This is a genomic window from Sphingobium yanoikuyae (assembly GCF_034424525.1).
Taxonomy (GTDB): Bacteria; Pseudomonadota; Alphaproteobacteria; order Sphingomonadales; family Sphingomonadaceae; genus Sphingobium; species Sphingobium yanoikuyae.
In genome coordinates, this window is record NZ_CP139979.1 from 3588342 (window position 1) to 3644013 (window position 55672).

Here is a 55672-nt window from a genome sequence, read left to right on the forward strand (position 1 = left end):
CGATCGGCATCCCCGACGTCGACACGTTCGACCTGCAGCGCGTCGAAGTGCTGCGCGGCCCGCAGGGCACGCTGTTCGGCTCCTCGACGCTGGGCGGCCTCGTCAACTATGTCGCCAATGTCGCCGATCCGTCCAAGGTCGACGCCGCCGCATCGGGCCTGATCGGTACCACCAAGAATGCCTCGGGCGAACTCAACTATGCCGCCAAGGCGATGATCAACATCCCGCTGGTCGCCGATCAGCTGGCGCTGCGCCTGGTCGCGCTGCAGCGGTCGGACGCGGGCTATCTCGACAATCCTGGCATCGGCGTGAACGGCTCGAACGATTATCGCACCCGCGGCCTGCGCGGATCGATCGTCGCCAATCTGGGCGAGACGACCAAGGTCACCTATCTGTCGAGCTGGCAGGACAGCAAGCTGGACGACCAGACCTATCTCGACCTGGGCAATCCCTATGTCCGCGACCTGCCGCGCGCCGAAACCCAGAAGACGAAATTCTGGATGAACAGCCTGCGGCTGGACCAGGAAGTCAGCGACATCGCCAATCTGACGGTGCTGGGGTCGATCACCAAGAAGACCAACACCACCATCTTCTCCTACCCCTATGCCTATGTGACCGGCGTCACCACCGGCGACGGCGCCGCCTATTCGCTGGGCGAGGCCGACGCGCTCATCAAGACGGTGGAGGCCCGCCTCGCCTCGGCCGGCGACGGTCCGTTCAAATGGCTGGTCGGCGTCAGCTATTTGCAGGCCAAGAAGAACAGCTATGACCAGATCTTCCAGGCAGGGGCAGCCGACTATATCGACGCCAATCCCGACCTGTTCGGCGGCTATTCCGGCGCGCAGCTGACGCCGGGCGACCGCCTCTATGGCTATTTCACCAAGAGCACGAACGAGGATTTCGGCGTGTTCGGCGAACTGTCCTACAAGCCGGTGGAGCAGATCGAGATCACGCTGGGCGGTCGCTATTATGACACCACCGCCAAGGCCGACGTGCTGAACCAGGCCGGCGCGCTGGGCGGCTATGAAGGCGGCTATACACCGACCGACAGCAGCGGCAGCGTCAACCAGAAGGAAGACGGCTTCCTGCCCAAGGCGACGATCGCCTGGCGCCCGTCGAAGGATGTCATGGTCTATGCCACCTATTCGCAGGGCTATCGCGTCGGCGGCATCAACCCCAATGCCGGCCTGCTGCCCAGCATTCCGGAAGCCTATGAGAGCGACAAGGTCAAGAATTACGAAATCGGCGTGAAGGCGCAGACCCCCGACGGCCGCTTCGCCATCGACCTGACCGGCTTCCACCTCGACTGGAACAATATCCAGGCGCGTCTCTTCGGTCCCGGCCCGTCCTATTATTCCTATGTCGTCAATGCCGGCGGCGCGCGCGTCAACGGCGTGGAATTTTCCGGCACGGTGAACGTCAACAAGATCGTCCACTTCACCACCAACGTCACCTGGCAGGATGCGGAGCTGACCGAGTTCCTCCCCTATCCGTTCGACGTCGCCGGGCTGGGCGGCTATGCCAAGGGCACGACGCTGCCGGGTTCGTCCAAATGGTCGATCGCCAATAATCTGACGCTCAGCTTCGCCGATGTGACCGGCGCGCCCAGCTTCGACATCGCCCATCGCTATCTGTCGTCGGCGCCGACCAGCTTCGACGATGTCTCGCGCCGTGGCGACTTCAACGTGTTCGACCTGCGCGCCTCGGTCAGCCTGGGCGAGAAGGTCCGGCTGATGGCCTTCGCCAACAATGTGTTCGACAAATATGGCGTGCTGAACGCGCCGTTCGCGAACGATGCGGCGACGCCGCAGGGCTCGATCATCCGGCCGCGCACCATCGGCCTGCGCGCCGACTGGAGCCTCTAACCGCCTTGAAGAACGGGGCCGCATCCGCAAGGCTGCGGCCCCGTTCCCTATCTGCCTTCCTAGCTTCTGACCGAAAGGCCGCAATGCGTTCTCTTGCCTCCCTGCTGCTGGGTGCGTCCCTGCTTTGTGCCCATCCCGCGCTGGCGCAGGACAAGAGCGGGCTGAGCCTGACGCCCACCCGGACGCTGCGCTATGACGCGCATGAGGCGACCTGGATGCAGCCGGACATGTCGCCGGACGGCAAGACGATCCTGTTCGACCTGCTGGGCGACATCTATGCGCTGGATGCCGGCGGCAGCACGGCGCGGCCGCTGCTGACCGGCATGGCGTTCGAGCGCAACCCGGTCTTCTCGCCCGACGGCAAGCAGTTTGCGTTCCTTTCCGACCGGTCGGGCGTCACCAATCTCTGGATCGCCAATGCCGATGGCACCGGCCTAAAACAGCTGTCGCAGGACCAGTCGCTGGCCATCTATTCTTCGCCCGCCTGGTCGCCCGACGGTCGCTCTGTCTATGTCTCGCGCACGGTCCATTCGATTCTGGCGTTCGAGCTGTTCATGTATGACCGTGACGGTGGCAGCGGCATCCAGATCACCAAGGCGGGATCGCCCGACAATTGGGACGCGAAGATGAACGCCATGGGCGCGGTCGCGACGCCCGATGGCCGCTATCTCTATTATGCGACCAAGCGCGGCCATACCTGGACCGAGAATGACCTGCCCAACTGGTCGATCGCGCGCCGCGACCTCAAGAACGGACAGGACGAGACGATCATCCAGTCGGCCGGCGGCGCGATGCGCCCGGCGCTGTCGCATGACGGCAAGCTGCTCGCCTATGCCAGCCGACAGGGTCAGAAGGACGGCCTGCGCCTGCGCAATCTGGAGACCGGCGAGGACAAATGGATCGCCTTCCCGATCGACCGGGACGGCCAGGATGGCGGCTATTATGCCGACCTGCTGCCGCGCTTCAGCTTCATGCCGGACGACAAGGCGATGCTGATGAGCGTCGGCGGCGGGATCAGGCGGCTCGACATCGCATCGGGCAAGATCAGCGACATCCCCTTCACCGCGCCGGTGCAACTGGGCCTAGGCCCGCTGACCCGCGTGCGGCAGACGGAAGAGACTGGGCCGGTACGCGTCCGCGTGGTGCAGGCGCCGCGCCAGTCGCCCGATGGCGGCAGCGTTGCCTTCACCGCTCTGGGCGGCCTCTATGTCCAGAAGCTGACAGCGAACATGACACCCAGAAGGCTGGTCGCGGCCGATGCCTTCCAGCCGAGCTGGTCGCCCGACGGCAAGAGCATCGCCTATGTCAGCTGGACCGCCAAGGAGGGCGGCCATGTCTGGACGATCCCGGCTACGGGCGGCACGCCGCGGCGGCTGACCCAGGTCGCGGCCTATTACAGCCAACCCATCTTCACCCCCGACGGCAAGGGCGTGGTGGCCTTGCGCGCGAACCAATATGACCGGCTGCGCACCGCGTCGGAGATCGATCCCGCGCGCCCGACCGACATCATCCACATGCCCGCCAGCGGTGGCGCGGCGCGGCTGGTTGCCCATGCCATGGGCGCACGCCAGCCGCAGTTCGGCAGCGAAAGTGACACCCTCTATTTCTATGGCGCCGGCGGCCTGTCCTCGGTGCCGCTGGAGGGGGGCGATCCGCAGCCGGTGCTGCGCGTGCTGGCCCATGGGCTGGGCCAATATTTCCCCGGCCCGGCACCGGTCGAGGACGTGCGGATCAGCCCGGACGGCAGCCGCGCGCTCATCAAGTCGTTCAGCCAGGCCTATCTGGTGGATATCCCGCCGGCCAATGGCGGTGAGCCGGCGACCGTCAATCTCGACACGCCGGCGGTGGCGCGGCGCAAGCTGACACGGGTCGGCGCCGACTTCATCGACTGGGCCGACAAGGGCGCGACCGTCACCTGGTCGGTCGGATCGACCTTCCGCCGCTTGCCGATCGATCAGGCATTGAACGCGGCACCGGGCGCGGCCGAGACGGCGGCGCAGAGCTTCGCCCTGCCGGTCGAGCTGCCGCGCGATGTGCCCCACGGCAGCGTCGTGCTGCGCGGCGCGACCGTCATGCCGATGACCGGCGGACAGGATGTGATCCGCAATGCCGATATCGTCATCACCGACAATCGCATCGTCGCGGTCGGCGCCAGTGGATCGGTCGCCGTGCCGCAGGGCGCGACGATCCGCGATGTCGGCGGCAAATATATCGTCCCCGGCTTCGTCGACACCCATGCCCACTGGTTCGAGATACGACGCGGCATCCAGGAGCGCGGCCATTGGGACTTTGCCGCAAACCTCGCCTTCGGCGTCACGTCGGCGCTCGACCCGCAGCCCTTCACCACCGACATCTTCGCCTATCAGGACATGATCGATGCCGGGATGATGCGGGGGCCGCGCGCCTGGTCGACAGGGCCGGGCGTGTTCGTGAACGCGGAAATCCACAGCAAGCAGGATGCGGTCGACGTCCTCACCCGCTATCGCGACCATTATCGCACGCGGAACATCAAGAGCTACATGATCGGCGACCGGGCCCAGCGCCAGTTTATGGTCGAGGCAGCTGCGGAACTGGGCATGATGCCCACGACCGAGGGCGCGAGCGACATGGTGCTGAACCTGACCCACGCGATCGACGGCTTTTCCGGCAATGAGCACAGCATCCCAGTGTCGCCGCTGCGCGAGGATATCGTCCGCCTGTTCGCGCGGAGCCGCACCAGCTACACGCCGACCATCCTGGTCGCCTATGGCACCACCCCGGCGCTGTTCGACTTCATCATCAACAAGCGGCCGCAGGACGACGCGAAATGGACCCATTTCGTGCCGGCCGGCATCGTCAGCGACAAGCTGCGCAACCGCCACTGGATGCCGCCCGAAGCGCAGAGCTGGCAGCAGATCGCGGCCGACGCGGCGAAGATCCAGCGCGCCGGCGGCCTCGTCGGCCTTGGCAGCCATGGCGAGATTCAGGGGCTGGGCTATCAGTGGGAGTTGCAGGCCTTTGCCGCTGGCGGCGCAACGCCGATGGAGGCGCTGAAGGCCGCGACGATCGGGTCGGCCGAGGTGATCGGCCATAGCGACGATGTCGGCAGCCTGGAGCCGGGCAAGTTTGCCGACCTGCTGATCCTGGACGCCGACCCGCTGGCCGACATCGCCAATGCGCAGAAGATCGGCGCGGTGATGAAGAATGGCCGGATCTATGATCCCGCGACGCTGGACGAAATCTGGCCGACGCCTGCCAAATTGGCCGAACCCTGGTTCGCGCAGGATGGTGCCACCCCGACGCCCTGAGCCATGTCAGCGCGCCGGGCTGTCTTCCAGCACGGTCGCGCGAAACGCCTCGGCCGGGGGCGACAGGGTGCGATGGTGGATCATCCATAGCGAACTGGTGACGGGCGAGGTGAAGCGGCGGTTGACGACATTGTCGACATGCAGCCGCGCCATCGACCGCGCGATCACGGTCGGGCCGAAGCCGCCGGAAACGAGCCCCAGCAAGGTCGCCAGGCTGCGCGCCTCATGCGCGATCCGCGGCACGAAGCCCGCCGCCTCGCACTGGGCGAAGAAATGCTCGGTAAAGCCCGCCCCATTGGGCGCGCCATAAAGGACCAGCGGCTCGCCGGCGAGATCGGTGATGCTGGGATCCTCCTTGCGCAGCGCCAGCGGATGATCGTCGCGCAGTGCCAGCAGCATATCCTCGGTCAACAGGCAGTGCGACACCATGTCCTCGGGCAGGACCGGCGGCAGGAAGTCGCGCACCAGGCCGATGTCGAGCTGATGGTTGCGCACATTCTCGATCTGCTCGTCCCGCCCCTGTTCGCGCAGGATCAATTCGACCTGCGGATAGGTCTGACGAAAGCGATAGAGGGCGCTGGCGATCTGCGGCACGAACGGGCCGGAGGCGGTGAAGCCCAGGCCCAGATGGCCGATCTCGCCACGCTGCGCCCGGCGCGCGGTCTGGCTGGCACGATCCGCCTGCACCAATGTCGCCCGCGCCTCCGGCTCGAACAGCCGTCCCGCTTCGGTCAGGCGGACGCGGCGGCTGGTGCGGTCGAACAGGCGCACGCCCAGTTCCTCCTCCAGCGCCCTGATCTGCTGGCTGAGCGGCGGTTGCGATATGCCCAGGCGCAGCGCGGCCCGGCCGAAATGCATTTCCTCGGCAACAGTCAGGAAATAGCGGAGATGGCGGAGATCCATTGATCCATTCGTTAGAAATATCGATTATGCCATATTATATATTAGACGCAGAATGTCCAAGGGCGCATGGCCCATCGCGGATGTGGCGGTGGTCCTCATCGTCCCATGGCATTGTGCGCGGATTCGCCCCCGATCCCGCTGCGCGTGTCATATTGCGGCCGACCAGCGGATTGCCGTCACATTCATGAATGCCGTTCATAGGCTCATGCCGCCATGCCGCTCTGGCAACCCGGCTGCAGAACCCGTAAAATAAGGGCATTCCTTCTGGAGAGGCGCCAAATTTTCGCACCCCGGCATCGTTCCGCCGGGAGATGCGCCGGGAGTCGTGAATGATCGGTATCGTCAAGGTTGCCCTGCATCGCCCGCTGACCTTCATTGTCATGGCGATCCTGATCGCGATCGTGGGCATCCTGTCCGCCGCGCGCACCCCGGTCGACATGTTCCCCAATATCCGCATCCCGGTGATCGCGGTCGCCTTCCAATATGCCGGCCTGTCGCCCGAGGACATGTCGGGCCGCATCGTCGGCCCCTATGAGCGGGTGCTGACCACCACGGTCAACGACATCGAACATATCGAAAGCCAGTCGCTGCAGGGCATTGGCGTCATCAAGATCTATTTCCAGCCCGGCGCCGACATCCGCACCGCCACCGCGCAGGTGACGTCGATCTCGCAGACCGTGCTGCGCCAGATGCCACCGGGCGTCACCCCGCCGCTGATCCTGAACTATAGCGCATCGACGGTGCCGATCCTGCAGCTCGCTTTGTCGGGCAAGGGCCTGTCGGAACAGCAATTGTTCGACCTTGGCCAGAACCAGATCCGGCCGCAGCTCGTGACCATCCCCGGCCTCGCCATGCCCTTCCCCTCGGGCGGCAAGCAGCGCCAGGTGCAGATTGACCTCAATCCTCTGGCGCTCCAGTCCAAGGGGCTGTCGGCGCAGGATGTCGGCAACGCCATCGCCGCGCAGAACCAGATCAACCCGGCCGGCTTCGTCAAGATCGGCGCGACCCAATATAGCGTCCGCCTGAACAATGCGCCGGAATCGATTGCCGCGCTCAACGACCTGCCGGTCAAGGTGGTGAACGGCGCGACCATCTACATGCGCGACGTCGCCTATGTCCGCGACGGCGCCGGCCCGCAGCAGAATATCGTCCATGTGGAAGGCAGCCGTTCCGCGCTGCTGACCGTGCTGAAAAATGGCAGCACCTCCACCCTCGCCATCGTCGACGGGGTGAAGCAGGCGCTGCCGAAGATTTCGGCTACCCTGCCCGACACGCTCAAGATCCTGCCGATCGGCGATCAATCGCTGTTCGTGAAGGCCGCGGTCGAGGGCGTCATCCATGAAGGCGCGATCGCCGCCGCCCTCACCTCGCTGATGATCCTGCTGTTCCTGGGCAGCTGGCGCTCGACCGTCATCATCGCGCTGTCGATCCCGCTCGCCATTCTGGCGGCGATCGCGGCGCTGGCGATGTTCGGCCAGACCCTCAACGTCATGACGCTGGGCGGCCTCGCGCTGGCGGTCGGCATCCTGGTCGACGACGCGACGGTGACGATCGAGAATATCAACTGGCACCTGGAACAGGGCAAGGGCGTGATCGAGGCGATCCTGGACGGCGCGGCACAGATCGTGACGCCGGCCTTCGTCTCGCTGCTCTGCATCTGCATCGTGTTCGTGCCGATGTTCTTCCTGCCCGGCGTCGCCGGCTTCCTGTTCGTGCCGATGGCGCTGTCGGTGGTGTTCGCGATGATCGCGTCCTTCATCCTGTCGCGCACGCTGGTGCCGACCATGGCGATGTATCTGCTGAAACCGCACCATGTCGGCGACGAGGACGAGCATCTGGCCGGCACCGCGACGTCCAGGAACCCGTTCGTCCGTTTCCAGCGCGGCTTTGAATATCGGTTCGAGAAGGTCCGCACCTCCTATGTCGGGATGCTTCACCGTGCCCTCAACGCCCGCAAGCCCTTCCTGATCGGCTTCATGGCGGTCGTCCTGCTGTCCTTCGGCCTGCTGCCGTTCCTGGGCAGCAACTTCTTCCCCTCGGTCGATTCCGGCCAGATCGCCATGCATATCCGCGTGCCGGTCGGCGCCCGGATCGAGGATACGGCCGCCCGCTTCGACCAGATCGGACGCGAAGTGCGCAAGATCATCCCGGCCGACCAGCTGGGATCGATCACCGACAATATCGGCCTGCCGGTCAGCTCCATCAACACCGTCTACAACAATAGCGGCACCATCGGTCCGCAGGACGGCGACATGCTGATCGCGCTCAACAAGGGCCATCGTCCGACCGACGAGTTCGTCTCGCAGTTGCGCCGCGAATTGCCGCGCCGCTTCCCCGGCACGACCTTCGCCTTCCTGCCCGCCGACATCACCAGCCAGATCCTGAACTTCGGCGCGCCCGCACCGATCGACATCCAGATCGCGGGCAAGGATGCGGAGGCGAACCGCGCCTATGCGCAGAAGCTGCTGGCGAAGATCACGACCATCCCCGGCCTGGCCGACGCCCGCATCCAGCAGCCCGGCCGTGCGCCGCAGCTGGACGTCGATGTCGATCGCTCGCGCGTCGGCCAATATGGCCTGACCGAACGCGACGTGACCACCAGCCTTGCCAGCTCGCTGGCCGGCACCTCGCAGACCGCGCCGGTCTTCTTCGTGAACCCGCAGAATGGCGTGCAATATCCGGTCGTCGCGCAGGCGCCCGAATATCTGGTCGGATCGATGAGCGACCTGTCCAACGTCCCGGTGTCGGGTGCGGGCGCCAGCGCGGTGCAGCCGCTGGGCGGCCTGGCCACCATCGTCCGCTCCAACACCGTGCCGGTCGTGTCGCACTATAATATCGCGCCGGTGCTCGACATCTTCGCCACCACGCAGGGCCGTGACCTGGGCGCGGTGGCGGGCGATATCGATCGGGCGATCAAGTCGCTGAAGGCGGAGGAGCCCAAGGGCGCCACCATCACCATTCGCGGCCAATATGCGACGATGAACACCGCCTTCTCGGGCCTTGGCTTCGGCCTCGCCGGCGCGATCGTGCTCATCTACCTGCTGATCGTCGTCAACTTCCAGAGCTGGGTCGATCCGTTCGTCATCATCACCGCCCTGCCCGCGGCGCTGGCCGGCATCATCTGGATGCTGTTCATGACCGGCACCACTTTGTCGGTGCCGGCGCTGACCGGCGCGATCATGTGCATGGGTGTGGCGACGGCCAACTCGATCCTGGTCGTCAGCTTCGCCCGCGAACGGCTCGCCGAACTGGGCGACGCGACCAAGGCCGCGCTGGAAGCCGGCATGGTCCGCTTCCGCCCGGTGCTGATGACCGCGCTCGCCATGATCATCGGCATGGGTCCGATGGCGCTCGGCCTGGGCGAAGGCGGCGAACAAAATGCCCCGCTGGGCCGCGCCGTCGTCGGCGGCCTGATCTGCGCCACCATCGCCACCCTCTTCTTCGTCCCCACCGTCTTCGCCTTCGTCCATAGCCGCAAGGCTGCGAAGGCCAACAACATGGAAATGCAGCCGAGCCATGTCTGACCATAACAGCATCGAAAATCCCGAGCAGGCCGGCCCCGACAGCGGCACGCTGAAGAAGATCGGCATCGGCGCGGCCGTGGTCGCGCTCGTCGTGGTCGGCGTGGGCGTCGCCTCGCGCATCAGCGCCACCAACGAACTGCGCGAAACTGCCGCCGACGCATCGGTGCCGACCGTCGCGGTGGTGAAGCCGACGGTGAATGGCGAGGGCAACGACCTGGTCCTGCCCGGCAATGTGCAGGCCTATAACAGCGCCGCCATCTATGCCCGCACCAATGGCTATGTCCGCCGCTGGCTGGCCGATATCGGCGACCGGGTGCGCGAGGGCCAACCGCTCGCCGTGCTCGATGCACCCGACCTCGACCAGCAGGTCGCCGCCGCGCAGGCCGATTATCAGACCGCGCTGGCCAACCAGCGCCTCGCCGAAACCACATCGAAGCGCTGGAGCGCGATGCTGGCGCAGGACGCCGTCTCGCGTCAGGAGGCCGACGAGAAGGCCGGCGATCTCGCCGCCCGCACCGCCGTTTCCAACGCGGCGCTCGCCAACGTCAAGCGGCTGAAGGCCCAGCAGGGCTTCACCCGCCTCGCCGCGCCGTTCGATGGCGTCGTCACCAGCCGCTCGGCCCAGATCGGCGCGCTGGTGGTGTCCGGCAATGCCGCCGCCCAGCCGCTCTTCACCGTGTCCGACATCCATCGCATGCGCATCTATGTCCGCGTGCCGCAGGGCTATTCCGCGTCGGTGCGTCCCGGCATGGGCGCGACCCTGACCCTGCCCGAATATCCCGGCCGCAGCTTCAACGCGACCCTGACCAGCAGTTCGGGCGCGGTCGATGCGCAGTCGGGTGCCGTGCTGGTCCAGTTGCAGGCGGAAAATCCCGACGGCGCATTGAAGCCGGGTGCCTTCGCCCAGGTCAGCTTCAAGGTCGGCGCCGGCCAGGGCAATGGCATGACCCTGCCGGGCAGCGCGATCCTCTACAGCAACAACGGCCCCAGCGTCGCCGTGGTGGGTGCGGACAATCGCATCACCATGAAGCCGGTCGCCATTTCGCGCGACGAGGGCGCCACGGTGCAGATCGCCAGCGGCCTCAGCCCCAATGACCGGATCGTCGACACCCCGCCCGATGCGATCCGCACCGGCGACACGGTGAAGGTGCAGGCGTCGGCGCCCGCCGGCGGAAAGGGTGCGACGCATGCGCGCTGACCGCCGGATCGGCGGCGCGGGCGTGACATTGGCGGCGGTCTTGCTGGCCGGCTGCTCGATGGCGCCGGCCTATCAGCCGCCCCAGACCAGCGCCCCCGCCGAATATAAGGAAGTGGCGGGCTGGACCGCCGCCCAGCCGGCCGACGCGACGCCGCGCGGCAATTGGTGGGAGGCGTTCAACGATCCCGTCCTCAATGACCTGGAAACCCGCGCCGAGCAGGCCAGCCCGACTTTGGCGGCTGCGCTGGCCCGCTATGACCAGGCGCGCGCCGCCGCGCGGGTGGAAAATGCCGACCTGTTCCCGCAGATCAGTGCCGGCGCCGATGCCGGCCGCCGCCGCGTGTCGGGCAACCGCTTCCAGGGCAATGGCAACGCCGTCACCTATAATGACTATGTCGTGGGCGGCAGCCTCGACTATGAACTCGATCTGTGGGGCCGCATCCGCAACAGCGTGAAGGCGGCGCGGGCCGATGCCGACGCCAGCAATGCCGACCTCGCCTCCGCCCGGCTCAGCCTGCAAGCCGCCGTCGCCGACGCCTATGCGCGGCTGCGCGGGCTGGATGCGCAGGCGGAGTTGCTGCACCAGACGGTCGAAGCCTTCGGCAAGGCCTATGACCTGACCGACCGGCGCCACAAGGGCGGCGTGTCGTCGGGCATCGACGTCAATCGCGCCAAGACGGTGCTGGACAATGCGAAGGCGGACATCTCCGCCATCGCCAACGAGCGCGCCGCGACCGAGCATGAGATCGCCGCGCTGGTCGGCGCGATCGCGTCGGACTTCAGCATCGCTGCTCGCACCCAGCCGCTCGCCGCGCCGGACGTGCCGACCGGCGCGCCCTCGCAACTGCTGGAGCGTCGCCCTGACATCGCGGCGGCCGAACGGCGCATGTTCGCCGCCAATGCGCGGATCGGCGTCGCCAAGGCGGCCTTCTTCCCGACGCTGACGCTGGGCCTGACCGGCGGGTGGGAAACCACCCATGGCGACCTGTTCTCCACCCCCAACAGCTTCTGGGGCCTGGGCCCGGCATCGGCGCTGCTCAACCTGTTCGACGGCGGCAAGCGCCGCGCACAGGTGAAGATGTCGCGCGCCGAATATGAGGAACTGGCCGCCGGCTATCGCGACACGGTCCTCACCGCCTTCCGCCAGGTCGAGGATGCGGTCGCCGCCAACCATCATCTGTCCGACCAGATCGGCCATCAGCGCAGCGCCGCCGACGCCGCCCAGCGCACCAGCGATCTGGCGCTGACCCGCTATCGCGACGGCGCGTCGGATTATCTGGAGGTGGTAACCGCCCAGACCGATGCGCTCGACGCCCAGCGCGCGGTGCTGATCGCGCAGACCCAGCGGATGCGCGCCAGCGTCGCGCTGGTGAAGGCTCTGGGCGGAGCAGCCTGACCAAGCTATTGGGTTGACGACAAAAGACAGGAGCGCCCCATGACCAAGACCGTCCTCATCACCGGCGCGACCGCCGGCATCGGCGAAGCCGCCGTCCGCGCCTTTGCCGCCGATGGCTGGCAGGTGATCGGCACCGGCCGTCGCGCCGATCGGCTGGAAAAGCTGGCCGCCGAAATCGGTGACGCCTTCTGCCCGCTGGTGTTCGACATGCGCGACGAAGCCGCAATCGATGCGGCGCTGGCCAGCCTGCCCGAAGCTTTCCGCGCGATCGACATGCTGGTCAACAATGCCGGCCTGGCGCTCGGCACTGCGCCGGCCCAGTCGGCCGACCTCGCCCAGTGGCAGCAGATGATCGAGACCAACATCACCGGCCTCGTCACCGTCACCCACAAGCTGTTGCCCGGTCTGGTCGCGCGCAAAGGCGGGATCATCAATCTGAGTTCGGTGGCGGCGACCTATCCCTACACCGGCGGCAATGTCTATGGCGGCACCAAGGCGTTCGTGCGCCAATTCTCGCTCGGCCTGCGGTCGGACCTGCACGGCACCGGCGTGCGCGTCACATCGATCGAGCCGGGCATGGTGGAGACCGAATTCACGCTGGTCCGCACCGGCAGCCAGCAGGCGTCCGACACTCTTTATGGCAATGCCAATCCGATGACCGCGGACGACATCGCCGCCACCCTGCTCTGGGTCGCGAACCAGCCCGCGCATCTCAACATCAACACGCTGGAACTGATGCCGGTGAGCCAGTCCTTCGCCGGCTTCCAGGTCGCGCGCGAGGGGTAAAAACTGCCGTTCGGGCTGGGCGAAACCGAAGCTCAGCCCGAACGGAATAGGCTAAGCCCGCACCTCGCCCGCCGGGGCCAGTTCGATCGCGTCATAGCCCTTCCAGCGATAGAAGAGCGCGCTGGCGATCCAGCAGGCGATGAACAGGCCGATGATCGCAAAGCCCAGATCGTTGAAATGCTCGCCCAGCGTCGCGGCGACATCCCAGATGCCGCCGGAGAGCCCCAGCTTTTCGCCCAGCAGCGCCAGCGTCTCGATCGTGCCGATGCCGATCGCCACCGCCGCCGACAAGGCGGTGATGACGATGTTGTAGTAGAGCTTGCGCAGCGGCTTCACGAACGCCCATTGATAGGCGCCCATCATCAGCATGCCGTCGACCGTATCGACCAGCGCCATGCCCGCCGCGAACAGCAGGGGCAGCACCAGCACCGGCCCCAACGCGAAGCCGTCGCTCGCCTGCGCGGCGGAGAGGCCGAGGATCGCCACTTCGGTCGCGGTGTCGAAGCCGAGGCCAAAAAGGAAACCGAGCGGCGCCATCTGCCAGGGGCGCGAGATCAGGCGGAAGACCGGGCGGAACAGGCGCGACAGCGGCCCGCGCCCGCCGGTCAGCATGTCGAGATCCGCCTCGACATAGGTGCCGCCCGCCTGCACCCGGCGGAAGGTCGCCCAGACCTGGCGCAGGATCACGAGGTTCATGATCGCGATGGCGAACAGGAAGGTGGCGGAGATCAGCGTCGCCACAACGCCCCCGGCAGCGCGGAACCGCTCCAGCCCGGCGAGCGCACTGACCGCATAGGCGAGGCCCAGCGCGGCGATCAGCACGATCGCGCTATGGCCGATCGCGAACCAAAGGCCCACGGTCAGCGGCCGTTGCCCATCCTGCATCAGCTTGCGCGTCACATTGTCGATCGCGGCGATATGATCGGCATCGACCGCATGGCGCAGGCCAAGGCCCCAGGCGAGCAGGGCCGTGCCCATCATCACCGGGCGATCACCGAACAGGGCGAAGGCCCAGCCCCAGACGGTCAGATTGGCAAGGACGAGCGCCGCGATCAGCGGCACGCTGCGTCGCCGAAGCGACGCCTGCAAAGGGGTGGCAGTCATGCGATTTCTCCGATCAGGGGCGGAAGGGCGCGAGCGCGCCGACGGCGATTGCGGACGCGGCGCAGGTCGCGCCGCAGCTTGGAAAGGCCCATCCACGTCCCCGTCCCGCAAACGAGCGTGACCATGGCGAGCAGCGGCAGGACGATCAGATCCCACCAGGGACGGGTGCGCAGCAGCGGGAAGTCGAGCCGGTGCAGCCCATCCTGCAACCAGCGGAAGGCGCGGCCATTGCGGTCGAAGGCGCGGATCAGGCGGCCCGACGCGGGATCGACATAGAGGCGTGTCGCCTGGTCATCGGCCAGGATGACACGCCACACCGGCAGGGCGACGCTGGCCTTGTAGCCATAATAATAGGCATCCTCCTGGCGCAGCAGGTCGAGCGAGGCGATCGCCGGACCATCATGGAGTGCGGCACGCAAAGCCGCTTCGGAGAGGGAAGCAGGCCGGCCAGCAGCGTCGAAGCGTTGCGCCTTGCCCGCGCGATCGATCGCCACCAGATGGACGGCACCGGCAAAGGGCACTGCCTCCAGCCGGACGACACCCGTCGGCAAGGTGGGCAGCGCCGCGATCGCCCGGCGCGCATCGCCCCAGGCGAAGTCACCGTTCAGCCGCTGGCGCTCCGTCATCATCGCCTCGCTGTCCAGCAGCCCCCAGGGGTTCATCGACAGCAGCCCGCTCGCCACCCAGGTCAGCGTCACTATGCCGAAGAACAGCCCGACCATATGATGCCACCACCACAGGCCCCGATAGGGCGATCCGATGCTGCCATCGCGACGGCGGCGCAGCCGGGCAATGCCGACCCACAGGCCAGTGATGGTCAGGAAACAGCCGATCAGCGAGGTCCAGATGACGACCTGGCTCCACAACGCGCCATCCTGTCGCAGGATGGTGGGATAGAGCCAGTGCGGCACCGCGCCGAGCCAGCCCCAGAAGCGCTGGAAGCGGGTGGTCAGCTGCACCACCTCCCCGCTCCTGCCCGAGACATAGGCCTGCGTCCCGGCCGCATCGGCATAATCGGCGCGGTAGAGCGGCGCATTGCGGCGGAAGGTCTGGACCGTCCACTGGTCCATCTCCGTCTGCGCGACCTGCCCGACCGGGCCGGCAATGGCGCTGTTGCGGCCGAATTCGCGCGCGATCCTGTGGATATTTTGCGGATCGACCTGCTCGACCGGTTTCCCCGTCGCCCAGTCATGGGTGCCGGCGGAGACCCGCATCTGCGGAATGGTGCGCGTCGGATCGAGCGCCGGCGTCACCCGCAGCACAGGTCGCCCCGCCATCATCTCGATCCGCGCGGCGGACAGCATCATGGCGTCGGGCAACATCCCTGCCTGCCCTGCCGACAGCTTGAGGGGCGTAAGCCCCCCAAGCTGCGCGGCCGGTGTCAGGCGCGGATAGTCGACATAGAGCATCACGAAGCCGGACAGGCACCACAGCGTCATGACGGCGCCGATGATGATGCCCAGCCAGCGATGCAGCAGCAGGACCGGCCGCAACATGGTCAGAAGCTCAGGCCATAGCTGACCCGCAGCGTGCGCGGCACGCCCCGGTAGAAATAGAGGAAGCGGCTGTTGCTGCCGTCCAATACCCCTGCGTCGCTGACCGCCGAGCGATAGCCGGTGGAGGCATAGTCGCGGTCGAACAGATTCTCGACATTGACGCCGAACCGGTTGCGCCGCGCCTGGTCCAGCCACAGATGCGCGCCCGCATCGACCACGGCATAATTGCCATAGTTCATCCGGCCAAAGCCCGACGCGGTCGACCAGACTTCGCCCACCCAATTGGCCGACAGATTGGCGCCAAAGCGGCCGGTCTGCGGCGCATAGACGATCGCGGCGCGGCCATATTGTTCCGGATTGCGATCCCGCTGCACCGAACTGCCCTGATTGCGAACACGCGAATAGGTGTAGCTGGCCGACAGGCCCCAGCCGCCGGTCAGGTCGGCGTTCAGCTCCAGCTCGGCACCCCTGGCCCGCACCTTGTCGCTGACGTTGATATAGGTGCCTTCCGGAAAGGCGGGATCATCATAGGTCGTGTCGATCAGGTCGGTGATGCGCCGGTTGAAATAGGTCGCCTTCCACCGGATCGCTCCGCCGGCCAGCGCGCCGCCCAGCGCGGCGTTGAGGTTCAGGCTCTCCTCGGGCTTCAAATTCGGGTTGCCGACCTCGCAACAGGGATCATTGCCATAAAGTTGCGAGGCGTCGGGCAGCACGAAGGAGGTGCCGCCATTGGCCTCCACGAACAGCGCGTCGCTGACATCATAACGGCCCGAGACGTTCCAGATCGTCTTTTCCGATCCCTTCGCCTTATTGTAGCGCAGGCCCGCGGCGATCCGTCCCTTGCTCGACAGATCATCATTGGTGCGCAGCTGGAAGATGCCGGCATGGACCTGTTCGTCGGTCGGTGCGATCAGCAGAACGTCGTCGCGGCCGTTGAAGCTCTGGAAATCATAGCCGATCAGCGTGTCGATGCCGCGCAGCATGTTGAGCTGCACCACCGCGCTGCCACCATAATCCTGATAGCCCCAGAAGGTGCCGGCCGGGTAGATGACCTGCGGCGGGCCGGCGGGCACGGGATTGCGGATCTGGACATAGGCGGTCTTCCAGTCGTGGAAATAGCCCTTGAGGAAGAATTGCACGCCATCCTCGCCGGTATAGTCGAGGCGCAGGCTGGCCACTTCCTCATTGCGGTCATTGCGGCTCTCCTTGGTCCGCGTCGCGCTGATATTGTCGAGATCGGCCTTGGTGTGCTGGTAGAGCGCGTTCAGGCGCAGGTCCGGCGCGATATCATATTGATATTTGATGCCCGCCGACCAGAGATCATAGCCGCGCGCGCGATCGGTGGCGCTGGGCTGCATCACGTCATAGGGGCGATAGCCGTCCGACTGGCTGCGATTGGCCCAGACCACGAAGCGGTGCTGGCCGATCGCGCCGCGCACATAGCCGTCGAGGCTGGTGCCGGCAAAGCTGTCGAGGCTGGCATTGACCTGGCCACCCAGATCGTCGCTGAAATCGCGGGTGACGACATTGATGACGCCGGCCGCCGCCTGCGTGCCGTAGAACAGGCTTTCGCCGCCTTTCAGCACCTCGATCCGCTCGATCATGCTGGCGGCCATGGTGTCGTTGGGAGACGTGCCGCCATAGAGGCGGTTGTTGAGGCGAATGCCGTCCATCGTCCACAGCACATCCTTGGTGCGCGATCCCTGCAGCGCGATGTCGACATAGCTGAACGGCCCGGACTGCGACCGGATGAACAGGCCCGGCACCGCTTCGAGCGCACGGGCGGTATCGATCGCGGCGGCATCGCGGATCTGCGTGTCGGTGACGATCTCGATCGCATGGCCATAGCGCGACAGCTGCTGCGGCAGCGTCTCTTCCAGGCTGGTGCCGGTGACGACGATGCTGTCGCCCTCTCCTTCATCGGCCAGAGCCGGCGATGCAAAGGCGAGCGAAAGGGCCAAGGCGGCCCGCGAAACGATAATCGACTTCATTTATTCCCCCATCCGGCGCCGCGTTCGACGGGCGGGGGCAACCTTCACGAGCGGCACGCGCGCGAACGTCCGACACACGCGCCGGCCGGGCGCCCAAGGGCAACCGACGCGCGTCGTCGCAGCGGCCCCAGCCGCTCGTTCGTCGCTCAGACGGAAGTTACCGTGCCGCGGCCATCCCCTGGACCAAGGCAAGAGCGACCAGACGCCGGCAGGTCTCCTGGCTCACGGGTCATCGCTTGATGCACGGCCTTCCCAGGCCTCGCAGGATTTAGCGTCCGGCCCAGTGGCTGGCGGATCGGTCATTCTGCCGTCCGCACATGTACATCGCGCTCACCGCTTACAGTTGCAGGGACAGCTGCGGATTTGGACAGTCACCCGTCCGCACCGCATTCCCTATTAAGCCCCTTTCGGGACACCGGCGCGATCATGATCCCAGGCCCTGCGGCGCGGGATCGGCGGGATCGATAATCGAATATCAGGCGGGCTGCAAGCGCCTCTCAGAACCAGGCGCGCAGGCCGATCACCAGGCTGGTGGCCGACGGCTTGTCGCCTGCGGCACGGGCATAATCAGCGGTATCGCCCAGCTTGCGTTCCCAATTGACGCCGACATAGGGCGCGAATTCGCGGGCAATCTCGTAGCGCAGCCGCAGCCCCAGCTCGATGTCGGACGGGCCGGCGCCGATCCCCAGTTCGGGCACGGCCTGCGCCGCCAGGTTGAACTCGGCGGCGGGCTGCAGGATCAGTCGCTGGGTGATACGCTGGTCATAGCTCGCCTCCAGCCGCAGATGGGCGTCGCCCCTGGTCGACAGGAAGGCTTCGGCCCCGACTTCGAACCAGTAGGGTGCCAGGCCATCGATGCCGATCACCGCATAGCTGCGGTCCGGCCCTTCGCCGAAATCGTGCCGCACGCCCGCCTGCAGGTTGAACCAGGGGTCGATCGCCCGGCTGTAGAGCGCCTGCACCTCGGCCCGTTCGAGCGATCCGCCGAACGCTCCCTCGCCCTCGCTCTTGACGGCGAAACGGTTGATGTCGCCGCCGATCCAGCCCTCGCCCTCCCAGGCATAGCCATCCGCGCCCTTGCCGGCGCGATATTCCAGCCGATCGAGCATCCATTGCGAATAGGTCATGCCGCCGCCTTCCGCGATCATCGCCGCGCGGGCGCGGGCCATGGCGGCGGGATCATAGAGCGCGTCGGCGGCATGATCGGTCGGCGCTGGCGGGGCCGTGCCCTGCGGGATGGCGGCGTCGGCAGCCGGCGCCATTGGATTTTGGGCATGCCCCATCGCCCCATGATCCATCTGGCTGTGATCGACAGTCTGGGCCTGAACCGGCGCAGCGGCGGCGAGCAGCAGGAGCGCGATCATTCTCATGCCGCGCCCTCCCCGTGGCGGACGGTCACCACCCGCATCATCCCGGCATGCATGTGCATCAGCATATGGCAGTGGAATGCCCAGTCGCCCAGCGCATCGGCGGTGAGGTCGAAACTCAGCTTGCCGCCGGGCAGCACATTCACCGTATGCTTGCGCGGATTATGCGTCGCCTCACCGGTCACCAGTTCGAAGAAATGGCCGTGCAGATGGATGGGATGGGGCATCATCGTGTCGTTGATCAGGGTCACGCGCACCCGTTCCATATGGCGGAAGGCGATCGGCTCCGCCCCTTCCGACAGCTTCACCCCGTCGAACGACCACATATATCGTTCCATGTTCGCGGTCAGATGAATGTCGAGCGACCGGGTCGGCGGGCGCAGGTCCGTGTTCGGCGTCAGCGACCGCAGATCGGCATAGGTCAGCACGCGATGGTCGACATGCTCCAGCCCCGTCGGCCTGTCAGCGGTGCGATCGGCCGGCATCGGCGACAGGGTGGCGACGCCCGGCCCCATTTTCACGCCCGGCGCGACCGACTTGTCGCGCATCTTCATGGCGTGGCCGCTCATGGCGTCATTGGCAGGCTGGCTGAGGTCGATCACCCCGCCGTGGCCCATATCCATGCCGCCCATGTCCATGCCCATGTCCTTCATGCCCAGCAGCGGCCGGGCGCGCCGGGCCGGCACGGGCGCGACCATGCCGAGCTGCGGCGCCAAGGTGGCGCGGACCAGGCCCGACCGGTCGATCGCCTCGGCAATCAGGGCATAGGGCTTCGCCTCGCCGGGCTGGACGATCACGTCATAGGTTTCGGCAATGCCGATCTGGAACTCGTCGGTCTCGACCGGCTGGACATCCTGCCCGTCGCACTGGACGACGGTCATCGGCAGGCCGGGCAGGCGAACATTGAAATTGGTCATCGCCGACGCGTTGATGATGCGCAGCCGCACCCTCTCGCCCGGCGCGAACAGGCCGGTCCAGTTTTCGGCCGTGCCCATGCCGTTCACCAGATAGCTGTAGGTGGCGCCGGTAACGTCGGAAATATCGGTCGGGTCCATGCGCATCGCGCCCCAGTCGATCCGGTCCTTGAGGCCCTGATCCTTCCCCGCCAGCAACCCGGCCAGCGTCTGGCGCTGCATGTTATAATAGCCGCCCATCTGCTTGAGCCGCTGCAGCAGCCTGTGCGGATGAACCGGGCTCCAGTCGGCGAGCAGGATCACATGCTCCCGGTCATAGGCCACCGGATCGGGACCGGCGGGATCGATGATGATCGGCCCGTAAAGGCCCATCGCCTCCTGCATGCCCGAATGGCTATGATACCAGTAGGTGCCCGCCTGCCGCACCGGGAAGCGATAAATGAAGGTTTCGCCGGGCATGATACCGGGGAAGCTGATGCCCGGTACGCCGTCCATCTGGAAGGGCAGGATCAGCCCGTGCCAGTGGATCGAGCTATCCTCCTTCAGCCGGTTGGTGACGGCGATGTTGACATACTGCCCCTCGCGCAGGCGGATGAGCGGCGCGGGCGTGCCGCCATTGACGCTGATCGCATGGGCGGATCGGCCGCCGGTCGCAAAATGCCCGTCGCCGATGCTGAGCGCGATCGTCTCGCCCGACAGCGCGCCCTGCGCCGCGTCCTGCGTGCCGGTGGCGGCCCAGCCGGGGAAGGCCTGCGCCAGTGCAAGGGCGGCGCCCCCCCGGATCAGGCTGCGGCGGTCGAGAGGGAGGGACGGCAGATCGGTCATGCTGCTCTATACGCGCGCGCCGTCGCTTTCCCTCAACATCTCCTGCAATTGCCGGCGGGCACGGTAAAGGCGGGTTTCCACCGCCTTTTCGGTGACGCCCAATATCTGCGCGACCTCGGCCTGGCTCATGCCCTCGATCCCGCGCAGCAGCACCACCTCGCGCAGCGCCACCGGCAGCGCCGCCACCGCCGCCTCGATCCGGGCGACGCCGGCGCGGGACTGGGCCGCCTGCTCGGGATCGGACGCGGCGTCCGCGACATGGGCGGCGTCCTCGATCGGCCGGGCGAAGCTGAAGAAGCGGCGGACGGCGCGGCGGCGCGCCCAGTCATGGCATTTGTTGATCGTGATCCGCGCGATCCAGCCGCGAAAGGGCCGGCGTCCGTCATAGCGGGCCAGCGAGGCGAAGGCGGCGACGAAGCTTTCCTGCACGATGTCCATTGCCGCGTCGGCATCGCCGACATGGCCGCGCGCCAGCCGATAGACGGCATCGCGGTGCCGCCGCATCAGCGCGCCATAGGCCGCCTGCCGCCCGGCCAGCGCCTGCGCCGCCAGACTGGCATCATCGGGATCGTCGGCTATCACCCGGCAGGCTGGGTCAGCGCCTTGACGACGGCGGCGTCGAACAGCGCGGCCTGATCGGGGCGTAGCACGCCGCGCATCGCGAAGATGTGCTTCAATGTTTCCTTCTGCAATTCGCCCATCGCCTGGTGCGACCGGTCGACCGCCTGGGCCACGCGCGGGCCATAGCCATGTTCGGCGGCGATCGCGGCGGCCAACCGCTGATTGTCGGCGCGCATTTCCGCGTCGAGCGCCGCCTTGCGCTGCGCGAAGGCGACTTCCAGATCGGCGATGCGCTGCTTCTGGCCGGCGTCCAGCGTCAGCCGATCATGGAGCAGGGCATGAACCTCATTCTCCACCGGCGGCGCGGGTGCGAGCCAGGTGCGCGCGACCAGCACGGCGGCCAGCGCCGCGGCAAAGGCGACCAGCGCCACCAGCCAATAGCGTTTGCCCATGCCTATCGCTCCAGCAGGCGCGAGGGCGCATAGTCGGACATGCCGATCAGCAGCGGGCCGGGAGCGGCCTGCGCCGGCTGCGCGGGCAAGGTGCTGCCGATCCAGCCGATGCCGATCGCCATCACGCCGGCCAGCATCAGGCTGCGCCGCGCGACGCTGCGTTCGCGGCGGCGGTCCAGCCCCTGCATCACCGCCGCCTCCAGCCCGTCGAAGCGCGCCGTCGCCGGCGCGTCGCGCAGTCCGGCCAGCATGTCATCCAGATCGTCCATCGTCCCGTCCTTCATGTCCTGCCTGACGATACGCATCCGGCCGGCCCATCCCTCGCACAAAATAGCGTGAGGGGTGAGGGATGCGACAGGACAATGCGTATTCCCCTGCAAGACGCGCATTTTTCCGGAGACATCCATGCCTCGCCTGCCCCTGATCGCCGCAGCCTTTGCCCTCACCGCCCTGCCCGGCGCCGCCTTCGCCAGGCCGCAGCTCGTTGCCGCCAATCCCGCCGCCAATGCGAGCGTCGCCAAGCCGACCCGGCTGACCCTGGGCTTTTCCGAGGCGCTGCAGGCCGACCATAGCAGCATCACCCTCACCATGACCGGCATGCCGGGCATGGCCGATCATCCGCCAATGCCGATCAAGGGTTTCACCACTGCCGCGGCCGCCGACGGCAAGGGCCTGGTCATCACCCTGCCCCGCGCCCTGCCGACCGGCAGCTATGATCTTCAATGGACGGTGATGGGCAATGATCATCAGCCGGTCAGCGGCACATATAGTTTCAAGGTGCGCTGAAGGGGCGAATGCGCGCCTCCACCAGCAGGTCAGATCTAACGCTGAGAGCGGCCTTGGCATCGATCGAGGGCGGGCATTATGTCCAATGTTCGCCACCGCTCCAGCGACATAAAACAAATCAATAGCTTCAAGAATTACACCGGAATAATTTGGGTGATGGATTCCTTCCCTGTCATATTCATAATATTCAAGGTTGCGGTCCTCGGCACCGGCATGTTCTTTGCCGTCAAATGGCATTATGATCAGGACAGGAAGGCACGGAAAGGTGATGTCCTGACCGCCGTTGGCAAGATAAGCGCGATCCTGGCACTCTTGCTCGTCGGCCTGCTGTTCGCCACTTTCAAGCTTGCCAGCTTGCTTGGCCTGGACATGCAATTGTCCCAATAAATTCGCAGCTTGCCTGCAAGCATGGCCCTCAGCCCGCACCGGCACCGATGTCAGGCGGGACGCTCTCGGCCACCCGCTTTCCTACTCGGCCTTTCTCTGATCTATCCTGTGGGATGGTCCGCCTCCTCCATGCCTCCCCGCGTTCACGTGCATCAGCGGCGCCAATCTGTCGCTTCCCTGTCGCCCAACTGTCGCGTCGGCGACGCGTCGGGACGACCCGCATCATGACCCAACCGACGCGTCGCTGTCGCGTGGCAGGCGCGTCATGGCGGCGTTTGCGGCGCATTTCGCCCGAATCCGCGCACGACACTGTGAACTTCGTAGGAGATTTGCCTGTCGCGTCGCCGCCCGCCCCGCAAGGCCAGCAAAGCCGCTTGGCATCGGCCCGCCACTCCTGTAGCCATATGCCCACATAGGGCGCCATAGCGCCACATAGTGGACATATTCTGGAGAGGGGGCCGATATGGCGACGGAACGGACCGCACGGATGCGCAGGATGATCGGGCGGAGTGCCGCCGGCCTGGCGCTGGCGCTATTGATCGCCCTGCCCGCCCCCACTCTGGCCCAGCCGACCGGCGCGCAGAATTTCGATGCAGGCTGGCGCTTCCATCAGGGCGATGTCGCGACCGCAGAACAGCCCGGCTTTGCCGATGCAGGCTGGCAGCCGGTCGACCTGCCGCATGACTGGGCGATCGCCGGGCCGTTCGACGAACATGCGCCAGCGACCGGATCGGGCGGCTTCCTGCCCACCGGTGTCGCCTGGTATCGCAAGCATTTCACCCTGCCGCCCGCCAGCACGGGACAACGCGTCTTCATCGAGTTCGACGGCGTGATGGAGCGGTCGGGCGTGTGGATCAACGGCCAGCATGTCGGCCATCGGCCGAGCGGCTATGCCAGCTTCCGCTACGAGATCACCCAGCATCTGAAACCCGCCGGACAGGAGAATGTGCTGGCGGTACGCGCCGACACCTCCGCCCAGCCGGCCTCGCGCTGGTATGCGGGCGGCGGCATCTACCGCCATGTCCGCATCCTCACCCTGGGCGATGTCCATGCCGAAACATGGGGCAGCACGGTGCGGGTCGCAAAGCTGGACGCGACGAGCGCGGACCTGACCATCGGCAGCAGCGTGATGAACCAGGGCAGTGCCCCGGTCGAGGCGCGGCTGGAGGCGGTGATCGAGGGGCCGGACGGCCGCAGCATCGCAACCTTCACCGGCCAGACCATCAGCCTGCCCGCCGGCCGCGCGACCCAGATGGATGTCAGCGGTACGATCGTCGATCCGCGCCGCTGGGACATTGGCGACCCGGCGATGCACCAGGCGCTGCTGCGCGTCCGCGCGACCGACGGGCGTCTGCTCTATGAGGAGCGCGTCCCCTTCGGCATTCGCGACGCCCGGTTCGAGGCGGCGAGCGGCTTCTGGCTCAATGGCCGCAACATCAAGCTGAAGGGCGTGGCGATCCATGCCGATGGCGGGCCGTTCGGCATGGCGGTGCCGCTGGCCGTCTATGAGCGGCGGCTCAAGGGGCTGATGGCGCTGGGCGTCAATGCGGTGCGCACCGCCCATCATCCCTTCTCGCCCGAATTTCTCGACCTGTGCGACCGGCTCGGCCTGATCGTCATGAACGAGGGCTTCGACATGTGGACGGTGGCGAAGAACCCGCAGGATTATCATCTCTATTTCACCGACTGGTCGTCGATCGACGCGCGCGATTTCGTGCGGCGCGATCGCAATCATCCCAGCATCGTGATCTGGTCGATCGGCAACGAGATTCACGACACGCCCTATCCGCTGGTGGCGCAGTCGATCATCACCCGCTTGCAGGACATCTTCCATGCCGAGGATCCGACCCGGCCGGTGACGATGGCGCTGTTCCGCCCCAATACCACCCATGATTATGACAATGGCACCGCCGACCTGCTGGACGTGGTGGGCCAGAATTATCGCGAGAATGAACTGGCCAAGGCCCATGCCGACAAGCCCAGCCGCAAGATCATCGGCACCGAAAACAGCAAGAACCGGTCAAGCTGGCTCGTGGTGCGGGACGACCCGGCCTATGCCGGCATGTTCCTGTGGACCGGCGTCGATTATCTGGGCGAGGCGGACCGGGCGGGCTGGCCGGCGATCAGCAACCCGTCGGGGCTGGTCGACCGGGTCGACGGGGTGAAGCCGATCGGCTGGGAACGGGCGAGCTGGTGGTCGGACAAGCCGGTCGTGAAGCTGGCCCGGCGCGTGACCGAAGTGATCGACATCAGCGAAATGCCGACCATGGTCGGCATCGCCCTGCCCCAGCCCAAGGGGCCGGGCGCGCTGGCCGACTGGTCGCCCGACAATCGCGCCGCGCACAAGGAAAAGGTCGAGGTCTACAGCAATAGCGACGCGGTCGAGCTGTTCCTCAACGGCAAGTCACTGGGCCGCAAGCCGCGCAACGCGGACGACAGCGCGATCACATGGGACGTCGACTATGCGCCGGGCGAACTGCGCGCGGTCGGCTATCGCGGCGGCGCGAAGGTGGCAGAAGACATGCTGCGCAGCGCCGGTGCGCCGGCCGCGATCCGGCTGGTGCCGGAGGCCAAGGCGGTCGGCGGCGGCTTCGACGATGTCGTCGCGGTGCGGGCCGAGGTGGTGGATGCCAGAGGCGTGCTGGTGCCCGGCGCCACGCCGCTGCTGAACGCGACGGTATCGGGGCCGGGCCGCGTCGTCGCCTTCGACAATGGCAGCGTCACCGATCACACCGCCTTTGCCGCGCCACAGCGCGCGGCGGTGGGCGGCAAGGCGGTCGCCTTCCTGCGCGGCACCGGCAAGCCGGGCGCAATCACGCTGCAGGTCAGCGCACCGGGGCTGAAACCCGGCCGCATCAGCCTGCAGGGCACAAAGGATTAGGCCGATCGCCGCCCGGTCGCGTCGATGCAGGGGACCGCGCCGCTGGACAGCGACAGGGCGCGAACCTTGTAGCGCAGCGCCAGTTCATTGTGCGCAGCAATCACGCACACCGCATCGCCGCGTTCACGGGCTTCGTCGGCTTTGCGCGTCTCGTCGCGCGACCGGCGAAACAGATAGGCAGCATCCGTGATCACGTCCATCGAACCGACTCCGCTTGATTGCCATGCAACCTATCAGCCGCCGGAAGCGCCGTCCTAGACATGGATCAATTTTCGCAGTCGCCGGTGCCCGTTTATCCGCCGAAGCGGAAGCGCAGGCGCGCGCCATACATTTGCGGCTCGCCCAGCGTCGCCGTCTCGAAATTGACGCTGGGCGAGCCCAGCCCGGCGATGAAGCTGTAATATTTTTCCTTGGTCACATTGGTCATGAACAGGCTGAGGTCGACGGGCGCGCCGGCGATATTGTTCCAGCTGGCGTTGAGGTTCAGCAGATCGAGTGGCGCCAGCGTGCTGAGCGCGGCGATCGACGGATCGGGATTGGTACGGTCGGTATAGTTGACCAGCATCGAGGACCGATGGGTGAAGGTCGCGCCGAAGGAGATGCGGCCGATCTTCTCCTCGTCCAGCGGCAGGGTGTAGGTGCCGCTGACCGTGACCTTGTGACGCGGCGACAGCACTTCGGGATCGCCGGGCTGGAACGGCGCGGCCAGGATATAATTGGGGTCGTTGAAGCTGGAGAAATCGGGCACCGATTTGATCTTGGTGCGCAGATAGCTGTAGCCGCCGGTCAGCACCAGTCCCTGGAACGGGGTCAGCGAGGCATCGGCCTCCAGCCCCCATATCTCCGACTTGCCGGCATTGACCGGCGCGGCGGTGGACGCCTGTCCCGACAGCGGCCGCGCGTTGAAGCCGACCTGCAATTGCTGGTTGGAAAAATCATTATAGAAGCCGGCCAGGTTGAAGGTGCCGCGCAGCGCCCCGCCAAAACTGGTCTTGAGGCCCAGCTCATAGCTGTCCACCTTCTCCGGCTCGACGATGTTGAGCGGCGCGGTGATATTGGGGACGATCGTGCCGGCACGATAGCCGCGCGCATATTTGGCGTAGAGCAATATGTCCTGGGTCGGGTTGTAATCCAGGTCGACCAGCCAGGTCGGCTTTTCCGACGACTGATAATAATGCGACACGCAATTGGTCGCCGCCGCCTGCGGATTGGTGCAGCGATAGGCCGCGGCCGGATTGAAGGCGCCATATTGCGGCGGATAGGCGACGATATAGGTGCGCTGGTCGCTGACATTGCGCGAATGATCCCAGGTGTAGCGGAAGCCGCCGGTCAGTTTCAGCTGATCGATCAGCGCATAGGTTGCCTGCGCATAGAGGCCGACATTGTGGAAATTGGTGCGGCCCGCCGTGTAATTGACGGTGCCGGCATGGATCGGCTTGGCGAACGCCGGGATGGTCGGATCGAGATTGGACAGGAAGCCAAGCGGATCGGTGCATTGCAGGGTGGCGGAATCGGTGCAGGACGCCAGGAAGGGCGACTGGCTGCCGCTCATGCCCAGCGGTTCGCTGACCTCCAGATAGGCCCCTGCCTGCCAGTTGAGCCGGCCATCGCCCGAGCGCCCCTGCAATTGCAGTTCCTCGGTAAAGGTCGACTGGTTGGCGGTATAGCCGCCCGGAATCGACGTCACCGTGGTGAAGGGCAGATGATAGCTGCCCAGCGCGGCGAGGAAGGGATTGATCGCGGCGAAATCGACGACGAAATCGGTGCCGAACAGCGGCGCGTTCATGCGCTGCTTCAACTGGGCGTAGCTGACGATATTCTTGACCGTCAGCGTGTCGCTCGCCTGCCAGCTTGTGGTGTTGATCGCCTGCCACTGCTCGGTCTGGGAATAGGGGTTTTCCAGTGACTGCATGACGTCGTAGAAGCCGCTGCCCTGGCGCAGCAACTGGCCATAAGCGAGCTGGCCCAGCCCCTCCGGCGCGGCCGCAACCAGCTTCTGGATCGGGCCATTGTTGCTGGAATCACTGTAGGACAGGATGGTGTAGTTTTCGAGATCGGGGGTCAGGTCGACGACAAGGCTGGCGCGCAGCGCGATATAGTCGACATCGCCGAACCGGTCGGGGCCGATGCCGCTGCCGTTGCGCATATAGCCGTCGCGCTTCTGCCGATCGACGCCGATGCGCATCCGCGCCCGGTCGCCGAGCGGCGCGTTGACCACCGCCTGGCCGCGCCACATGTCATAATTACCCACCGATCCTTCGACATAGCCGGAAAATTCGTCGGTCGGCTTCTGCGGCACCAGCAGGATCGCGCCGCCGGTGGTGTTGCGGCCAAACAGGGTGCCCTGTGGCCCCTTCAATATCTGGACATTCTGCAGGTCGAAAAAGGCGCCCGGCCCGGCGCCATCGCCCGAGGGCAGGCCGTTGGAGGCGCCGCGCGGCGCGACCACATCAGCGAAATAGACGCCGACCGAGGGCGCAGTGCCGATATCCTGGGCAAAGCCGCGAATGGCGAAACTGCTATTCTCGCTGCCGAAATTGCCATTGGCGGACAGCGAGGGGGTATAGGCGGCCAGATCCTGCGCATTGACGACATTGCGGTTGGCCAGTTCTTCCTGATTGAACACGGTGATCGAGATCGGCACGTCCTGCAGCCGTTCCTCGGTCCGGCGGGCGGTGACGATGATGTCCTGGGTCACGCTGGCCCTGTCCTGAGCCCTATCCTGCGCCTGGGCCTCGATCGGCAGGGTAGGCAGAGTCGCGCAGGCGCAGAAAAGCAACGTCCGGAAACGGCGTGTCATGGCATCCTCCCATCCAGACCGCGCGGCCCTTATATGCTGGATCGACCGTCACGGCGTCGAGCGCCGCACAGACGACGCCCATCCCTTCATCATCGTCGCACCTGTTGCCCCGGACACAATGATTGCAGGCGCACAGCCTCTTGATCGACGAAGATGTGATACAGGTTATTTCATAAATCCGGATGATGGGGCCTGTCAATCGGCACCGATCGCGCCGCGCAACAGTCCGGAAATGCAACGGGACTGGACCCTGACCAGACCGGCAGTTAAGAATGGTCCGCATTATCCTTAAGGAACGGACCGGTCCCTCTTGCTTGGCGGCGTGCATTTCGACCTCAACAGCCTGGTGACACTGGGCCTGTTGCTGCGCACGAAAAGCGTCACGCGCACGGCGCAGCAACTGGGCGTCAGCCAGCCGTCGGTCAGCCGGTCGCTGGCGCAGTTGCGCAGCCTGCTCGGCGACCCGCTGCTGGTGCGGACCGCCGGCGGCATGGAACTGACCCGGCGGGCGGAGGAACTGGCGCCGTCCTTGCAGGACTGGCTGGCGACGACCGCCGGCCTGCTGGAACCGCCGCGTTTCGATCCGGCGACGCTCGATCGCCGGTTCCGCGTCGCATCGACCGATTTCGGCGTCGCCGCCGTGGTGGCGCCGACCCTGCCGCATATCGGCCGCGCGGCGCCGCTGGCGGCGATCGACATCGTGCCTTTGACCGGCGACATGGTGGCGCGGCTGACCGCCGGCGAGATCGACCTCATCATCAGCGGGCTCGATCCCGATCCGGCCCAGACCTATGAGCGTTTCCTGTTCACCGAAACGTTCAGCTGCGTCGTCGATCGCCATCACAAGCTGGCGGCGCATCCGACCGACCGGTCCCTGTCGGTCGAGGATTTCCTGTCCTGCCCGCATATCAGCTTCGTCGTCAGCGACAGCGGCTTCGACCGGATCGAACTGCGCCTGGGCGAACTGGCGCCGCGACGGCGGGTGATCGCCCGCCTGCCCTATTTTCAGGCGGCACCGCACATGATCCGGGGATCGGACGCGCTGATGACGCTGCCGACCCGCGCGGCCGAAGCGATCGCCCGGACCCATGACCTGGCCTGCCTGCCCGCGCCGGACCTGGTCGGCACCTTCGGCTATCGGTTGCTGTGGAACGAGCGGTCGCATCGCGACCCGGCCATCGCCTGGCTGTGCGCCATGTTCGCCGACCATTGCGGCAGCGACGCAGCCCTGCCCCATAGCAAGGCCGCATAAGCCTTATCCGATATCGATATTTGGCGCCGCCCCGCGCTTCTGGCAACGGCCATTTGCAATTGACAATCGATCGCAAAATGAACCCGCCATGATATTCGCTCCACCGATCGGGCCCGGCCCGCACCACTGATTTCCGGCGCCCGTCCGGCCGGGTGGCTGGCGGGTGCCCATCTATCCAGAACAGGGGATTTCCATGCCATCCATCCATATGCTGCGGGCAACCGCGGCCCTTGTCGCGCTGACCAGCGCACAACAGGCACTGGCCGCCGAAGCCGACCAGGATTCCAACCAGATCGTCGTCACCGCCGCCGGCCGTGAACAGGAGGTGCGCGACGCGCCAGCCTCGATCAGCGTCATCACTCGCGAGACGCTGGACGCCATGCCCTATCGCGAAGTGACCGATGCGCTGATGGAAATCCCCGGCGTCACCGTCACGCCGGGCGAAGGCAATAGCCGCGACATCTCGATCCGCGGCATGGCGCCGCAATATACGCTGATCCTGGTCGACGGTAAGCGGCTGTCGTCGCGCGAATCCCGCACCAATGGCGGCAATGTCAGCGAAGGTGGCCTGCTGCCGCCGCTCGAAGCGATCGAGCGGATCGAGGTGGTGCGTGGGCCCATGTCCTCGCTCTACGGATCGGACGCGATGGGCGGCGTCGTCAACATCATCACCCGCCGGATCAGCGACCATTGGCGCGGCAGCGCGCGCGTCAACGGCACGATGCAGCTGGCGGACAATTTCGGCAATTATACCGACGGCAATTTCTATCTGTCCGGCCCGGTGACCAGCGGCATCGGTCTGCAATTGCAGGGATCGATGAACCGGCGCGAGGGCGACACGGAAATCGGTGGCACGCCCGAGCGGCATGATGACAGCCTGGCCGGCAAGCTGGGCTTCAACCTCAGCGCCAACCACCAGATCCTGCTGGAGGGCGGCTATTATCGGCAGAAGGTGATCGAGGTTGCCGGCGAGACGACCGAGACGTCGGCAACCGCGCCGCTCGGCACCGAAACCACCCAGACCCAGAAGCGCAAGGTCGCATCGATCAGCCATAGCGGCCAGTAGGGCTTCGCCAGTTCCGAATCCTATCTGCAATATGAGGATGCCGAACATGTCGAGGCGCAGAAGCGGATCAAGAACACGGTCGGCCAGAGCCTGTGGGTGGTCCCGCTGCCGTCCAACACGCTGACCGTCGGCGGTTTCTATCGCTATGAGGATCTGTCCGACCTGACCGGCAACCTTTTGTCGGGATCGACCACCACCGGCACCACCCGCACCAGCTGGGCGCTGTTCGCCGAAAATGAGCTGAAGCTGCTCGACGGGCTGGCGCTGACCGGCGGCATCCGCATGGACCATGACGAACAATATGGCGTCCACTGGACCCCGCGCGTCTATGCGGTATGGAACATCACCCCGTCCCTGACGCTGAAGGGCGGCTATTCGCAGGGCTTCCGCGCGCCGAGCCTGCGCCAGACGATTCCCGACTGGGGCCAGACCAGCCGTGGCGGCACCATCTATGGCAATCCCGACCTGGAAGCCGAAACCTCCCGCACGATCGAGGCGGCCCTGCTCTTCTCGCGGAATGGCTTCAACGCCAGCGTCACTGCCTATGACACCCGCTTCAACGACAAGATCACCCGTGTGACCTGCGAAGTGGCGGGGGCCTGGTGCGTCGATGAACCGCTCAGTTCGATCGGCCGTCCGCCCACGACCTATGTCAATGTCGACAAGGCACGGGTGCGCGGCGTGGAAGTCTCGGTCGATGTGCCGCTGACCCACACGCTGCGGCTCAACGCCACCGGCACGCTGACGGATTCGGAACAGCTGAGCGGTGCCAATATCGGCGCGGCGCTCAACGACACGCCCAAGCAGCAGGCCAGCGCCTCGCTCAACTGGCGCCCGGACAAGCGCTTCTCCGCCTTCGTGCGCGCCGTCTATCGCGGCGAGGAAGCCGTGACCGAGGCGCAGATCAGCGGCAATAATATCGTGTCGCCCGACTATATGGTGGTGGACATGGGCGCATCCTACAAGATCACGCCCGCCTTCACCTTCCATGCCGGTGTGCAGAACCTGCTCGACAAGCGTCTCAACTATGACACCTCGGGCTATCTGATCGACCCGGCCCGTGTCTGGATGGGCGTGGGCGTGCGCTTCTGATCCGACGTGCGATCGCCGGCCCGGCAGAGACCGGGCCGGCGATCAGACGGCGACGCTGAAGCGCGTTTCGGCCGGGCGCAGATAGGCGTCGAAACAGGCGGCGATGGACCGGGCATAAGGCGCCGCGCCGGGTTGCAGCATCAGTTCGTCCCCCTCCCGCCGGAGCAAGCCGATCCGCTCGAACCGATCGAGCAGCGCCGGTTCAGCAAGGTCGCCACAAGCCGCCCGGCCATCGCACAGCAGCCGTTCGATCAACGCGCCCCGCCGCTGGTCGTCGGCACTGCGCCGCACCCCACGAGCGGCGGGCAGCCGATGGTTCGACACGGCGTCGCGATAGGCACCGGCATTCTTCTCATTCTGGACGATCAGGTCGGGGAACTGGCTGATCGCGCTCGCGCCCATGCCGATCAGCGCATCGCTGTCATCCTCGGTAAAGCCCTGAAAATTGCGGCGCAGCCGTCCGGTTGCAGCGGCCACCGCGAGCGGATCGTCGGGCAGCGCGAAATGATCGAAGCCAATCGCCTGATAGCCGGCCGCCGTCAGCATCGCATGGCCAAGCTTCGCCATCGCAAAGCGCTGTTCGACACCCGGCAATTCGGTCGCGTCGATCCGCCGCTGGCGCGGCAGCAGGCGCGGCATATGGGCATAGCCGAACAGCGCGATGCGCGAGGGGGACAGGCGAATGCTGTCCTCCAAGGTCCGGGCCAGATCCGCCTCGCTCTGCCCCGGCAGGCCATACATCAGGTCGAACCCCACCTGGATGCGCGCACGCGCCAGCGCGCCCACCGCCATCGCCACCGTCTCGGCCGGCTGCACCCGGCCGATCCGCTGCTGCACATGGGTGGCGAAAGTCTGCACCCCCAGGTTGACGCGCGTCACCCCGACCTTGGCCATGGCGTCGATCCAGGCCCGGTCGATCCGGCGCGGGTCCAGTTCCACCGCCATCGCCGCCGCGCTGGCGTCGAAGCAGAGCAGCAACTGATGATTGAGCCGGACCCAATCGATCAGCGGCAGAGAATTGGGACTGCCGCCGCCAAAGGCGACATGGGTGACGCGGCCACGCCCGCCGAGCCGCGCCGAAACCAGCGCCATTTCCCGCTCCAGCGCATCGACATAGGCCGACAGGCGGCGGGGCCGGGTCGCCGCCCCGGTGTTGCACCCGCAATACCAGCAAATGTCATGGCAATAGGGGATATGGACATAGAGCGACAGGCGCGCGTCCGCCGGCATCGCATCCAGCCGCTGCGCCATGTCGGCCGCGCCGACATCCTCGCCGAACTGGGCGGCGGTCGGATAGCTGGTGTAGCGCGGCACCGGCGCGGCGAGCAGGTCGGGATGATAGCGGAACATGGCGTCCCGCCTGCCATGGCGCCCGATGCCGAACATTGCGCAGGATCAAATCGCCGATTGCGCCGCATCAAGGAAGGCCGCCCCGATCAGGAGCAGAGCGCCATCACTGACCCACGATCAGGGATGGAGAAAAGACATGCACTTGAAAAAGATGATGATTGTCGCCGCGATGGGCGCCATGGGCACGGCGCTGGCCGCTGCCCCGGCCCAGGCCAAGCAGGGCGACGTGCTGGTGCGCGTGCGCGGCATCATGGTCGCCCCCACCGAAAAGAGCGGCAGCATCCTGCCCGGCTTCCCCGGCGAGAAGGTGTCGGTGAACAACGGCATCGCGCCCGAAGTCGACGTCACCTACATGGCGACCGACCATATCGGCTTCGAACTGATCGCCGCGACCACCAAGCATAGCGCCAGCGGCCGCAGCGGCACCACCGGCGGGATCGGCAAGCTGGCCTCCACCTGGGTGCTGCCGCCGACGCTGACGATGCAATATCACCCGATCGTCGAGGGACATGTCCGCCCCTATATCGGCGCCGGCGTCAACTATACGCTGTTCTACAACGAGGATGCGTCGAGCGGGCTGGAGGATGCGGTCGGCAAGACCAAGGTCCATATGTCCGACAGCTTCGGCTGGGCCGGCCAGGTCGGCGTCGACATCGACCTCAACGACAAGATCTTCCTCAACCTCGACGTCAAATATATCGACATCGACACCAAGGTGCGGCTGACCACGGCTGCGGCCGGCACCCAGAACGTCAAGGTATCGCTCGATCCCTTCGTGTTCGGCGTGGGCGTCGGCATGCGCTTCTGATCCTCCGGGGGGTGGACCAGAAGGAAGGGGCCGGAGCGGATCGCCGCTCCGGCCCCTTCATCATTTTACCAGCGATGCGATCAGAAACGCTTTTCCAGGATCAGCAGCGACGGCTCGTCATCGACGCTGCGGGCGACAAAGCCCTGTTCGCGCTCCAGCTCGATCGCGGCATGATTGGCGCGGCTCTCGATCGCCTGCAGCAGACCGACGCCCATTTCCTGCGCCCGGTCGGTGGCGTGGCGCAGCATGCTCCAGCCCACGCCCTTGCCGCGATGGTCGGCGCGCACCGATATCGCGACTTCGGCGCGGGTCCGGTCGGGATCGGCGGCCAGGGTCGCCGCAGCCAGTATGGCCCCCTTCTCGTCGGTCGCCAGGAAGGTCTCGCAATTGTCGGGGTCGCCATGGATCAGATCATGAATCTGCCCGGCGCTGACACCCGGCGCACTGCTGAGAAAACGGAAGCGGCGATCATCATCGGACACGGCCGAAAAGAAATGGGCCAGCGCCCTGGCATCGCCATCCTGCGCCGGGCGCACCTGGACGCGAATGCCGGTGCGGGTTTCCAGAATATCCTTGTCGGTCATGAAGAAGGCATCCCTTGCTATGATCGTTGCCCCCCGAATGTGCCATCGGATCGGCGATCGAAATAGGGAAATTTGCGGATAGAGACGAGCCGAACGAGCTTCTAGTCAGGATGACGATCTTGCGGCGCTGCATCGGCGCCCTCTTGTCGGGACATGTTCGATGAAGACCATATTGCTGCATATCCGCGCAGACAACGGCATGGAAAGCCGGCTGCAGGCCGCGTTCGACCTGTCGCGCGCGACCGGCGCCCATATCAGTTGCCTGCAGATCGCGCCGCTGCCCGAACTGGTCGCCGCCGATCTTTATGGCAGCGGCTATCTGGTCCCCGAGGCGATCGATACGGTGCGCCGCCAGGACGAGGAGATGCGGCGCGCGCTGGAGGAAAGGCTGCGGCGCGAGGGCATGGCGTGGGACTGGCATTATCGCAGCGGCGACCTGGTCCAGGGGCTGCTGGAAACCGGTCGCCTGGCCGACGCGATGCTCGTTTCCCTGCCGCCGCCGGGTCGCCGGCAGGCGGATGATCCGGCCCCGATCGTCGCCGACCTGGCGGTCAACAGCCGCGCCCCGGTGCTGGCGATCCCGAGCATGGCCAAGGGCTTTCGCTGCACCGGCCGGGCGATGGTCGCCTGGGACGGATCGCATGAGGCGGCGTCGGCGCTGACCGCGAGCCGCACCCTGTTGCGGGTGGCGAGCGAAGTCCATGTCGTCACCGTCGACGAGCGCACGAAGCGCGATTTCCCGCCGACCGACGCCGCAGAATATCTCTCGCGCCACGGCATTGCGGTCGAGATTCACGAATGGCCGCGCAAGGATCGCAGCGTGGAAGAAGCGCTGTCCCATGCCTGCCAGGAACTGTCGATCGACTGGATGGTGATGGGCGCCTTTGGCCACAGCCGGCTGCGGGAAACCATTTTTGGCGGCGTAACCCGCTATATTCTGGCCGAAACACGGGTTCCGCTCTTGCTGGCGCACTGATTTACGGTCAGTGATCGGACATGGCGTTCAACGATGGCGATCCGCAGGATAATGCGACCAGCCGGGAACAGGCTCTGCTGGGATCGATCCTGGCAACGGTGCCCGATGCGCTGATCGTGATCGACGCGACCGGGCATATCGTCTCGTTCAGCCCGGCCGCCCAGCGCATGTTCCAATATGCAGAAGCCGATGTGCTGGGCCGCAATGTTGCGATGCTGATGCCCTCGCCCGATCGCGAGCGCCACGATTCCTACCTGCAACATTATCATGACACCGGCGAGAAGCGGATCATCGGCATCGGCCGACTGACCACCGCACGCCGGCGCGATGGCTCCACCTTTCCGATCGAGCTGGCGGTCGGCGAAGTGCAGGACCATGGCGAAAAGCTGTTCACCGGCTTCGTGCGCGACCTGACCGATCGGCAGAAGGCCGAACGGCGCCTGCAGGATCTGCAGGCTGAACTCAGCCATGCCGCCCGCGTCACGGCGATGGGCACGCTGGCCGCGGCGCTGGCGCATGAACTGAACCAGCCGCTGACCGCGATCGCCAATTATATGGAGGCAGGCCGCGACCTGCTGCGCACCGATGCGCCGGTCGACCGCGACTTGCTGGGCGAGGCGATGGACGAAGCCGCGCGCCAGGCGATGCGCGCGGGCCAGATCATCCGGTCGCTGCGGGAGTTCATCCGTCGCGGCGAAGCCGATCGCCAGGCCGAACCGGCGGCCACGCTGCTGGCCGAGGGGGTCGCGCTGGCCTTCATCGGCATCGACAGCCGGGGCATCGACATGGACATCGTCGTCGACCCGCGCGTCGGCCGGGTGATCGCCAATCGCGTGCAGGTGCAGCAGGTCATCATCAACCTGGTGCGCAACGCGGTCGAGGCGATGGACGGCCGCAATCGCCGCATCCTGCGCCTGTCGGCGGTGCCGGCCGAGGACGGACAGGTCGAACTCATCATCGCCGACAGTGGCCCCGGCCTCGATCCGGCGGTCGCGCGATCGCTCTTCACCCCGTTCAGCACGACCAAACCCGCCGGCATGGGCGTGGGCCTGTCGATCAGCCGCACCATCGTCGAGGGGCATGGCGGACGGATCTGGGCCGATGCCTCGCACTGGGGCGGCGTCGCCTTCCACTTCACTCTCGATTCTGCGGACCGCCTGCCATGAGCCTGCCCACCGACCAGCCCATCCATGTCGTCGATGATGACGAGGCGATCCGCCGGTCGCTCTCCTTCATGCTCAGGACCAGCGGCTTTGCGGTGCGGCTCTTCTCGGGAGGCATCGAGTTCCTCAAGGAAGTCGGGACGCTGGAGGGCGGCTGCGTGCTGCTGGACGTGCGCATGCCCGACATTGACGGGCTGGAAGTGCAACGCGAACTGCGCGCGCGCGGCATGATGCTGCCGGTCATCATCATGACCGGCCATGGCGATGTCGGCATGGCGGTCGCCGCGATGAAGGCGGGGGCCACCGATTTCATCGAAAAGCCGTTCGAGAAGGCGGCATTGCTCGCCGCGATCGAAGCCGCCTGCGCGCAGGCAAGCGCCGACCAGGGCCGCAACAGCCAGCGCGAGACTGCCCGCGCCCGGCTCAACATCCTGACCGATCGGGAACGCGAAGTGCTCAAGGGCCTGGTCGACGGCCTGCCCAACAAGACGATCGCCTATGACCTGGGCATCAGCCCGCGCACGGTCGAGATTCATCGCGCCAACCTGATGCAGAAGCTGCAGGTCCACAGCCTGTCGGAAACGCTGCGCATCGCCTTCCAGGCGGGGCTTGAATAGGACAGAAAGTCCCATAGGGGATTTACGGATAGTGCCCGCCCCGCCGCCGCGCCAAGCAGCGGTCATGAACATGCATTTTGATCTCGCGCAAACCCTGCCCGGCGGCATGCCCGTTCCTGCCCCCTGCTCCGACGCCAGCTTCTGCCAGCGCTGCGAGGTGCGCGACCGCGCCATCTGCGCCACGCTGGAAGAGGATGAGCGGGGCGCGCTCAATCGCCTGGGCCGGCGCGTCACGATCGCGGCGGGGCAGACGGTGATGTGGGAAGGCGACGACGCCACCATCGTCGCCAATGTGATCGACGGCACGCTCAAATTGTCGGCCTCGACCGGCGATGGGCGCGAACAGATTGTCGGCGTGGTCTATCCGTCCGACTTCATCGGCCGCCCCTTCGGCCGCAGCACGCCGCACAGCGTCACGGCGCTCACCGACGCGCGCCTGTGCCTCTTCACCCGTGGCGCCTTTGACGGCTTTGCCCGCGAGCATCCCGAGCTGGAGCATCGACTGCTGCAACGCACGCTCGACGATCTCGACCGGGCGCGCAGTTGGATGCTGCTGCTTGGCCGCAAGAATGCGCGGGAGAAGATCGCAACCTTCCTGCTCGACATGTCGCGCCGGCTGGCCCGCGAAGGCGAGGCCCCGCTCGACCGGTTCGACCTGCCGCTGTCGCGCCAGCAGATCGCCGACGTGCTGGGCCTGACGATCGAGACAGTGAGCCGGCAGCTGACCGACCTCAAGCGGATCGGCATCATCGCCCTGCCCGGCCGCCGCATGGTGGAAATCCGGGATCGCGCGGCGCTGCTGGACTGTAGCGAAGCGGCCTGAGCCTGCCGCGCCGGGCATGTCCGGCCTATTTGCCCCGATCATCCTGCAATCGGGATCGCCCCTCTTCATCTTGCCGGCCGCTTGTTCTATGGCCGCAGGCCTGATTGCCGAGGGAATGCCATTTTGATCCTGGACCTTGTCGCCGCCGCTTCGAGCGCCATCCGCTTCGACCAGCTGGGGCTCAGCCCCGTCGCCCTGGACCTGGGCTTCTTCACGCTCAAATGGTATAGCCTGGCCTATCTGGCCGGCATCCTGATCGGCTACTGGTATCTCCTGAAGCTCATTGCCCAGCCCGGTTCGCCAATGGCGCGGCGCCATGCCGACGATATGATCTTCTATGCGACGCTGGGCATCATCATCGGCGGTCGGCTCGCCTATGTCTTCTTCTACCAGCCCGAAATCCTCCAGCATCCGCTGGACATCTTCAAGCTGTGGAATGGCGGCATGTCCTTCCATGGCGGCGCGGCGGGCGTGTCGCTCGGCATCCTCTACATGGCGCGCAAGGAGAAGCTGAGCTGGCTGCGCATCCATGACTATGTCGCCTGCGTCGTACCCTTCGGCCTGTTCTTCGGCCGCCTCGCCAATTTCGTGAATGGCGAACTGTGGGGCAAGGAAACCGATGTGCCCTGGGCGATGATCTTCCCGACCGGCGGCCCCTTCGCCCGTCATCCAAGCCAGCTTTACGAAGCCTTTTTCGAAGGCATCATCCTGTTCTGCATTCTCGCCTTCGCCTTCTGGAAGACCAAGGCGCGCTACAAGCCGGGCATGCTGGTCGGCCTGTTCGTCTTCTTCTATGGCGTGTTCCGCTTCGGCGTCGAATATTTCCGCGAGGCCGATGCCCAGCTGATGGAATTTGCCGCCCGCACCGGCCTGCACATGGGCCAGTGGCTGTGCGTGCCGATGATCCTGGGCGGCCTCTACCTGATCGTCACCGCCAAGGGCCGGCGCGTGCGCGTGGAACCGATCGCGGGCAGCGCCAGTGTCAGCTGACGCCTTGCCCGGCGCGATGGGCCTGCCCGAGCGCCTGGCCCGCCAGATCGATGCCGGCGGGCCGATCTCCGTCGCCCATTATATGGGCGAGGCGAACCAGCATTATTATGGCACGCGCGATCCGCTGGGGCTGGAGGGGGACTTCACCACCGCCCCGGAAATCAGCCAGATGTTCGGCGAACTGATCGGCCTGTGCCTGGCCGATGTCTGGCTGCGATCGGGTCGACGCGCCGATCCGCTCTATGTCGAACTGGGGCCGGGTCGCGGCACGCTGGCGGGCGATGCGCTGCGCGCGATGGAGGGCGCCGACGTCACCTCGCGCATCCATTTCGTCGAGACCAGCCCGACCCTGCGCGAGCGGCAGCGCGCCCAGATTCCCCATGTCGTCCATCATGACAGCGTGGAAAGCCTGCCCGACCAGTCGCCGCTGCTGGTGGTCGCCAATGAATTTTTCGATGCCCTGCCCGTGCGGCAGATGATCCGCGTCGGCGACGAATGGCGCGAACGGGTGGTGATCCGGCGCGAGGAAGAAGGCCGCTTCATGGCGGTGCCGGGCTATCGCCGGATCGAATCGGGCCTGCCGCCGATCGCTGCACAGGCGCCCGAGGGCGCGATCATCGAAGTGGCACAGGCCGGCGCCACCGCGGGCTATGCCCTTGCCAGCCGGATCGCGCGCCAGGGCGGCGTCGCGATCATCATCGACTATGGCTATGAAGGCCCGGCCCTGGGCGACACGCTGCAGGCGGTGAAGAACCACCAGTTCACCGATCCCTTCACCGATCCGGGCGAAAGCGACCTCACCACCCATGTCGATTTCACGATGCTGGCCAATGTCGCGCGCCAGGCCGGGCTGCGCGTCCATGGCGCGGTGACGCAGGGCCATTTCCTCCAGCATCTGGGCATCGACGTGCGCGCGTCCGTGCTGGCCAAGGGCAGCCCGCAGCGCGCCGCCGAACTGGAGGCGCAGCGCCATCGCCTCACCGACGAAGCGGAGATGGGGACATTGTTCAAGGTGATGGCCTGGGTCCACCCCGACTGGGCCGACCCGGCAGGATTCGAGAAATAGCGGCCCCGTCAGCCGCTAGACCTCAATCTTCCTGATGATAGCGGCTGAGACGGCGGATGAAGCCAATGAGGCCGGTCTGGCGGCTGCGCTTCATCCGTTCGGCGTGCAGGATGGTGCGCACGCGCTCGAAACATTCCTCGACGTCGACATTGCACAGCACATAGTCATAGCCGTCCCAATGGGCGATCTCGCCGGCGGCGCGCGCCATGCGGCCCTCGATTACTTCATTGCTGTCGGTCGCGCGGCCACGCAGACGCTTTTCCAGCTCCTCCATCGAGGGCGGGAGGATGAAGATGCGGACCACGTCGCCGCCGGCAATCTGGTGCAGCTGCTGCGCGCCCTGCCAGTCGATGTCGAACAGCACATCCTTGCCGCTCTTGAGCATCGCCTCGACCGGCGCGCGCGGCGTGCCATAGCGCTGGCCGAAGACATGCGCCCATTCCAGGAACTCATGGTCGTTCGCCATGCGGCGAAACTCTTCCAGATCGACGAAATGATAATCCTTGCCATCGACTTCGCCCGGCCGGATCGTCCGCGTCGTCGCCGACACCGACATCGACAGGTCCGGTTCGCAGGCCAGCAATTTGCGTGCAATCGTCGACTTGCCGGCGCCCGAGGGCGAGGACAGGACAAAGAGAACGCCGCGGCGCTTGAAATCGGGGGTGTCGGTGGGAATGTTGTCGGCCATGGCCGCTAGTGGCGTCGTGGACGGCATTTTGCAAGAGGTTGGGGGAGAAGAGGCTTGGCGCGATCGCGTAAAGGAATGAAACAGCGGGGCTTTATCCTCGCTCTGCTGATCGCGCTGGGGGCAGCGGCGATCCTCTATCTGATGGGGCGCCCGCCGATCTGCACCTGCGGCACGATCGCGCTATGGCATGGGCCGATCGACAGCGGCAACAGCCAGCATCTGTCCGACTGGTACAGCCTCAGCCACATCATCCACGGCTTCCTCTTCTATGGCGCGACCCATTTGCTGATGCGGCGCAGGCCGCTCGGCATCCGCCTGTCGGTGGCGGTGACGATCGAGGCAGCGTGGGAAATCCTTGAAAATTCACCGATCATCATCGACCGTTACCGCACGGCGACGATCGCGCTCGGCTATTCGGGCGATTCCATCCTCAATTCGATGAGCGACATCGGCATGATGGCCCTGGGCTTCCTGTTCGCGTCGCGCGCGCCCGTCTGGCTGACGATTATCGTCGCGATCGGTTTCGAACTGCTCGCACTGGCGGTGACCCGCGACAATCTGACACTCAATGTCCTGATGCTCGCCTGGCCGGTCGACGCGATCAAGGAATGGCAGGGCGCGCTTTAGCCCGCCTTCTTGCGGGCGGCGCGCGCCTCGTCGATCAGGATCGGCTTGGCGCTGGCGTCGGTCAGCAGCTTGGTCGCCATCTTGCGGTCCGCCTCGCGCTTGGCCTCATAGAGCTTGCCCGCCAGATAGGCGCCGGTGAGGACCATGGCGCCGACCGGATAGCGCATGATGAGGCGCTTGGCGCCGGCCCCGGCGATCAGGCCGATCACGCCCTTCTTGCCCGTGTCGGCGGCGACCCGTGCGGCCACCACCGTCGCGCCGAGCCGCGCCGCCTTGCGAAACAGGCTCGACTTGCGAACGCGCGTCGCGGTGGACGGAAGCTTTGCGGCGGTCGGGGCGGGCGTTTTCTTCATAGGGGATTAATGTATCGCACCCGCCCCGGTTCCGCCAGTTGATCTGGATCAGACCATATTTTCCGGCCGCACCAGCCGGTCGAAGGTCGGCTCATCGACCAGCCCCAGTTCGAGGCCGGCCTGCTTGAGCGTCAGCCCCTTCTTGTGCGCATGCTTGGCGATGGTCGCGGCATTGTCATAGCCGATCTCCGGTGCCAGCGCGGTCACCAGCATCAGCGAGCGCTCGACCAGTTCGGCGATCCGGCCCTCATTGGCCTGCATCCCTCCGACGCAGCGTTCGGCAAAGCTTTCCATGCCGACGCTGAGCAGATGAATCGAGCGCAGCACATTGGCGCCGATCAGCGGCATGAAGACATTGAGTTCGAAATGGCCCTGCATGCCGCCGACGGTCACCGCCTGATGATTGCCGATCACCTGCGCCGCCACCATGGTCAGCGATTCGCACTGGGTCGGGTTGACCTTGCCCGGCATGATCGAGCTGCCCGGCTCATTGGCGGGCAGGTCCAGCTCGCCCAGGCCCGAGCGCGGGCCGGAGCCCAGGAAGCGGATGTCATTGGCGATCTTGGTCAGCGCCACCGCCAGCGTGTTGAGCGCGCCGGAGAAGAAGACCAGGCCATCCTTGGCGGCCAGCTGCTCGAACTTGTTGGGCGCGCTTTCGAACGGCGTGCCGGCAATGTCGCTGATCGCGGCCGTCATGTCGTCCGCCCAGCCATCGGGCGCGTTGAGACCGGTGCCGACCGCCGTGCCGCCGATGGCCAGCTTGCGGATATTGCCGTTCAGCGCGCCCTCAATGCGCGCCTTGCTGCTGACCAGTTGCGCAGCATAGCCGGAAAATTCCTGGCCCAGCGTCAGCGGCGTCGCATCCTGCGTATGGGTGCGGCCAATCTTGACGATATGCCCCCAGCCTTCCGCCTTGGCGGTCAGCGCGCCGGTCAGCTTCTCCAGCGCCGGAATCAGCTTGTCGCGGGTCGCCAGCACGGTCGCGACATGCAGCGCGGTCGGGAAGCTGTCGTTCGACGACTGGCTCATGTTCACATGGTCGTTGGGATGGACCGGGCTCTTGCCGCCGCGCGTGCCGGCCAGCTGCTCATTGGCATAGCCGGCAATCACCTCATTGACGTTCATGTTGGTCTGGGTGCCGCTGCCGGTCTGCCAGATGACGAGCGGAAACTGGTCATCGAGCGCGCCGGAGACGATCTGCTGCGCGGCATTCTCGATGCCCGCGACGATCGTCGCGTCGAGCCCATGTTTCGCATTCACCCGCGCCGCCGCCTGCTTCACGATCGCCTGCGCATGGACGATGCCGATCGGCATCCGCTCGGTCGCGCCGAAGGGGAAATTCTCGATGCTGCGCTGGGTCTGGGCGCCCCAATAGGCGTCGGCGGGCACCTCGATGGCGCCAATGCTGTCGGTTTCGGTGCGGGTAGCGGACATTCAGAACTCCCAGTTAAGAATCAATCGCAAAACTGGCTTCGATGTAGGGCCGGGGCGGGAAATTCCAAGGCGAAACTTGCGAATATCGCATATCCCCGCAGCCCATCCCCATGACAGGCCGCAGCCGTCATGCAGCCGCAGGATCTGCGCCTTTACCGGGGTTTACCGCAATTGATCGGCGCACGCGCCCCGATATCCTGCCTGGCATCCTGGAGGAAAACCGCATGTCCGATCGCCCCGTCCTTGCCCTCCTCCTCTGCCTTGCCGCCACGACCGCTCCGGTCCACGCAGAAGAGGAAAAATCGTCCGACGATCCCACCAAGATCGCGACCAAGGTCGGCATCACCCGCGCCTCCGACGAATTTTCACTGTCCGGATCGGTCGCGGTCGGCCCCAAGCTGAAATTCAATGCCCGCGTGTCGGAATCGGGCCTCTGGTCGGTCGGCGCATCCTATCTGTTTCCGGTCGCGATCCTGACCTTCTCGGCCGGCAAAAGTCATTTCGATTCGGGCGTGGAACAGACGCGCTATTCGCTCGGCGGCTTCGTGCCGCTGTCGCAAGTCGGCCTCAAGACCGGCAAATTGCAGATGTTCGTGCCGTTTGGCTACAGCTATACCAAGGGGCATGGCCCGGTCAGCGATATCGACCAGAGCGATGGCCTGCCGATCGCGCTCAGCAGCAACAGCGGCTATGTCGGGCTGTTCCTGTTGCGGCCGCTGGGACCGAAGCTGACCGCGATGGCGGGCGGCAATGTGACCAGGGGCACCCATGATTTTTCGGGCGTGGCGCTGGGTGGTGGCCTGTCCTACCATCTTACGCGTCGCGACACGGTCGGCGCCAATATCAGCTATGTCGACAATAGTTTCGGGACGAGCCAGAAGCTGCGCTTCTCCTATCGCCACGAATTTTGAGCCTGCGGCCGATGCCGGCCGCCCGGCTCACTTCTTCTTGCCGAAATCCACCGTGACGACGTTGGAGCCATCCTCGGTCGTGACCAGCGGCGCGTCATTTTCGGCCACGTCATGGGGTTCGGGCTCTTCATCGGCCTGAACCTGGAACTGCAGCGCGAAATTGACGGCGGGATCGACGAAGGCGGTGATCGCGCTGAAGGGAATGACCAGATGCGCCGCGACCTGGTTGAAGGTCAGGCTGACCTCGAAATGGCGGTCGCTGACCTTGAGATCCCAGAACTTGTTCTGGAGGACGATGGTCATCTCGTCCGGGAAACGTTCCGACAGATGCTTGGGGATATCCACCCCGGCGGCATGGGTCTTGAACGTGATGTAGAAATGATGCGCGCCCGGCAGGCCACCGGTCTGCTGCACTTCGCCCAGCACGCGGCCGACGACCGCGCGCAGGGCCTCCTGCACGATTTCGTCATAGGGAATCAGGCTGTCGGGCAGGTCTTCACTCATGGGGCATATGTCCTAACGACGCGAAAGCGGCGGTCAACCCCCGCCCGAGAGGTACATCATCAGATTGCATGGCGCGCGCGACACGCTATAGGGCGCGCATGCGCACGGCCGAGATTCACCGCAACACTGCGGAAACGCAGATCGACGTGACCGTCAACCTCGACGGCACCGGTCTTTACACCGTCTCCACCGGGATCGGTTTCCTCGACCATATGATCGAGCAGCTGTCGCGCCATTCGCTGATCGACATGACCGTCAAGACCGTCGGCGACCTGCATGTCGACCAGCATCACACCACCGAGGATACGGCGATCGCGATCGGCGAGGCGCTGGCCAAGGCGCTGGGCGACAAGCGCGGCATCAGCCGTTACGGCAGCGTCTATTCGCCGATGGACGAAACGCTGAGCCGCGTCGCGCTCGACATTTCCGGCCGCCCCTGGCTGGTGTGCAAGCTGCCCTTCACCGTCACCAAGATCGGCGAATGGGACACGGAGATGGTGGAGCATTTCTTCCACAGCCTGGCCCAGGCCGCCGGCATCACGCTGCACATCGAGCTGCTCTATGGCAGCAACAATCATCATATCGTCGAAAGCGCGTTCAAGGGCCTGGCCCGCGCGCTGCGCCAGGCGGTGGAGATCGACCCGCGCAAGGCCGACGCCATCCCCTCGACCAAGGGCATGCTCTAAGCATCACTTCCATAGAAAGGCCGACCCCATGTTCATCATTTCGCTGACCTATACGGCGCCGATCGATGTGCTGGACGGCCATCTGGCCGATCATCGGGCCTGGTTGGACCAGGGCATTGCCGATGGCTGGCTGCTGCTCGCCGGCCGGCGCGAACCGCGCACCGGCGGCATTTTGCTGGCGCGCGGCGAGCGTGACGAGATCGCGGCGAAGGCAGCGACCGATCCCTTCGTCGTCAACGGCGCGGCATCGTTCGACCTGATCGAGTTCCTTCCGGCGCGCGCCGCCAGCGTCAATCTGGACACGCTGCTGCCATGACCATCGCCCTGATCGACTATGGCGCGGGCAATCTCCACTCGGTCCACAATGCCCTGCGCAAGGCGGGTGCCGATGATGTGACCATCACCGCCGATGCCGATGTCGTGGCCAGGGCCGACCGCATCGTGCTGCCCGGTGTCGGCGCCTTCCGCGCCTGCCGCGACGCCTTGGTCGCGATCCCCGGCATGGTCGACGCGATGAACGAGGCGGTGAACAGCCGCGGCATTCCCTTTCTGGGCGTCTGCGTCGGCATGCAGTTGCTCGCCGACGCCGGCGAGGAGTTCGGCCGGCATGAGGGGCTGGGCTGGATTCCCGGCACGGTGCGGCTGATCGAACCGACCGATGCTTCGATCAAGGTGCCGCATATGGGCTGGAACGATGTGGTGCTGAACGGCCAGCCGCCCCTGATCGAGGCCGGCGAGGCCTATTTCCTGCACAGCTATCATTATGAGGCCGCCGACCCGGCCCATGTCGCCGCCGTCACCGACCATGGCGGGCCGCTGGTCGCCGCCGTCGCGCGCGACACCATCATCGGCTGCCAGTTCCACCCGGAAAAGAGCCAGCGCTACGGCCTGTCCTTCCTCGCGCGCTTTCTGGACTGGAAGCCGTGATACCACCCCTACCCCCGTTCGGTTCGAGCCTGTCGAGAACCGTTGCGCGTGGGTTCTCGACAAGCTCGAACCGAACGGAAATCGGATAATGTCCCTGATCGTCTTTCCCGCCATCGACCTCAAAGGCGGCCAGGTCGTCCGCCTGGCCGAGGGCGACATGGACCGCGCCACCGTCTATGGCGACGATCCCGCCGCGCAGGCGCTGATCTTCGCCGCAGCGGGCGCCCAGCATATCCATGTCGTCGATCTGGATGGCAGCTTTGCCGGCCATGCGGTCAATGCCGAAGCGGTCGAACGCATCGTCGAGGCCTTTCCCGGCCATGTTCAACTCGGCGGCGGCATCCGCAACCGGGAGTCGGTCGAACGCTGGTTTGACCTGGGCGTATCGCGCATCGTGATCGGCACCGCTGCGCTGAAAGACCCCGCCTTCGTCAAGGCAGCCGCGCGCGACTTCCCCGGCGGCATCGTCGTCGCGGTCGATGCGCGCGACGGCTTCGTCGCCACCGACGGCTGGGCGGAAAAGAGCGACATGCCGGTGATCGACCTCGCCCGCCGGTTCGAGGATGCGGGCGTCGCCAGCCTGCTCTTCACCGATGTCGGCCGCGACGGTCTGCTCAAGGGCGTGAATATCGATGCGACCGTCGATCTCGCCCGCGCCACCGACATGCCGGTGATCGCCAGCGGCGGCGTGGCAGGGATCGCGGATATACGCGTCCTCAGCCTCCACGCCGATGACGGGATCGAAGGCGTCATCACCGGCCGCGCCATCTATGATGGCCGCCTCGACCTCAAGACCGCGCTCGCGGTCGCGCAGGCGGCGGCGTGAACGGCGCCGGCCAGTTCCTCCCCGATACGGGGAGGGGGACCATGCGAAGCATGGTGGAGGGGGCTATCCCTTCACGCGTCCCTATGCGAAAAGCCCCCTCCACCACCGGCTGCGCCGGCGGTCCCCCTCCCCTTGCAGGGGAGGAAGCATGACCGTCCGCACCCGCGTCATTCCCTGCCTCGACGTTGCCAATGGCCGCGTGGTGAAGGGCGTCAATTTCGTCGACCTCAAGGATGCCGGCGACCCGGTCGAGCAGGCCAAGCTCTATGACGCGGCCGGCGCCGACGAACTCTGCTTCCTCGACATCACCGCCACCCATGAGGCGCGCGGCACCATATTGGACGTGGTGCGCCGTACCGCCGAAGTCTGCTTCATGCCCGTCACCGTCGGCGGCGGCGTGCGCAGCGCGGAGGATGCCCGCGCCCTGCTGCTGGCGGGCGCGGACAAGGTCGCGGTCAACAGCGCCGCCGTCGCCCGGCCCGAACTGGTGGCCGACATCGCCGACCGCTTCGGCGCGCAGTGCATCGTCGGATCGGTCGATGCGCGCAAGGTGGGCGAAGGCAAGTGGGAAATCTTCACCCATGGCGGCCGCAAGCCGACCGGCATCGACGCGCTGGAACATGCGCTGCGCCTGGCGGAACTTGGCGCGGGCGAACTGCTCGTCACCTCGATGGACGGCGATGGCACCAAGCAGGGCTATGACCTGGCGCTGACCCGCATGATCGCCGATGCCGTGTCGATCCCGGTGATCGCCAGCGGCGGCGTCGGCACCCTCGACCATCTGGTCGAAGGCGTGGTCGAAGGCCATGCCAGCGCGGTGCTGGCCGCCTCGATATTTCACTTCGGTCAACATACTATTGCTGAAGCGCATCAGGCCCTGGCCCGCGCCGGTATCCCCGTTCGGGGCCATTAAAGCGCGGAAAAGCGCCAAAATGTCGGGTTAATTGACATTAACCATATAGGGCTTTTGGCGGCCATCGGTCGCCAGCCGCAGAAAAACGTCACTTGGCAAAATTGGCACGGTTACTGCGTAGACAGGGCGCAGGGTCGTTTCGAAACGATTTGTCCATTTTGAAACAGGGTGACTTTTATGCAGATCAGCAAACTTCTTCTCGTAGCGGGTTCGGCCAGCCTGATGGGCCTCGCCATCCCCGCCCCCGCCAACGCCACCTTCTGCTGGTTCAAGTGCGGCGGCTCCAGCGGCGGCGGCACCTCGTCGGGTGGCAGCAGCGGTGGCACGCCGACCCCGGTGCCTGAACCCGAACAGATGGCGCTGTTCGGCATGGGCGCCGCCGTGCTGGCCGGTCGCGTCTTCTTCGCGCGCCGCAAGCAGAAGTAAAATTCATTTGACGGGTCGCGCGCGGGACGCTTGATGCAGCCCATGCGCGCGACCCTTCAAACCCTCGAACAGACCATCGCCGAGCGACGGAAGGCCGATCCATCGGCATCCTATGTGGCGAAGCTGACCGCCCGCGGCCGGGGCAAGATCGCCCAGAAGGTCGGCGAGGAAGCGGTCGAGGCGGTGATCGCCGCCATGGCCGACAATCGGGCCGAACTGGTCGGCGAAAGCGCGGACCTGCTCTTCCACCTGCTGGTGCTGCTGGCCGATTGCGGCATTCCCTTCGACGATGTGCTCGACGAACTGGAGCGGCGCGAAGGCCTGTCGGGCCTGGCCGAAAAGGCCGCCCGTCCAAAGGATTGATCCCGTCCACGGAAAGACATTGCCTTCCCGGCGTTTGTAGATCAGCCTCCAGTGTCGGAGCGCGTTGGAACGGGGAGTGAAGGCATGATGCTGCGGACCATCCTGGGCGGACTGCTTGGCGGTTTCGCCATGTTCATCATCGGCTTCCTCTTCTGGGGCACGCCCCTGAGCGCGCTGGCGCTCAGTCGTGCCGATCCGCAGGCAAGCGCCAATCTGCAGGCCGCAATGGCGCAGGCGCTGGCCCGCAGCGGCACCGGCGTCTATGTCATCCCCGATCCCGCCACGGCCCAAGGCACCATCCTCTATGGCAAGGGGCCGGTGGCGATGCTCTTCTACAATAATGGCGGCTTCCCGGTGATGGATGGCTCCAGCCTGATCGGCGGACTGCTGCTGGCGCTGGCGACCGGTGTGCTGATCGCGCTGGCGCTGCGCTTCGTCACAGGCGACTTCAACAGCCGGGCGCGGGTGTCGATCCTGTTCGCGCTCGCCACCGTGCTGTGGCTGCATATCGGCCAGGCCGTGTTCAACCATGCGCCCTGGGGCTACAGCCTCTATCTGGCGCTGAGCGATCTGGTCGCGCTGAGCGTGGCCGGGCTGATCGCCGCGAAGCTGATGGAAGGGCGCGCCGCAAAGCCCAGCGCCTCAGACAGCACGCTCCACTGACGCCATCCGCAACATGCAGGCGGCATGGCGCCGCGCGACCGCCATCCGGTCCGGGCCATAGCCGCCACCCATGCAACTGGCGACCGGGATGGCGCGCACCAGCGCCTGACGCATTACCAGCCCGTCGCGCGCGGCCAGTCCCTCGTCGCTGAGCGCCAGCCGGCCCAGCCGATCGTCCACATGACCATCCACCCCGGCCTGATATAGAATCAGGTCCGGCGCGAAATCATCCAGCACGCGCGGCAGCATCTCGCCCAGCGCCGCCAGATAGTCTGCGTCGCCGGTATCGTCGGCCAGCCCCAGATCCAGCGTCGAGCGCGCCTTGCGCACCGGGAAATTCTTCTCCGCATGAATCGACATGGTGAAGACATCGCCCCTCCCCGCCATCAGCGACGCCGTACCATCGCCCTGATGCACGTCGAGGTCGAGGATCAGGATACGGTTCACATCCCCCTCCGCGATCAGCCGGTTGGCCGCGATCGCCAGGTCGTTGAACACGCAATAGCCCGCGCCGCTGTCGGCCAGCGCATGATGGCTGCCCCCCGCCGCATTGGCGGCATAGCCATGGACCAGCGCCAGCTTCGCCGCCAACCAGGTGCCGCCGGGCGACAGCAGCGCCCGGCGCATCACCCGCTCGGTTACCGGAAAGCCGATCCGCCGTTCCTTGTCGGGCGGCACGGCCAGCGTCAGCACCTCTTCGACATAGGCGGGATCATGCACCGCCGCGATCCAGGACGCGGGCATCGGATCGGGCGCATGAACGGTCATCGGCGCGCCACTGTCGGCGAGCACGTCCATCACCAGCCCATATTTGTCGAAGCGCGCCTGCTGGCCGTCTGTGGCCGGGGAGACATAGGCGGGATGGTGAACGACGTGCAGCATGATCTTTTCCCGCTATCGCGATTTGATAGATGGCCGCTTTGCGCTATCTGGTCCAGCATGAACCGTCCCGATTTGATCCGTTTCCTCGCCCTGCCCCTGCTGGCCACCGCCGCCATCCCGGCCGTCGCGCAGCCCCCGGCCATGACACCGACCCAGAGCGCGCCGCCGGCCGGTCAGGTCGTGCTGCCCCCGCCGATGGCGGTGATGCCCCCGCCCGTGCCGTTGCCGGCCCTGTCGCAGGCGCAGGATGACTGGGCGAATGAATGGCTGAAAAGCGGCATGGCCGAAGGGCTGATGGCGCGCAGCAAGCCGACCGCGCCGATGCACGGGCAGCAATTGCTGAACGCCTTGCTGGATCGCGGCCGCGCGCTCAGCACCGGCCGGGTCGATACCGCCGATTTTCTGGAAGTCTGGGCGCTGCGCCCCGCCGCCTTCGATCCGCGCCCCTCGCTCGCCAAGGCGATTGCCGAGGATCGGCTGCCGCAATGGGCGGCCAGCCTGACCCCGCCCTATTCGGGCTATGACGGGCTGCGCAAGGGCCTCGCCACCTATGAGAAGATCCGCGACACCGGCGGCTGGTCCAGCCTGTCGGCCGGCGCCTCGGCCGATGTCGTGCGCGCCCGCCTGGCGCTGGAGGACAAGAGCGTCACCGGCAGCGAGCCGCTGACCGCCGCGCTGCAACGCGCCCAGCGCCGCTATGGCCTCAACCCCACCGGCCTGCTCGACGCGCGCACCCTGACCGCGCTCAACGTGTCGGTGGATGATCGCATCGCCGCGATCATGGCCAATATGGAACGCTGGCGCTGGATGCCGCGCGAATTGCCGGTCAACCGCGTCCAGGTGAACATCGCCGCCGCCGTGCTGACCGTGTTCCAGGGCGACGAACCCGTCACATCGATGCGCGCCGTCACCGGCAGCCCGACCAACCAGACGCCGATGCTGTCGTCGAACATCCATTCCATCGTGGTCAATCCGCCCTGGAACGTACCGATGTCGATCGCCAGGAAGGAATTGTTTCCCAAAGGCCGCGCGACCCTGGCCAAGCAGGGCTACAAGATCGTGAAGACGCCCGAGGGCGGCGAGCGCATCGTCCAGCCCGCCGGTCCCAACAGCGCGCTCGGCCGGCTGAAGTTCGATTTCAACAATCCCTTCGCCGTCTATCTGCACGACACGCCTTCGCGCGGGAAATTCTCCAGCTATGATCGGCTCGCCAGCCATGGCTGCATCCGCCTGGAAAAGCCGGTATCGCTGGCCGAACTGATGGTGGCGAGCGATCCCAGCCTGTCGGGCCAAATCCAGAGCCTGATCGACACCAACAAGACCCAGCGCGTGTCGCTGCCCTCGCAGGTCGCGGTCTATCTGCTCTACTGGACCGCCTTTGCCAGCAGCAACGGCACCATGAACTTCCGCGCCGATCCCTATGACTGGGACAAGCTGCTGGCCCAGAAGATCGAGGCCTCCAGCCGCCGCGTCGACCCCACTGCGGTCAATTCGACCGCCCCCGCAGCCAAGGACTGATCCCCATGCGCCATTTTGCCCGCCCCCTGACCTTCGCCGCCCTGTCGGGCGCGCTGCTTCTTGCCGCCTGCGGCAAGAAGGAAGAGGAAGCCCCGGCGACCAATAATCTGGTCGAACCGCCGGTCGAGAATGTCATCGTGAACGAGCCGGAAGCGCTGCCGCCCGAGCCGGAAAATGTCGTCACCCCGACTCCGGCACCGCCGCCGTCCGTGTCGGAACAGCAGCAGATTCTGGATGATGCCGAAGCCAGCGGCATGACCTCGCGCCTGCGCGAAAACGGCGAGGGGAGCCAGGGAGCGGACGAAGCGGGCAATAGCAGCCTGTGACGAAGGGCGCCCCCGTCTTGGAGCGGGGGCGTTGATTTGTTATAGACGGCACATGGATCGCCGCAAATTCACGAAGTTCGCTTTAAGCGGACTCGCCTTCTCGTTTTTGACCGACAGTGTTGGCAAGGCCGCACTTCCGGTAGCGCCTGAACCCGCGAACCGTCCTCCGGTTCCCGCGACTCCATCGGCCGCATCGATTTTTTCGCGCAAGCCCTATGCGCTGCTGCTGGAAGAGGCCAAGGCCGCGCTCGACCAGCATGCGCGCGACTTCACCCTGCGCGACCGCATCGCCATCGCCGACTTCAACGCGCCGTCGAAGGAATTTCGCTTCCATATCGTCAACCTGATCGGTGGCCAGGCCAACAGCTATCTGGTGTCGCACGGCCGCGGGTCCGATCCGGGCCATTCGGGCTGGCTGCAGAGCTTTTCCAACGAGCCCAATTCGCTCGCCAGTTCGTCGGGCGCCTACAAGACGCTGACCGTCTATGACGGCCAGCATGGCCGGTCGATGCGGCTGGCGGGGCTCGATCCGCAGAACAACAATGCCGAAATGCGCGCCATCGTCATCCATGGCGCCGACTATGTCAGCGAGGACCATGTCGCCGCCTGGGGCAAGTGCGGCCGTAGCGAGGGCTGTTTCGCGCTCGCCCGCCACATGGTGCCGCAGGTATTGGGCATGCTCGGGCCGGGCCGCATGGTCTATGCCAACAAGATTACCGGCATGGTCGAAGCCTGACCGGCAAAGGCCCCGCCCGGTGATCCGGGCGAGGCCTCTTCATGCTCAGCCGGCCTTGACGCCGCTCAGCGCCTGAGCGGCAGGCTTGTTCGACGCATCGACCGAACCGTCGGCCAGCATCGCCTTGCTCATCGTCGCCGCTTCGGTCTTGAGCGCGGCATCGTCGGTCGCCTGGCTGGCGCCGATCAGCGCCGACAGCAGGATATTCTTCGTCACCGGATCGGCCGCATTGGCGGCCGCCGACTTGCGGGCCAGGCCCAGCGCTTCCTGATAGAGCGGCGCAGAACCGGCCTTGTCCTGCGCGCCCAGCTTCTGGTTGCCCAGCTGGATCAGGATACCGGCCAGGATGTTGCGGCTGGTGGCATCGGCGGGCTTGGCCTCCACCACCTTGCGCCAGTGCGGCAGGGATTCGCCATAAAGCGCGATCACCTTGTCCATCTTGCCGAGCGCGCCTTGGGCAGCGGCATCGGCATAAAGCGCGTTGGCGAGGAAATTGACATTGTCGATCTTGGTCGGGTCGACCTCCACCGCGGTGCGGATGGCGGGCATCGCCGCCTCATATTTGGTCGCGGCGGTGGCATTGTCGCCCGCCTGCAGCGCGGTCTGGCCGGCGGTGAAATCGGTCACCGCCTGGTTGAAGGCGTTGATCTGTTCGGGGGTCATCTGGCCGGCGGCGGGGGCAGCGGTGGCTGCGGGGGCATCCTGTGCCAGGGCCGGTGCGGCGAGGGTGGAAAGGGCAAGAAAGGCAGGAACCAAAAGGCGGGACTGCAAGGTCAGGGTCTCCCTGGTCGTTGATCCAATGTGGCGGATGCAGTCAGGGCATCTGCCAACACAAGAATGAACGAACGAGCGGTCCCGTTCCCAGCCCTCTAGGCTCGTGCCATCCCGCAAAAGGCTCGACCCACGGCAAACTCGCCCGCGCGGCGCGCCGAACGGGCCAGCGCTTCGGCATCCTCGCCCCATTGTTCGGCCTGCCAGCGCTCGTCGATCTCGGCCGCTTCCCATACGGAATCCGCATCGAACGCTTCTTCCAGCACCGCCAGGCCGCAGACCAGCGATCCGCTCAAGGTCACCAGCCGCGACAGGCCGGCCAGGGTGAAGGGATCAAGTCCGTCCACCGCGGCCGCCAGCCGTTCCAGCGTCGCGTCAGGCTGGGCGACATGGATGATGCCCTGGGTGGTGACGAAAGCGACGTCGTAGCGGGCGCGCGCCCAATCGAGCAGCGGATCCCAGGCGGCGGCCTGACGCGCGACAAACGCCTCCGGCCCCTCGGCCCGATAGCAGAGCATGTCGGTGCCGCCATATTCGGCGATGTCGGCCGCGAATTTCGCGCGGTTGCCGGCGATATGGTCGATCGCCGCATTGGCAAGGCCGGTGAAGGCCATGGTCGCCGGATCGACCGTCTCGCCCTGGTCGCGCCATTCCTGCGCCACCGCCTCCGCCAGCACCGCATTGGGGAGCGCCAGTTCGGCACGGGCCGGCGTGCGCACCGGGCGGCCATCCAGCCGTATCGCGAAACCGGCTTCGACCGGTTCGACCGTCACATCCTTGTAGAAACGCTTCACGGGCGGCTCCGCTTGAACAGGGCCAGCATCAGGCGCGGCACGATGATGAACTGGAACAGGCCGGCGACGACCATGATCAGGCCGAACGCCTTGGCCTTGTCGCCCTGTACCCAGGAAAAGCGCTGCATGATGGCGAGGAAGCCGAACATGACGAGGAAAGCACCCGACAGGCGGAACAGGCCAAGCGCGAAATGGCGCTGGCGCGCGATCTTCTCCGGGTCGACCGGCGGGATGGGAGGCATGTCGTTCATGGCGCGTCGATATGGCGGCGCAACTCGTCGCTGTCCATCGCCACCGCATGAGCGCCAGCCTGCACCAGTTCGGCTGGCGCATGATAGCCCCAGCCGACGCCGATCGCGCGGGTGCCGGCGGCCAGCCCCATGTCGATGTCGAAATGGGTATCGCCGATCATCACCGTGGTTTCGGGCACCGCGCCCGCCTCCGCCATCGCCTGCAGCAGCATCGAAGGGTGCGGCTTGGACGGGTGGCGATCGGCGGTCTGCAGGGTCACGAAATGATGGGCCAGCTCATGATGGGCAAGACACAGGTTGAGGCCGCGATCGGACTTGCCGGTGGCCACGCCCAACAACCAGCCATCGCCGTCCAGTGCCCGCACCAGGTCTGCCATGCCGGAATAGAGCGGCTCGGAAACGGCATTGGCGCTGCGCAGGGCGTGGAAAGCCGCCTTGTAGCGATCGGTCAGCAACTGATGATAGTCCGGCTCCGCATCGGGCAGCAGCCGGGCCATCGCATGGGGCAGCGACAGGCCGACGATCGACAGGATCGCCAGCCGATCGGGCGGCACCAGCTTCTCGCCCTCGAAGGCATGGGCCATCGCAGTGCAAATGCTGTGCTGGCTATCGACCAGCGTGCCGTCGCAATCGAAGACGGCAAGGCGGTTGCTCATGCCCCCGCCCATTATTTCTCGCCGCGACCGCGCCGTTCGCCGCGGCGCCCCTTGCGGATCTGCTTGGCATGGGCGCGGGCCGCCTTCTTCTCATCCTCGCGGGTCGG

55 protein-coding genes and 1 riboswitch (2 of these 56 only partly in view) are annotated in these 55672 nt (G+C 66.0%); of the genes, 32 read left to right on the top strand and 23 right to left on the bottom strand.

Features of this window, described 5'->3' with window-relative positions; all coding sequences use genetic code 11:
* Positions 1-1865: the 3' portion of a TonB-dependent receptor gene (locus tag U0025_RS16425; protein WP_004208519.1), read on the top strand. It extends 379 nt beyond the left edge of the window; the window shows 1865 of its 2244 coding nt (coding positions 380-2244); its start codon lies off the left edge, out of view; the stop codon is at positions 1863-1865.
* Between the two features lie 83 nt (positions 1866-1948).
* Positions 1949-5152, top strand: a complete 3204-nt coding sequence (locus U0025_RS16430) for an LpqB family beta-propeller domain-containing protein (RefSeq protein WP_004208521.1) — start codon at positions 1949-1951, stop codon at positions 5150-5152.
* A gap of 6 nt (positions 5153-5158) precedes the next feature.
* Here the strand turns inward: U0025_RS16430 and U0025_RS16435 are convergent, their stop codons facing one another.
* Positions 5159-6055 (bottom strand): LysR substrate-binding domain-containing protein, encoded by an 897-nt coding sequence (locus tag U0025_RS16435; RefSeq protein ID WP_004208522.1) that lies wholly within the window; start codon positions 6053-6055, stop codon positions 5159-5161.
* A 329-nt stretch (positions 6056-6384) separates the two neighbouring features.
* On the opposite strand from U0025_RS16435, the gene U0025_RS16440 reads away from it, so the two are divergent.
* From U0025_RS16440 to U0025_RS16455, 4 genes are read left to right on the top strand one after another with little or no spacing between them, the layout of a single operon-like run.
* Complete coding sequence (locus tag U0025_RS16440) at positions 6385-9579, top strand: efflux RND transporter permease subunit (protein ID WP_004208523.1); 3195 nt, start codon at positions 6385-6387, stop codon at positions 9577-9579.
* Positions 9572-10777 (top strand): efflux RND transporter periplasmic adaptor subunit, encoded by a 1206-nt coding sequence (locus tag U0025_RS16445; protein ID WP_004208524.1) that lies wholly within the window; start codon positions 9572-9574, stop codon positions 10775-10777. Before U0025_RS16440 ends, U0025_RS16445 begins: the two co-directional genes overlap by 8 nt.
* A complete protein-coding gene (locus U0025_RS16450; RefSeq protein WP_004208526.1) occupies positions 10767-12173 on the top strand; it encodes an efflux transporter outer membrane subunit in 1407 nt (468 codons plus the stop codon). The genes U0025_RS16445 and U0025_RS16450 overlap by 11 nt, the downstream gene beginning before the upstream one ends.
* Before the next feature lie 39 nt (positions 12174-12212).
* Entirely contained in the window at positions 12213-12959 is a 747-nt protein-coding gene (locus tag U0025_RS16455; protein ID WP_004208528.1) for an SDR family NAD(P)-dependent oxidoreductase, read from the top strand.
* A 51-nt stretch (positions 12960-13010) separates the two neighbouring features.
* On the opposite strand, the gene U0025_RS16460 is transcribed toward U0025_RS16455, so the two are convergent.
* From U0025_RS16460 to U0025_RS16495, 8 genes are all read right to left on the bottom strand, one after another.
* Positions 13011-14063 (bottom strand): HoxN/HupN/NixA family nickel/cobalt transporter, encoded by a 1053-nt coding sequence (locus tag U0025_RS16460; RefSeq protein ID WP_004208529.1) that lies wholly within the window; start codon positions 14061-14063, stop codon positions 13011-13013.
* Positions 14060-15559, bottom strand: a complete 1500-nt coding sequence (locus tag U0025_RS16465) for a PepSY domain-containing protein (protein WP_004208530.1) — start codon at positions 15557-15559, stop codon at positions 14060-14062. The genes U0025_RS16460 and U0025_RS16465 overlap by 4 nt, the downstream gene beginning before the upstream one ends.
* A 2-nt stretch (positions 15560-15561) precedes the next feature.
* On the bottom strand, positions 15562-17550 hold the full coding sequence (locus tag U0025_RS16470) for a TonB-dependent receptor plug domain-containing protein (RefSeq protein WP_004208531.1): 1989 nt from the start codon (positions 17548-17550) through the stop codon (positions 15562-15564).
* Positions 17551-17740: 190 nt separating this feature from the next.
* Positions 17741-17985, bottom strand: a riboswitch (cobalamin riboswitch).
* 62 nt (positions 17986-18047) lie between these two features.
* Complete coding sequence (locus U0025_RS16475; RefSeq protein WP_004208532.1) at positions 18048-18920, bottom strand: copper resistance protein B; 873 nt, start codon at positions 18918-18920, stop codon at positions 18048-18050.
* A complete protein-coding gene (locus tag U0025_RS16480) occupies positions 18917-20656 on the bottom strand; it encodes a copper resistance system multicopper oxidase (RefSeq protein ID WP_004208533.1) in 1740 nt (579 codons plus the stop codon). The genes U0025_RS16475 and U0025_RS16480 overlap by 4 nt, the downstream gene beginning before the upstream one ends.
* Positions 20657-20662: 6 nt before the next feature.
* Positions 20663-21238: an RNA polymerase sigma factor gene (locus U0025_RS16485; protein WP_004208535.1), complete on the bottom strand. Its 576-nt coding sequence runs from the start codon at positions 21236-21238 to the stop codon at positions 20663-20665.
* Complete coding sequence (locus U0025_RS16490) at positions 21235-21669, bottom strand: periplasmic heavy metal sensor (protein ID WP_004208536.1); 435 nt, start codon at positions 21667-21669, stop codon at positions 21235-21237. Before U0025_RS16490 ends, U0025_RS16485 begins: the two co-directional genes overlap by 4 nt.
* A 2-nt stretch (positions 21670-21671) precedes the next feature.
* A complete protein-coding gene (locus U0025_RS16495; RefSeq protein ID WP_004208537.1) occupies positions 21672-21974 on the bottom strand; it encodes a hypothetical protein in 303 nt (100 codons plus the stop codon).
* A gap of 100 nt (positions 21975-22074) precedes the next feature.
* Here U0025_RS16495 and U0025_RS16500 point away from each other — a divergent pair, with 100 nt between their 5' ends.
* The 3 genes from U0025_RS16500 to U0025_RS16510 all read left to right on the top strand — a co-directional run bounded on the left by U0025_RS16500 (position 22075) and on the right by U0025_RS16510 (position 25723).
* Positions 22075-22455, top strand: coding sequence for a copper resistance protein CopC (locus tag U0025_RS16500; protein WP_004208540.1), 381 nt, complete (start codon positions 22075-22077; stop codon positions 22453-22455).
* A gap of 78 nt (positions 22456-22533) precedes the next feature.
* Positions 22534-22842, top strand: coding sequence for a hypothetical protein (locus U0025_RS16505; protein ID WP_004208541.1), 309 nt, complete (start codon positions 22534-22536; stop codon positions 22840-22842).
* Positions 22843-23305: 463 nt separating this feature from the next.
* A complete protein-coding gene (locus U0025_RS16510) occupies positions 23306-25723 on the top strand; it encodes a glycoside hydrolase family 2 TIM barrel-domain containing protein (protein ID WP_004208543.1) in 2418 nt (805 codons plus the stop codon).
* Here the strand turns inward: U0025_RS16510 and U0025_RS16515 are convergent.
* Together U0025_RS16515 and U0025_RS16520 are read right to left on the bottom strand one after the other, a co-directional pair.
* Positions 25720-25923 carry a hypothetical protein gene (locus U0025_RS16515; RefSeq protein WP_004208544.1) on the bottom strand — a complete coding sequence of 68 codons (204 nt, stop codon included), beginning with the start codon at positions 25921-25923 and terminating at the stop codon, positions 25720-25722. The two genes, U0025_RS16510 and U0025_RS16515, sit on opposite strands and share 4 nt — an antisense overlap.
* A 92-nt stretch (positions 25924-26015) precedes the next feature.
* A complete protein-coding gene (locus U0025_RS16520) occupies positions 26016-28523 on the bottom strand; it encodes a TonB-dependent receptor (protein ID WP_004208546.1) in 2508 nt (835 codons plus the stop codon).
* Between the two features lie 322 nt (positions 28524-28845).
* Here U0025_RS16520 and U0025_RS16525 point away from each other — a divergent pair, with 322 nt between their 5' ends.
* From U0025_RS16525 to U0025_RS16535, 3 genes are all read left to right on the top strand, one after another.
* Entirely contained in the window at positions 28846-29775 is a 930-nt protein-coding gene (locus tag U0025_RS16525) for a LysR family transcriptional regulator (protein WP_312313110.1), read from the top strand.
* Between the two features lie 193 nt (positions 29776-29968).
* Positions 29969-30841, top strand: a complete 873-nt coding sequence (locus U0025_RS16530) for a TonB-dependent receptor plug domain-containing protein (RefSeq protein ID WP_004208548.1) — start codon at positions 29969-29971, stop codon at positions 30839-30841.
* A 96-nt stretch (positions 30842-30937) separates the two neighbouring features.
* The gene (locus U0025_RS16535) at positions 30938-31933 is read left to right on the top strand and encodes a TonB-dependent receptor domain-containing protein (RefSeq protein WP_004208550.1); all 996 of its coding nucleotides are present in this window, start codon (positions 30938-30940) and stop codon (positions 31931-31933) included.
* A gap of 42 nt (positions 31934-31975) precedes the next feature.
* Here the strand turns inward: U0025_RS16535 and hemN are convergent, their stop codons facing one another.
* Positions 31976-33283 (bottom strand): oxygen-independent coproporphyrinogen III oxidase, encoded by a 1308-nt coding sequence (hemN, locus tag U0025_RS16540; protein WP_004208551.1) that lies wholly within the window; start codon positions 33281-33283, stop codon positions 31976-31978.
* 136 nt (positions 33284-33419) lie between these two features.
* Here hemN and U0025_RS16545 point away from each other — a divergent pair, with 136 nt between their 5' ends.
* A complete protein-coding gene (locus U0025_RS16545; protein ID WP_004208552.1) occupies positions 33420-34091 on the top strand; it encodes an OmpW/AlkL family protein in 672 nt (223 codons plus the stop codon).
* 80 nt (positions 34092-34171) lie between these two features.
* On the opposite strand, the gene U0025_RS16550 is transcribed toward U0025_RS16545, so the two are convergent.
* Complete coding sequence (locus U0025_RS16550; protein ID WP_004208553.1) at positions 34172-34675, bottom strand: GNAT family N-acetyltransferase; 504 nt, start codon at positions 34673-34675, stop codon at positions 34172-34174.
* Between the two features lie 160 nt (positions 34676-34835).
* Here U0025_RS16550 and U0025_RS16555 point away from each other — a divergent pair, with 160 nt between their 5' ends.
* From U0025_RS16555 to U0025_RS16580, 6 genes are all read left to right on the top strand, one after another.
* The gene (locus tag U0025_RS16555) at positions 34836-35651 is read left to right on the top strand and encodes a universal stress protein (protein WP_004208554.1); all 816 of its coding nucleotides are present in this window, start codon (positions 34836-34838) and stop codon (positions 35649-35651) included.
* A 20-nt stretch (positions 35652-35671) separates the two neighbouring features.
* A complete protein-coding gene (locus U0025_RS16560; RefSeq protein ID WP_004208555.1) occupies positions 35672-36817 on the top strand; it encodes a sensor histidine kinase in 1146 nt (381 codons plus the stop codon).
* Entirely contained in the window at positions 36814-37431 is a 618-nt protein-coding gene (gene fixJ, locus U0025_RS16565; RefSeq protein ID WP_004208556.1) for a response regulator FixJ, read from the top strand. The genes U0025_RS16560 and fixJ overlap by 4 nt, the downstream gene beginning before the upstream one ends.
* Positions 37432-37495: 64 nt before the next feature.
* Positions 37496-38254 (top strand): Crp/Fnr family transcriptional regulator, encoded by a 759-nt coding sequence (locus U0025_RS16570; RefSeq protein ID WP_004208557.1) that lies wholly within the window; start codon positions 37496-37498, stop codon positions 38252-38254.
* Positions 38255-38377: 123 nt separating this feature from the next.
* Positions 38378-39244: a prolipoprotein diacylglyceryl transferase gene (gene lgt, locus U0025_RS16575; protein WP_004208558.1), complete on the top strand. Its 867-nt coding sequence runs from the start codon at positions 38378-38380 to the stop codon at positions 39242-39244.
* Positions 39234-40310, top strand: coding sequence for a class I SAM-dependent methyltransferase (locus U0025_RS16580; RefSeq protein ID WP_017500115.1), 1077 nt, complete (start codon positions 39234-39236; stop codon positions 40308-40310). Before lgt ends, U0025_RS16580 begins: the two co-directional genes overlap by 11 nt.
* Before the next feature lie 22 nt (positions 40311-40332).
* Here U0025_RS16580 and gmk read toward each other — a convergent pair whose 3' ends face one another.
* Positions 40333-40998, bottom strand: coding sequence for a guanylate kinase (gmk, locus tag U0025_RS16585; protein WP_004208560.1), 666 nt, complete (start codon positions 40996-40998; stop codon positions 40333-40335).
* Positions 40999-41073: 75 nt separating this feature from the next.
* Between gmk and U0025_RS16590 the strand changes: the two genes are divergently transcribed.
* The gene (locus tag U0025_RS16590) at positions 41074-41625 is read left to right on the top strand and encodes a DUF2585 domain-containing protein (RefSeq protein ID WP_174320748.1); all 552 of its coding nucleotides are present in this window, start codon (positions 41074-41076) and stop codon (positions 41623-41625) included.
* Here U0025_RS16590 and U0025_RS16595 read toward each other — a convergent pair.
* Complete coding sequence (locus U0025_RS16595; protein ID WP_004208562.1) at positions 41622-41978, bottom strand: hypothetical protein; 357 nt, start codon at positions 41976-41978, stop codon at positions 41622-41624. The genes U0025_RS16590 and U0025_RS16595 overlap by 4 nt on opposite strands.
* A gap of 48 nt (positions 41979-42026) precedes the next feature.
* Positions 42027-43412, bottom strand: a complete 1386-nt coding sequence (fumC, locus tag U0025_RS16600) for a class II fumarate hydratase (RefSeq protein ID WP_004208563.1) — start codon at positions 43410-43412, stop codon at positions 42027-42029.
* 224 nt (positions 43413-43636) lie between these two features.
* On the opposite strand from fumC, the gene U0025_RS16605 reads away from it, so the two are divergent.
* A complete protein-coding gene (locus tag U0025_RS16605; RefSeq protein ID WP_004208564.1) occupies positions 43637-44323 on the top strand; it encodes a hypothetical protein in 687 nt (228 codons plus the stop codon).
* Positions 44324-44350: 27 nt separating this feature from the next.
* Here the strand turns inward: U0025_RS16605 and U0025_RS16610 are convergent, their stop codons facing one another.
* Positions 44351-44827: an SspB family protein gene (locus U0025_RS16610; protein ID WP_004208566.1), complete on the bottom strand. Its 477-nt coding sequence runs from the start codon at positions 44825-44827 to the stop codon at positions 44351-44353.
* Positions 44828-44925: 98 nt separating this feature from the next.
* On the opposite strand from U0025_RS16610, the gene hisB reads away from it, so the two are divergent.
* From hisB to U0025_RS16650, 8 genes are all read left to right on the top strand, one after another.
* The gene (gene hisB / locus U0025_RS16615; protein ID WP_004208567.1) at positions 44926-45513 is read left to right on the top strand and encodes an imidazoleglycerol-phosphate dehydratase HisB; all 588 of its coding nucleotides are present in this window, start codon (positions 44926-44928) and stop codon (positions 45511-45513) included.
* Between the two features lie 28 nt (positions 45514-45541).
* Positions 45542-45829 (top strand): YciI family protein, encoded by a 288-nt coding sequence (locus U0025_RS16620; RefSeq protein ID WP_004208568.1) that lies wholly within the window; start codon positions 45542-45544, stop codon positions 45827-45829.
* Positions 45826-46440 carry an imidazole glycerol phosphate synthase subunit HisH gene (gene hisH / locus U0025_RS16625; RefSeq protein WP_004208569.1) on the top strand — a complete coding sequence of 205 codons (615 nt, stop codon included), beginning with the start codon at positions 45826-45828 and terminating at the stop codon, positions 46438-46440. The genes U0025_RS16620 and hisH overlap by 4 nt, the downstream gene beginning before the upstream one ends.
* A gap of 88 nt (positions 46441-46528) precedes the next feature.
* A complete protein-coding gene (gene hisA / locus U0025_RS16630) occupies positions 46529-47266 on the top strand; it encodes a 1-(5-phosphoribosyl)-5-[(5-phosphoribosylamino)methylideneamino]imidazole-4-carboxamide isomerase (RefSeq protein WP_004208570.1) in 738 nt (245 codons plus the stop codon).
* A gap of 148 nt (positions 47267-47414) precedes the next feature.
* The gene (gene hisF, locus U0025_RS16635; protein ID WP_004208571.1) at positions 47415-48179 is read left to right on the top strand and encodes an imidazole glycerol phosphate synthase subunit HisF; all 765 of its coding nucleotides are present in this window, start codon (positions 47415-47417) and stop codon (positions 48177-48179) included.
* Between the two features lie 177 nt (positions 48180-48356).
* Positions 48357-48605, top strand: a complete 249-nt coding sequence (locus U0025_RS16640) for a PEP-CTERM sorting domain-containing protein (protein WP_004208572.1) — start codon at positions 48357-48359, stop codon at positions 48603-48605.
* A gap of 42 nt (positions 48606-48647) precedes the next feature.
* On the top strand, positions 48648-48968 hold the full coding sequence (locus U0025_RS16645; RefSeq protein ID WP_037490531.1) for a phosphoribosyl-ATP diphosphatase: 321 nt from the start codon (positions 48648-48650) through the stop codon (positions 48966-48968).
* An 84-nt stretch (positions 48969-49052) separates the two neighbouring features.
* Complete coding sequence (locus U0025_RS16650) at positions 49053-49631, top strand: hypothetical protein (RefSeq protein WP_004208574.1); 579 nt, start codon at positions 49053-49055, stop codon at positions 49629-49631.
* Here U0025_RS16650 and U0025_RS16655 read toward each other — a convergent pair.
* Positions 49611-50513, bottom strand: coding sequence for a histone deacetylase family protein (locus U0025_RS16655; protein ID WP_004208575.1), 903 nt, complete (start codon positions 50511-50513; stop codon positions 49611-49613). The two genes, U0025_RS16650 and U0025_RS16655, sit on opposite strands and share 21 nt — an antisense overlap.
* Before the next feature lie 57 nt (positions 50514-50570).
* Between U0025_RS16655 and U0025_RS16660 the strand changes: the two genes are divergently transcribed.
* Genes U0025_RS16660 through U0025_RS16670 form a run of 3 tightly spaced genes read left to right on the top strand, consistent with a single transcriptional unit; the run spans position 50571 to position 53093 of the window.
* Positions 50571-52031, top strand: coding sequence for a L,D-transpeptidase family protein (locus U0025_RS16660; RefSeq protein WP_004208576.1), 1461 nt, complete (start codon positions 50571-50573; stop codon positions 52029-52031).
* Between the two features lie 5 nt (positions 52032-52036).
* Complete coding sequence (locus U0025_RS16665) at positions 52037-52357, top strand: hypothetical protein (RefSeq protein ID WP_004208577.1); 321 nt, start codon at positions 52037-52039, stop codon at positions 52355-52357.
* Positions 52358-52409: 52 nt separating this feature from the next.
* Positions 52410-53093, top strand: a complete 684-nt coding sequence (locus U0025_RS16670; protein WP_004208578.1) for a murein L,D-transpeptidase catalytic domain family protein — start codon at positions 52410-52412, stop codon at positions 53091-53093.
* A gap of 45 nt (positions 53094-53138) precedes the next feature.
* Here the strand turns inward: U0025_RS16670 and U0025_RS16675 are convergent, their stop codons facing one another.
* The 5 genes from U0025_RS16675 to U0025_RS16695 all read right to left on the bottom strand — a co-directional run.
* Positions 53139-53864: a hypothetical protein gene (locus U0025_RS16675; protein WP_004208579.1), complete on the bottom strand. Its 726-nt coding sequence runs from the start codon at positions 53862-53864 to the stop codon at positions 53139-53141.
* A gap of 98 nt (positions 53865-53962) precedes the next feature.
* Positions 53963-54658, bottom strand: a complete 696-nt coding sequence (locus tag U0025_RS16680; RefSeq protein ID WP_004208581.1) for an ATP12 family chaperone protein — start codon at positions 54656-54658, stop codon at positions 53963-53965.
* Positions 54655-54909, bottom strand: a complete 255-nt coding sequence (locus U0025_RS16685; RefSeq protein WP_004208582.1) for a hypothetical protein — start codon at positions 54907-54909, stop codon at positions 54655-54657. The genes U0025_RS16680 and U0025_RS16685 overlap by 4 nt, the downstream gene beginning before the upstream one ends.
* Positions 54906-55565, bottom strand: a complete 660-nt coding sequence (locus U0025_RS16690; protein ID WP_037490533.1) for an HAD-IA family hydrolase — start codon at positions 55563-55565, stop codon at positions 54906-54908. Before U0025_RS16690 ends, U0025_RS16685 begins: the two co-directional genes overlap by 4 nt.
* 11 nt (positions 55566-55576) lie before the next feature.
* A protein-coding gene (locus tag U0025_RS16695) for an RluA family pseudouridine synthase (RefSeq protein WP_004208584.1) crosses the window boundary here: on the bottom strand, positions 55577-55672 show its 3' portion. The gene runs 1257 nt beyond the window's last position; 96 of the gene's 1353 nt are visible here — the last part of the coding sequence; the start codon falls outside the window, past its right edge — the gene reads right to left on this strand; its stop codon occupies positions 55577-55579.

What these genes read in the sequence shown, in the direction of transcription:
- U0025_RS16475 (WP_004208532.1), bottom strand. Translation starts at nt 18,920, where the DNA reads ATGAGAATGATCGCGCTCCTGCTGCTCGCCGCCGCTGCGCCGGTTCAG.
- hisB (WP_004208567.1), top strand. Translation starts at nt 44,926, where the DNA reads ATGCGCACGGCCGAGATTCACCGCAACACTGCGGAAACGCAGATCGAC.
- U0025_RS16440 (WP_004208523.1), top strand. Translation starts at nt 6,385, where the DNA reads ATGATCGGTATCGTCAAGGTTGCCCTGCATCGCCCGCTGACCTTCATT.
- U0025_RS16545 (WP_004208552.1), top strand. Translation starts at nt 33,420, where the DNA reads ATGCACTTGAAAAAGATGATGATTGTCGCCGCGATGGGCGCCATGGGC.
- U0025_RS16550 (WP_004208553.1), bottom strand. Translation starts at nt 34,675, where the DNA reads ATGACCGACAAGGATATTCTGGAAACCCGCACCGGCATTCGCGTCCAG.
- hisH (WP_004208569.1), top strand. Translation starts at nt 45,826, where the DNA reads ATGACCATCGCCCTGATCGACTATGGCGCGGGCAATCTCCACTCGGTC.
- U0025_RS16560 (WP_004208555.1), top strand. Translation starts at nt 35,672, where the DNA reads ATGGCGTTCAACGATGGCGATCCGCAGGATAATGCGACCAGCCGGGAA.
- U0025_RS16445 (WP_004208524.1), top strand. Translation starts at nt 9,572, where the DNA reads ATGTCTGACCATAACAGCATCGAAAATCCCGAGCAGGCCGGCCCCGAC.
- gmk (WP_004208560.1), bottom strand. Translation starts at nt 40,998, where the DNA reads ATGGCCGACAACATTCCCACCGACACCCCCGATTTCAAGCGCCGCGGC.
- U0025_RS16665 (WP_004208577.1), top strand. Translation starts at nt 52,037, where the DNA reads ATGCGCCATTTTGCCCGCCCCCTGACCTTCGCCGCCCTGTCGGGCGCG.
- U0025_RS16495 (WP_004208537.1), bottom strand. Translation starts at nt 21,974, where the DNA reads ATGCGTATCGTCAGGCAGGACATGAAGGACGGGACGATGGACGATCTG.
- hisF (WP_004208571.1), top strand. Translation starts at nt 47,415, where the DNA reads ATGACCGTCCGCACCCGCGTCATTCCCTGCCTCGACGTTGCCAATGGC.
- U0025_RS16570 (WP_004208557.1), top strand. Translation starts at nt 37,496, where the DNA reads ATGAACATGCATTTTGATCTCGCGCAAACCCTGCCCGGCGGCATGCCC.
- U0025_RS16645 (WP_037490531.1), top strand. Translation starts at nt 48,648, where the DNA reads ATGCGCGCGACCCTTCAAACCCTCGAACAGACCATCGCCGAGCGACGG.
- U0025_RS16595 (WP_004208562.1), bottom strand. Translation starts at nt 41,978, where the DNA reads ATGAAGAAAACGCCCGCCCCGACCGCCGCAAAGCTTCCGTCCACCGCG.
- U0025_RS16685 (WP_004208582.1), bottom strand. Translation starts at nt 54,909, where the DNA reads ATGAACGACATGCCTCCCATCCCGCCGGTCGACCCGGAGAAGATCGCG.
- U0025_RS16450 (WP_004208526.1), top strand. Translation starts at nt 10,767, where the DNA reads ATGCGCGCTGACCGCCGGATCGGCGGCGCGGGCGTGACATTGGCGGCG.
- U0025_RS16650 (WP_004208574.1), top strand. Translation starts at nt 49,053, where the DNA reads ATGATGCTGCGGACCATCCTGGGCGGACTGCTTGGCGGTTTCGCCATG.
- U0025_RS16690 (WP_037490533.1), bottom strand. Translation starts at nt 55,565, where the DNA reads ATGAGCAACCGCCTTGCCGTCTTCGATTGCGACGGCACGCTGGTCGAT.
- U0025_RS16500 (WP_004208540.1), top strand. Translation starts at nt 22,075, where the DNA reads ATGCCTCGCCTGCCCCTGATCGCCGCAGCCTTTGCCCTCACCGCCCTG.
- U0025_RS16555 (WP_004208554.1), top strand. Translation starts at nt 34,836, where the DNA reads ATGAAGACCATATTGCTGCATATCCGCGCAGACAACGGCATGGAAAGC.
- U0025_RS16430 (WP_004208521.1), top strand. Translation starts at nt 1,949, where the DNA reads ATGCGTTCTCTTGCCTCCCTGCTGCTGGGTGCGTCCCTGCTTTGTGCC.
- U0025_RS16660 (WP_004208576.1), top strand. Translation starts at nt 50,571, where the DNA reads ATGAACCGTCCCGATTTGATCCGTTTCCTCGCCCTGCCCCTGCTGGCC.
- U0025_RS16655 (WP_004208575.1), bottom strand. Translation starts at nt 50,513, where the DNA reads ATGCTGCACGTCGTTCACCATCCCGCCTATGTCTCCCCGGCCACAGAC.
- U0025_RS16590 (WP_174320748.1), top strand. Translation starts at nt 41,074, where the DNA reads ATGAAACAGCGGGGCTTTATCCTCGCTCTGCTGATCGCGCTGGGGGCA.
- U0025_RS16530 (WP_004208548.1), top strand. Translation starts at nt 29,969, where the DNA reads ATGCCATCCATCCATATGCTGCGGGCAACCGCGGCCCTTGTCGCGCTG.
- U0025_RS16480 (WP_004208533.1), bottom strand. Translation starts at nt 20,656, where the DNA reads ATGACCGATCTGCCGTCCCTCCCTCTCGACCGCCGCAGCCTGATCCGG.
- U0025_RS16460 (WP_004208529.1), bottom strand. Translation starts at nt 14,063, where the DNA reads ATGACTGCCACCCCTTTGCAGGCGTCGCTTCGGCGACGCAGCGTGCCG.
- U0025_RS16455 (WP_004208528.1), top strand. Translation starts at nt 12,213, where the DNA reads ATGACCAAGACCGTCCTCATCACCGGCGCGACCGCCGGCATCGGCGAA.
- U0025_RS16435 (WP_004208522.1), bottom strand. Translation starts at nt 6,055, where the DNA reads ATGGATCTCCGCCATCTCCGCTATTTCCTGACTGTTGCCGAGGAAATG.
- U0025_RS16490 (WP_004208536.1), bottom strand. Translation starts at nt 21,669, where the DNA reads ATGGGCAAACGCTATTGGCTGGTGGCGCTGGTCGCCTTTGCCGCGGCG.
- U0025_RS16640 (WP_004208572.1), top strand. Translation starts at nt 48,357, where the DNA reads ATGCAGATCAGCAAACTTCTTCTCGTAGCGGGTTCGGCCAGCCTGATG.
- U0025_RS16610 (WP_004208566.1), bottom strand. Translation starts at nt 44,827, where the DNA reads ATGAGTGAAGACCTGCCCGACAGCCTGATTCCCTATGACGAAATCGTG.
- U0025_RS16605 (WP_004208564.1), top strand. Translation starts at nt 43,637, where the DNA reads ATGTCCGATCGCCCCGTCCTTGCCCTCCTCCTCTGCCTTGCCGCCACG.
- hisA (WP_004208570.1), top strand. Translation starts at nt 46,529, where the DNA reads ATGTCCCTGATCGTCTTTCCCGCCATCGACCTCAAAGGCGGCCAGGTC.
- U0025_RS16520 (WP_004208546.1), bottom strand. Translation starts at nt 28,523, where the DNA reads ATGACACGCCGTTTCCGGACGTTGCTTTTCTGCGCCTGCGCGACTCTG.
- U0025_RS16670 (WP_004208578.1), top strand. Translation starts at nt 52,410, where the DNA reads ATGGATCGCCGCAAATTCACGAAGTTCGCTTTAAGCGGACTCGCCTTC.
- fumC (WP_004208563.1), bottom strand. Translation starts at nt 43,412, where the DNA reads ATGTCCGCTACCCGCACCGAAACCGACAGCATTGGCGCCATCGAGGTG.
- U0025_RS16470 (WP_004208531.1), bottom strand. Translation starts at nt 17,550, where the DNA reads ATGAAGTCGATTATCGTTTCGCGGGCCGCCTTGGCCCTTTCGCTCGCC.
- hemN (WP_004208551.1), bottom strand. Translation starts at nt 33,283, where the DNA reads ATGTTCCGCTATCATCCCGACCTGCTCGCCGCGCCGGTGCCGCGCTAC.
- U0025_RS16515 (WP_004208544.1), bottom strand. Translation starts at nt 25,923, where the DNA reads ATGGACGTGATCACGGATGCTGCCTATCTGTTTCGCCGGTCGCGCGAC.
- fixJ (WP_004208556.1), top strand. Translation starts at nt 36,814, where the DNA reads ATGAGCCTGCCCACCGACCAGCCCATCCATGTCGTCGATGATGACGAG.
- U0025_RS16505 (WP_004208541.1), top strand. Translation starts at nt 22,534, where the DNA reads ATGTCCAATGTTCGCCACCGCTCCAGCGACATAAAACAAATCAATAGC.
- U0025_RS16510 (WP_004208543.1), top strand. Translation starts at nt 23,306, where the DNA reads ATGGCGACGGAACGGACCGCACGGATGCGCAGGATGATCGGGCGGAGT.
- U0025_RS16620 (WP_004208568.1), top strand. Translation starts at nt 45,542, where the DNA reads ATGTTCATCATTTCGCTGACCTATACGGCGCCGATCGATGTGCTGGAC.
- U0025_RS16465 (WP_004208530.1), bottom strand. Translation starts at nt 15,559, where the DNA reads ATGTTGCGGCCGGTCCTGCTGCTGCATCGCTGGCTGGGCATCATCATC.